Here is a 57,671-nt window from a genome sequence, read left to right as displayed (position 1 = left end):
TTGCGTAGCTTCAAACCAAACCGTGATCGATTATATGATAAATTATTCACGCCCCTTCATATATACTACTGCACCATCAGCTTTTGAGTTTTTATCAATACAAGAAGCTTTCCGATTCCTTGAAAGCAAACCGAGTTTAGCTATCGCACTAAAAGAAAACATTTCTCTGTTTAATCAATCCCTTAAGGTTCAGCGACCTTCCCGCTATTTATCTACAAGTGCAGTACAGGTAGTAATCACTTCTGGCAACCAAAAAGCTAAATCCACGTCAAATGAACTTCAGGAATCGGGGTTTGATGTTCGTCCAATACTTTCACCCACGGTGAAGGAAGGAGAAGAACGATTAAGAATCTGCATACATAGTTTCAACAGCAAAAATGAAGTAATGGGCTTGGCGCATGGACTGAATTCCTTACTTTGTTAACAGCGGAAGCTAGAGGAACAATTTTTATCATATCTTTGGGGTTTTGAAAAACTGAATGAAGCCAATCGGCAAAGACTACGTAAAGAAGAAGTACGACCAGGTGGTTCCGGGAGGAATTGACGAGTGGCCTGTCGTGAGCTTGAGTAATAACAGGGACGCTTTTATTAAAGAGGTGACCGCTGAAAGCATTAAGCGTATAAAAAAACTGACCCCAAAACGCTCCAGCCTAATTGAAGAAATAGAGACTACTCTTTTTCGGGAGAAGTTAAGAGTCAAAAGAAATCCATGGGCTGTTGACCCACCCGATGAAGCCGACTTTTTACAGTCGATTAAAGACAGACTCCTCGAAATCTCAAGTAATGACGACAAGGAGGATATTGATGGAACTTTAGAAGATATTCTATCCGAAATTATAGAGCGATACGCCAGTGAAATTGCGGGTAACTTCAAAAAATCTCGCTTTAGAATGGCCCGCTCCATAGTAACCTTTGGCTTTGCCAGATTATTGAATGCTTCCCGTGCACGAGGTTTTTGGTCTATTTTCAGTACCCGATATTCACTACAAGATAAGATTCACATTACAGGTGAAGTAGAAGAATTACGCACCTTGGCCAAAAAAGGGACAATCATAATGGTCCCTACCCACTTTAGCAATCTCGATTCTATTTTAATTGGGTGGGTAATCAACGCTTTAGGGTTGCCTGCTTTTATTTATGGTGCTGGTCTAAACCTCTTCAACATTAAAATATTTGCCTATTTCATGGAAAGCCTTGGGGCTTATAAAGTAGATAGAAGGAAAAAAAACCTGCTTTACTTAGAAACCCTGAAGAGCTACTCAAGCCTTGCGATTCAGAAGGGTTGTCATAGCCTTTTCTTCCCTGGTGGGACTCGTTCGCGTTCAGGCCAAATAGAAAAAAGGTTGAAGCTTGGTCTTTTGAGTACTGCCATCGAGGCTCAACGTGTCAATTATCAGAAAGGAAAAAGGGATGGACTTCACAAAATTTTTATTGTCCCAGTTACTTTAAACTACAATTTTGTACTTGAGGCACCCTCGCTTATTCGTGAATATTTGAGACTGAAAGGTCAAGAACGTTACTATGTCGAAAATGATGAATACTCGACTTCTTATAAAATCTCAGCTTTCTTACTCAAATTCTTCACCAAAGGATCCGACATATCTGTATCCATTGGCCGAGGCTTAGATGTTTTGGGCAATTACGTTGATACAGACGGCAATAGTTACGACAAAAGTGGTCGCCAAATAGATACACAAGAGTATTTCACCAAAGATGGAAAAATCATTTCGCATGATCAGCAACGCGAGGATGAATACACACGAATGTTAAGTGATAGAATTGTTGAAGAGTTCCACCGAATTAACAAGGTTTTTGCTAGTCATTTGGTAGCTTTTGTAGCTTTTGAAATGCTTCAGAAGAAATTCAACAAACTTGATTTATACAATCTACTGAGAATTCCAGAGGAAGATCAAATCATCCCTTATGAGGAATTCAAAACTGTTTTCCAGACGGTATTAAGAAGGGTTCACGAAATGTACAACAAAGGTGAAATTAGTGTTTCTCCTTACCTTACTGGGGATCCTGATAAAATCATAGCGCATGGCTTGGCCAATATGGGTATGTACCATGCTAAGCGTCCGTTGATCAAGAATAAAAAAGGTGACATTAGCACCCAAGATTTAAATTTGCTGTTTTACTATCACAACCGTTTAGTGGGTTATAACCTGGAGAAATATGTCTAAGGAATGCGTTGGAGTCATTGGTTCAGGCAGTTTCGGGACAGCCGTAGCAAACATTCTTTCAAAGAATTCGAATGTATTGTTATACGCTCGAAACCCCGAAACGGTAGAGAAGATCAGCGCTTCTCGAATTTCAAATGGTCAACAACTTAGTGAAAACATCACTATTACCAATAGCTTAGAAGAGGTTGCTAAAAGTTGCAATGTTATTTTCCCAGTAGTCCCATCTTCAAATTTCAGGGAAATGATGCGCCAATTCGCACCATTCCTCCACCCTTATCATGTTTTAATTCACGGCACTAAAGGCTTGGATTTGATCCTACCAGACGAAATCCCTTCAGATTTCAAAATGGATCGTTCATGTATCAGAACCATGAGTGAAGTAATCAGGGAAGAAAGTGTAGTTGTCCGTGTGGGTTGTATGGCAGGCCCAAATTTGGCAAAAGAATTAGCTTTAGGACACCCTGCAGCCACTGTGATTGCTTCGCCTTTTAACGAAGTGATCAATGAAGGCAAAAGGTTATTGAGGTCGGACAAATTTCAAGTTTATGGCAATCAAGACCTCAAAGGCGTTGAGCTTTGCGGTGTTCTTAAAAACATTATCGCTATAGCCTCCGGAATCATCTCTGGCTTGGGCTTTGGCGATAACGCTAAAGGATTATTAATCAGTAGAGGTCTAGTAGAGATGATCTACCTAGGCAAGGCCCTAGGGGGCGAAATATCATCTTTCATAGGTTTAGCAGGGATTGGCGACTTGGTGGCAACTGCTTCCAGTCAAACTAGTCGTAACTACACCATTGGCTTTAAATTAGCCCAAGGCAAAACTATGAATGAGGCGATTGCCGAAATGGAAGAAACCGCTGAAGGAGTTAATACCATTAGAATTATTAAGCAATTAGCGGATGCCCAAGGAATAAAGCCATTGATTACTGATATGCTTTATAAAATTCTTTATGAAGACATGAAACCCCTAGAAGGCCTAAGCTACCTTATGAAATACCCTGGCAATATCGACATTGACTTTCTTTAGTAGTCTAAAGAAAAACATCTCCTTCCCATTCAATCAGATTCCCTTTTTTTCAATTATATTAAGAAAGGCGCTCTAATCCCTAAGGCAATCAAACTCACAAGGCACCATATCATCATTCTTTGTTTGACTTTATGGTCTTCACTTTCGCTCTGTGCTCAGAAAAAAAGAGTGAAATATGACACATTACAACTATCGAAAAACACCACTATCATTTTAAAAGATGCCAGACTTACCTTTGACAAAGACACTACACTCATTTTACCCGATACAGTTTTCTATAAAGTAAATGGTAATTTTTATCAACGCTTGCATGGGAAATGGTCACAGCGAAAATTAACCAAAGAGCTGTTCAATCTGTTGTTTTCATTACCCTCAGATGACTTTAAAATCGACTCCACTCAGTTGGTAAAGAGTGAAAATCCTTTTAAAGACTATAACGGAAAAATCATAGGTGAGATTAAACTGATCAAGCTTAAGGCACTCGGTACACGAATGGATAAGCCTGAAGAAAGACCAAAGTCATTTGTTCAAAAAACAGGCAACACAATTAACTTCAATACTAGGGAACGGGTAATTCTCAACAACTTACTCTTCAGCAGTGGAGACATAGTTGACCCGCTGGTGATATCAGATAATGAAAGGATCCTTCGTGAACTGCCCTATATAAAAGATGCCAGAATTTACTTAAGCCCCCGAGCAGATAACCCGAATATTGTTGACGTAGAAATTATCACTAAAGACGTTTTAGCCCTTTCATTCGACATTGAGGCACGAGATTTTGATTCAGGTATCTTAAGGGTCAACCACAAAAATATTTTTGGGTCTGGTCATGAAATAGACAATCGATTCGCTGTTGACAATAGTTCAGATCAGAAATTTAGTTATCAAGCACGATATAAAGTACCCAATATTAAGCGCTCATTTATTTCCTTCGAGGCCAATTATGCAAATACCGTTAACAAAGATTTCAGTAATATAAAGTTGAGTAGAGAGTTCATTTCTCCTAAAATTAAGTTTGCAGGTGGTATTGAAATCACCAACCAGAGGCTTCGTTTCAGAGAATTATCAAATATCATTTCTGATGATGAGTATGACATTCAAACCATCAATGAACGTTATGACTATCAGGATTTTTGGCTGGCTAGGGCCTTCCCACTTAACTTAAAAGATCCCATTCTGAATGATCGAACACGACTTATTCTTTCAGGAAGGGTCTCAAACATTAAGTTTTCACTCAGACCAGAAGTCGATATTGACCTAAATCAACAATTTCACAACCGCACCTTGTCCATTACATCAATAGGAATTTCACAGAGAAGATATTTCAAAGATCAGTTGATTTTTGGCTATGGCAGAACGGAAGACATTCCTTACGGTTATCAGATTGAATTACTCGGAGGCTATGAATGGGCTGAATTTGGCAACCGTTATTTCCTTGGAGGAAAAGCAGGCCGCGGTGGGTACATTGGGAATTTGGGCTACCTATTGGGTGGGTTTTCGCTGGAAAGTTTTCTGAAAAATAAAATTTTCGAACAAGGCGTATTTAAAGTGGACTTCAGGTTTTTTAGCTCATTAATTGATTTGAACCAATGGAAATTCAGACAATTTATCAATTTCAACTATACATTTGGTATAGATCGTTTTCCTAATGAGTACATCGATATAAGGGACAAAAATGGCATAAGAGGCTTAGGAAGCAATACATTGAGAGGAACCCAGCGTTTTTTACTCAATATTGAAACCGTGAGCTTCACCCCATTTGAAGCCGCAGATTTCAAACTAGCAATTTTTGGTTTTTACGATTTAGGGATGGTCAACGATGGCAAACGCCATATTTTCAGAGAAAAAGCTCAATCTGGGATTGGGGTTGGCTTTAGAATCAGAAATGACAACCTCACTTTTAAAGCAATAGAAATCCGATTGGCCTATTATCCCGATGCCCCAATTGGTATTCCTATGACAGACTTAGATTTATCAGGAAACAGCGGTTTTAATTTCTCTGACTTCCTAATCACGCGTCCATCTCCAAGTATTTTCAGATAAGGACTATTCTCATTTTTTGAACCTATTCATATGCTCAAGCCGCTGAAGCAGGGTAGGGTGTGAGTAATTCACAAAAACATAAGCAGGATGCGGTGTGAGGTTGCTGAGGCTATCTACCGACAACTTCTTCAGTGCCGACTGTAAAGGAACAGGGTCATAGGTCGTGGAAGCATAAGCATCTGCTTCATACTCATGTCTCCTACTTATCATGTTCATTAAAACACCCGTGAGTTTTGAAATCGGAGTGTATAATAATGCAAAAGCAACAAGGTTTAAATGAACAGACATGCCCTCAGCTCCTAAAGCCATTGAAAGATTTTCATTAAAAATAAGAAGCGACAAAACATATAGAGTGATCGCCATCTGCACTATTGAAATAGCCATACTGACAATGACATGTTTCTTCTTAAAATGACCTACCTCATGGGCTAAAACAGCCACTAGCTCTTCTTGAGACTGTTTCTCGATGAGAGTATCATAAAGCACAATTTTCTTTTTCTTTCCCATTCCAGAAAAAAATGCATTGGCCTTGCTCGACCTTTTAGAGCCATCTATTACAAAAATATTGTCCAAAGGAAATTTAACGCGATCTGTATACGCGTTGATTTTATCTTTCAATTCTCCATCTGCCAAAGGTGTAAGCTTATTGAATAAGGGCAATATGAGCGAAGTATAAAATACACTCATCAGCAATGAGACCACCGTAATGACAATGAGCGCATAAATCCAGAACTGCTCTTGCCATTCAAAAATCAGCCATAGTAAGACACACCCTAAGCCCCCACCTAAAACGATGACCAATAAATAGCCCTTTAGCTTATCAGCAAGAAATATTTTTAAAGAAGTTCTATTGAAGCCGAATTTCTCCTCAATTACAAAAGTGGAGTACAGTTCAAATGGAATATTAATGATGTCGGAAACAAAAAATAAAACACCAAAAAAGACCAATGAATGCACGATAGGGTTTTGAAAATGATCAGAAAGCCAAATGTGTAAATCTCCAAAAAGCCCTAATACAAGAATAAGTATAGTAAGTGAAGTGCTAATAGCAGTGGTAAGAAATGAAAATTTGGACCTGGCTTTTAAGTATCGCTGAGACTTGGCGTATTCCTCAGGAGGGTAAATACCTTCTAACGCCATCGGTAGTTTGCTTTTGGCCGATTTCATATTAAAGAAATCGAGCAGCTGATCAAAAAAATAATCAACCAAAACAATTCCAATAATGAGCCCCAACAGTTGAAAGGAAGACATTCTCTCTTAGTTTTTCGGACAAGGGATGCTCCATTGATTGCGTGGCAACCTCGAAGGTTTTCCCCATTGAAAGAGGTAAGAAATAGAGATTTCATGCGCTCCTCCACTTGCATTGCTCAATTCCGAAAGGGTGTAATCGTAGCTATAACCAAAATTAAAGTCGTCAGTAGTTACCCCAAAAGAGAAAATGAGTGCCTCATTATTAGGAAAGTTCTCGAAGGTTTTAATTGGCAAGCCTCTGTATTGTAAACCCAAATTAATCGGCTCTAAATGCAAAAAGAACCCTGCATCCAACTGACTAAATTCGCCTTGGGTTTTATACTGAAAAATTGGTGTAATGCTTCTTTCCTTTCTGGTATAAGTAAGATCTCTTCTTAGCGCTCCTTCCTTTAACATTATTCTGTACCCCCCATGAATACTAACACGCTTACTAAGTGGGCTATCACCATCCAATAATGACTGATTCGGCTCAGTTAAATGCTGAACTGAAGCACCCAAAAACAAATTTCTCGAGTATATAATTCCTCCAACACCAAGATCTAAGTAATTTACATTAAGGTTATTACCTTCTATATTTTCACCAGGTAAGTTAGGGTCAAAGCCATTAACAGGGTCAATCTGACTGGCAAAAACAAGGTTAGAAAAATTTGCATTCCGCATAAAGTAGCTAGCCTGAATACCTGGACGAAAAACAATATTTTCTGAAATTTTAAGCTGATATGCGTAAGTCAAACCCACATTAGTGCTCTGCAAGCCAGCTACTCCTTCACGATCTGTGGTTACAATAAAACCTACTCCGCTATTATATTTTTCCAAATAATGGTCGGCATAAAACGAAAATGTAACGAAAGAAGCATCGAGAGACGGCCATTGATTTCGATAGTTAACCCCTAAGCGAGTAAAACCAGATGCTCCCGTAAAAGCAGGGTTAATATACAATGGAGCCGCATAGAATTGAGAGAACTGTGGATCTTGGGCTTTAGCCTGTCCCAACCCTACTCCCAACGTGACAATCAGCAAAAATAAAGTTTTGCGCATTTAAACTTTTAACCTTTAACGTTTGAGTACCCTCAAACTATTGTGAAAACGTAAAGTTATTTTTTTTCCTCGAAACCCAACGCTTAAAGCCTAGCATACAATAAGAATCTCCTATCTTAGGCCTGACTTTAAGGAGCGATGAATATAATAAAAACTCCGTTAACCACGTAATAGGGTTGTATTTTAGCTTCGGTGTTTTATAATTATATGAAATTTAGCGTGGTAAGAAAAACTCGCATTTTATTCTTTTTATTAGGGATCACTTTCTCGGTGCTGACATATGCTCAGAACTTTACGCGTCATAATTGGTATTTCTCCAACAATGACCAAGCACTTGTTTTTGGAAAAGCCCGGCCTGCAAAACCCTTTTTAGAAGACGGGAAATCATCGCAAACCAATATCGGTGAAAAGCTAACTGCCACCGACCCCACTACTGGCGACCTACTTTTTTACTCTGACGGAATTAATATTTATGATGCCACCCATTCCATTATGCAAAATGGAAATGGTCTAACTACCGACCCTAATGGCATTCAACCTCTTGCTTTGAGCCCTGTCCCTGGGGTTGGGAATGAGTCTCGCTATTATATTTTCCACCGTAATGCGGCTGGTGAAATACTTTACACTTTAATAGATATGAGTTCACAGGGAAACAGGGCAAATGGCCCTCCCGCTGGAGCAGTTGTAATTGGAAGCAAAAACCAAGTAACAGGAATTATAAATCGAGGCGATGGCATGCTTACAGTAGCTTCTGATGATATGACCCAATTTTGGTTGGTAAGCCAAAATAGTACGAATGGGAATTTCGAAATTCATGAGTTACCAGTGGCAGGTCAGCCATTCGACCCACAAGGCGCTCCAACTGTTTTAACATCCAATGTTCAAGCAGCGCATTTGTCATTAAACCCCATGGGCACCCAAATTGCAGTACGACCAAAAAATAATGTCAACATTCAAATATTAAATTTTAACAGAAACACTCCTGAGTTAATGTTCAACCGTTCAGTGGCCAATTCATTTGTGCCAAATCAAACCTTATCAGGCTCTGTTGGCTGGTCAAATAATGGAACGAAACTTTATTTTAGTAGAAACTTAGCTAATTCAACTTTTGGCAACCTTTTCAGAATAGACTTGACTGACCCAATGGCTTCTGTAGAGCCTGTCTTCAGTAATCCGGTTGGCGCTAGCCAAAGTGTAATGCTTGGACCAGACAGTGCACTTTACCACATTTATAGAGAAACTGCATCGGGACCTAGATTATTGGCTCGGATCAATCAACCTGACAGTGCACTTACCGCCTTAGCTTATGAAGCTTCGCTTTTTGAAGGAGTTGACCCCTCATCTGATTATTTTCAGCAGTTTATGCCTCCAGCAGCCATAGGGCCAACAGTTACCATTTCAGAAGACGGAGACTATTGTATGAACACTCCCGTTCAGTTTTATGCGAGTATTGACCCTTCAACAGCGATTCCAACTTCTTATTCTTGGGATATTCAGCCATTCGGAATTAACTCAAACGCAATTGCCCCTATTTTCACTTTTGATGAGGCGGGAATGTACATGGCCACACTTACGGTAGAATTTGATGGAATAGGGACGGTAATGTCCAATACCCTCATGGGTGAAATCATGGAAAACGATATTCAGGTTGACCTTCAAGACACCACTATTTGTGAAGGAGAAACACTGACTTTGGATGCCGAACCTGAGAGTGGTGGACAAGGACAACAAGGAGGAGCAACTGGTGGCCCATTTGAATACCGTTGGAATACAGGAGAAACCACATCTTCAATTGATGTAACAGACGCAGGTAACTATTGGGTAGTAATTACACCAACTACTGGTTGCCCAATTTATGAGACAGTAGAAGTAAAAGTATATGGTGATGAAAACCCAACTGCCAACATTTGGTATTTTGGAAATGGGGCAGGAATGGACTTTAATGAGGTGGACGGGCTCCCTGCGCCCCCAAGGAGTATTACCAGTCCACACGCGATGGATGCACCGGAGGGAACCTCTACAATATCTGATGCCAATGGGCAAGTGCTATTCTACACCAATGGAACAACAGTCTGGAATGCTGACAACGGTGTAATGCCAAATGGAACAGGTATTGGAGGAGACTCCACCTCAACACAATCCGTGGTCATTATTCCATTCGAAGATGACGAAACCCTATTCTATGTTTTCACTACGGAAGAGGTATATGGCGACAATACCTTCATGCTAAAATATTCTGTTGTCGACCTTAAAGAAGATAATGGATTGGGAGCTGTAATATCAAAAGATAATATACTCTTTACCAAGAGTACAGAAAAACTAATTGCCTTAGAAGGCGGTGGTGGTTACTGGCTAATGGCCCACGAATACGGTACGAATACTTTTAGAGCATACCCCATTACTAACCAAGGAATTGGACAGCCTGTATTGTCTTCCGTGGGTTCAATCCATAGCCTCAACGATGCTTCAAGTGGCCAAGCAGGAATGAAATTCTCAGGTGATGGCTCTCGCATAGCGGTAGCCCTAATTGAAGGTTCCGAAGACTACGTTGAGCTATTTAGTTTCGATGGGGGCACGGGAGAGGTGACCGATTTATTATACCAAATTGATATTAGTGAAGGTGGGCCAAACTTGAACGATCAACTTTATGATGTTCATTTTTCTCCAGGTGGTTTAAAGCTTTTTGCTACTATGAACAACCGAAACGGTGGAGCCCCAGGAGGTCGGATTTTGGAATACAGAATTGATACCGCCTCTACAGAAGCCACTCGACTAGCATCTAAAACCAACATTGCCAGCAGCGCCACGATTACCGTAAACTACGGTGCTATACAAACTGGCCCAGATGGGCAATTATATGTAGCCATGGAAATCTCTGGCAACCCCGCAGGAACAGCATTTATTGGTTCAATTAATGCAAATGAGGATACCGCTTCGTTTTCTTCTTTCAATCAAATGCAGGTGCCCTTAACCACAGGCAATTCGCGTTTAGGGCTCCCTAATTTTGTTCAAAACAATGTAAATCCTCCAATGGAGCCTTCAATGTCGGCCCCAGACAGTACCTGTGTAGAAGAAAGAATCGAGTTATCTGGAGTAGGAACCTCTGATATTGACGAATTCCTTTGGACCATTATTGACGAAGCAAACTTAACCGTATTCAGTGCTTCAGGCCAAGATACTGCTTATGTTTTCCCTCAAGGCCAAGCAGGTAGGTTTGATATTTCGTTGAACATTTCTAACCGCTGTGGTTTCGATACTACATTCGTTCAAACCATTCAGGTATTCGATATTCCGCCAAGGCCGGCAGTGCCAACTGCCGTGGTGCTTTGCGAGGGGGCTAGCTATGATTTAGATGCTTTAGGTGGTGACCCAGACGATCCAGCCTTGAGTTTTGAATGGACCAACAGCCAAGGTGCTGTAGTAAGTAATACACGATATTATACAGTTACTGAAGAAGAGATTTATACCATCACTATCACGAGTATTGGAGGGGGAGGCTGTGTTTCTAGTGCTGAAATCTTTGCCGCGCCTCCTTTTGAGATTGAGTTACCAGAAACCGCTACTATATGCCAAGGAGAACCGCTAACCTTAGATCCAAACGTAAATGCCAACAACTATATATGGACTAGAATTAACCCCGATAATTCCACAACCACACTTCCAAACCAAAGAACAGCTGTTGTTGACAGTAGTGTTCCGGGTATATTCACTTATGTAGTTTCCATTGAAGACCCTGTTGAACCAGGTTGTTTTGCCAATGACTCAACAGTAGTCACCATCAACGGCTCCCCAAATTTATCATTGGTCAGTACTCAAGATGCCACTTGCCCACAAGTAGGTCCTGCACCAGATGGCGGATTTGTATTCAATATTGGAGGAACTGGTAATTATAGCTACACTGTAAGTAATGCTATTGGCACTACCGTGGCTCAAAACAGCTCGACTGATGGCCCCAATGATGTGACCGTTACTGGTTTAAATGGCGGCATATATTCTGTCAGCGTAGTTGATAATAGTACGAACTGCACGGATGAACTTACAGGCATTCAAATTCAGAATAATAATTTCAATATCGTTGTACCTGTTGTTACAGCCAATGCTACATGCGATACAGCGGATGGAAGTATTACCATTACTTTAGATGATGCCACAGTTTTTCCTGTGACCTATGTGCTCAACAGAAATGAAACGGGCTTCACTCCATTATCTGGAAATGCTACAACCAATGGCTTTATGATTACTGGCCTCGAAGGTGGCACTTACAATATTGAGGTAACTTCTACGGCTTTAGGCTGTACCGCAACCGCAGCGGATATAGTGGTAAACCAACCTACTGATGTTCAGAATCTACAAATCTCTGGAACTACAGAGGTCTGCGATGCAAACCCAAGCACAACATTAACGGCAAGCTCTTCTACCAATGGAACAATCTATACTTGGATTGGCCCTAGTGGACCCGCAGGAAACACAGCCAGTATTACCGCAACAGAATCTGGCACTTACACCGTTACAGCCGATGCTCCTGGTGTGGCTTGCCCTACTTCTGAATCGGTGATTGTTACCCTCACCGTTCAGCCAGATGTCACCATTATTCGTGAAGGAGATATTTGTGATGGCACTTTGGTTTTGGAAGCTCAAATCAACAATGAGAAGCCAAACACTGCCTACAACTATTCTTGGTCTACAGGCCAAAACACAAAGTGGATTACCGTTACAGCAGATGGAACTTATGATGTTACAGTAAGGGAAGCAGGGGATTTAACTTGTACTGGAACAGACACGGAAACCATTGATTTCCCTGAAGAATTAGAAGCTACCTTAAGTTCAAGCCCTGCTTGTGATGACGGACAACCGATAACACTTACTGTAGATGTTTTGTCTGGTAATGCCAGCAGTTTCACTTGGACCCGCGATAACCAAACTGTAGGAACTGGCAATCCAATGGTAGTGAGTGATGAAGGACCTTATACAGTGACCATCAGCGACAACAACGGCTGTTCTATTGAAAGAAGTATTTTGATTCGCAGAACTGGGATTCCGGAAGGGCTTTTACCTGATATCGAATATTATTGCCCAACTTCTTCTACTGCGTTAACCTTAACTGCAGGTATTGGTTTTGAAACCTATGAATGGACTCTGAACGGCCAGCCTTTTCCAAATGCAGACCAAGAGCTGATAGTTCCTTCAGCTGGTATTTATGAGGTAACCATGACTACAGCCACAGGCTGTGTGAGAATAGATCAAATTCAAATTATAGAAAGTTGTGAGCCTGTCATCATTGCTCCTAACGTAATAGTGCCAGAAGGTAATCCGCCAAATAATGTGTTCTCGGTCATTCCAAATGACTTTGTATCCGACTTCCAGATTTTCATTTATAGCCGCTGGGGGGAATTGATTTTCCAAAGCAATACAGTAGAATTTCAATGGAACGGCACATTCAATGGCAGGCTGGTACCAATAAGCACCTATCCTTATGTAATGAAATTCAGAAGTAGGCTCCAACCAGAAAGAGGCGAATTCGAGCAACGAGGAGCGATTACAGTAGTTCGTTAGTCCGTAAATAATTGCTATTTTCGGGAATGAAACGCTACATTTTTGCTCTATCATGCCTATTCCTTTTTACAAGTGCTCAAGCCCAAGAAAAAAAGCGCGCTCGGGACTATGGTATTGAAATAGGCGTAATGGCCACTGGAAACCTCAACGCCATAACAGATGTTCCGGGTGTAAAAGTTGGTCATCAGACCCTCATTAAAGGAGATAATATTCGAACTGGAGTAACTGCCATTCTACCCCATTCTGGAAATGTTTTTCAAGACAAAGTTCCTGCAGCCATATACATTGGAAATGGCTTTGGCAAACTGGCTGGTATCAGCCCAGTGCAGGAATTAGGAAACCTAGAAACCCCAATTATTCTTACAAATACATTGAGTATCCCAATGGGCATTCAGGCCACAGTAAAATACACACTCGCTTTAGAAGGAAATGAAAACGTTCAGTCGGTCAATGCAGTAGTAGGCGAAACCAACGATGGTTATTTGAATGACATTCGAGGAATGCATGTTTCTGAAGCTGACGTTATTACCGCCATTCAAAATGCACAATCAGATATTGTTCCCGAAGGAAATGTTGGTGCTGGAACGGGTACAGTAGCCTTTGGTTTTAAAGGGGGGATTGGCACTTCATCAAGAAAATTACCAGAATCTTTAGGGGGCTATACCATAGGCGTTTTGGTACAAACCAATTTTGGAGGTGTACTCACCATTAATGGCGTACCCGTTGGGAAAGAACTAGAGCAATATCCATTCTCTAGTGCCATCAAAAAAAGTGACGGGTCATGCATGATCGTAGTATTAACCGATGCACCATTAGATGCCCGTCAGTTGGAACGTGTGGCTAAAAGGGCCATGATGGGCTTGGCCAAAACTGGTGGAATAGCCTCAAATGGTAGTGGCGATTACGTTATAGCAGCCTCCACGGCAGAATCCATGCGAATTCCTTATCAAACTAGAGAGAAGTTTGACACAGGTGATGTACTAAGAAATGACCACATGAGCTCTATTTTCATGGCAACAATTGAGGCGACAGAAGAGTCCATTATCAATTCTCTATTCATGGCTGAAACCGCTAAAGGAAGAGAGGACCATGTCATACAAAAACTACCTATGGAAAGAGTAACCGCAATACTTAAAAAGCATGGAGTGATTAAATAGGGACAGAAATTAAACTTCTTTTCTGTCATTTGTATTTCAATAGAAGATGCTCCAAAGTAACAAAGCATCATAATTCTAGTTAATTGTGGCCTACACTACTTTTACCACGATCTAATTGCCCATTATTCTTGAGCATTTTTCAACCACATAATATTGTTTTGAGATGACAGTGGTTTCCATATCTTTAGCATATCAATCGGATCCTACTAGTGCTATTGTTGAGAAAAACATATCTATTATTTTTTCTGCTCCTTTTAGGTCATTCCTCCTTTGGGCAGAATGACAGTTGGGGAAGAGAGTTCTATGTGAGTCTATTTCCGCATGATAAACCTCAACAAGAGATGTATTTTCATTTTAGAGCAGAAGAGCCAAGTACTGTAAATGTCAATTTTGCCAATAAACAAAATGTAACCTATGACCTACCAGTTGGTCAATCGAGCTTTAAGATCACTTCAGAACAAACCAACCTCATAACTGCTTCTGTTTTAAATGGAGATAATGTCAATACCTCCGCCCAAATCATCTCGGATAATAAAATAATTTTTGCCTTTAGTAACTCAAGTACATATAGTGTTGATGCCACCATCGCCATGCCGATGATTTCCGCAGGTCATCACTATATAGTGTCCGATGATTGGGAAGGCGGCCTTAATCCACCCTACCCTAGCCAGGTAAATATCATTGCCACTGGTGGCAAAACCGTGCTGAAGATAATTCACCCTAACGGCACGGAAGAGGCCGTGTTTATAGATGCTATGTCTACCTATACCATAGAGTCAACTAGTAATCTCTCGGGCTTGGAAATCATTGTTTCTAAAGACCCTACACTTGTACCCAGCAATGGGCCTCCACCCCCCCCAGGTGGTGTCGGGCTACCTGCTCTAAATTGTAATCCTGTGATTGTTTACACTGGCAGTCAAGAACGATCATTTGGCCACTGCCCATTCCCCGTTGCTTCTAGTCATATAGTGGAAGCTCTTTCTCCCTTGTCTACCTTAGGTACAGAATACGTTTTAACCCCACTTTTAGGCAGGGAAGAAAAAAAATTCTCATACGGCTATACGGCTACTGAAAACAACACAACCATAAAAACCACCAATTTCCATAATACCACAACAATGGTTCTCAATAAGGGTGAAGTATTTGCCCTTTCTAAGGGAGATGCCATATACGTCAAAGCAGACAAGCCCATTCTAGTCACACAGCAAGCGTCAGCGCAAGACGGTTGTGATCCATTCTCACCTCCCCCCTTGGGTAAAACCATGGGCTCTCCATTTTCAATTACGCTCTCTCCTTTCGAGCAAGGCATTGAAGAAACGGTGATCGAAATTGCTGAAACCAAAAACATTCTTAATCATTTTTTGAACATTGGAATTGCTACAGCCGATGCCCCCAACTTTAGTATTTCGCCAAGTCCTGGCGCTATAAACTTTACAGATATTGGGAACAGTGGCTTCTCCTATGCCTCCGTAGCGGTAGATCCCACTGTTACATATCGACTCAAGGCAGGAACTGGGAAGTTTACTGTAACCGAATATGGATTCGGACTTAGTACAAGTTATGGCCAAAATCCTTTTCAAAACCTGAACAACCTTAATTTTGAAGTGGCTATCAACGATCAGCAATTAGGCACAGTTAAAGAAGATGCCTGTATTAACACTGAGCTACAAATCGACCTTAATTACCTTAAGCCAGGACTTGAAGGCTCCTACAATCATATTGAATGGGATTTTGGTGATGGCACTACTGCAGAAGGCAGAAGTGTAAGTAAAACTTATGATGAAGCCGGATTATACAGAATTTCTGCCAAGATTTTTACCGATGAAGACATCTGTCTAACTACCCACACTTTGATTCGAGAAGTGGAAGTTCACGAAATAATAGCCGAACGAATAGAAGGCCCCACTTCACTTTGCCCATTTTCTCAGAACATGGTATATACCCTGATAAAAGAGGGGGATTACTTCTACAATTGGGAAGTAATTGGAGGTACTATTGTTGGCGCAGACAATCAGGAAACAGTAACCATTGACTGGGGGCCACCAAATCTACAGGCAATGGTAAGGGTATATGTCTCTGATGAATTCAGTTGTGCCATTCCTGCCATAGGACTAGCTGTAGTTTTAGAAGCCAAAGACGAACTAAACCCAGACCTACCTTTTGGAAGTACAGAGGTGTGTTTTCAAGAAAGAAGCAGTCAAGTATATTATACTCCATCAATTACAGGCGCATCTTTCGAATGGCATGTAGAAGGAGGAACGATTACTTCTGGTCAGACCACCAATCAAATCAATGTAAACTGGACTCAGCCCAATGGAAAAGTGTCTTACACCTTATTTCAGAGCTCATGTTTCGGTACCTCAGAAGAACTCAATGTCCTTGTCTACGAAGACCTTACCTTTGATATTCAAACCATCGACCTTTCTTGCCTCGATGCGGACGATGGTAAAGCAAGTGTTTCTATTCAAGGTGGAAAAGCACCTTACACAATTAGCTGGAGTAATGGTAAGGAATTAGCCCCAAGCGTGGGTGCCTTAGCAGTTGGCCAATATGAAGTAACTGTAACAGATGAAATTGGCTGTAGTCTAACAAAATCTTTTGAAATCACCACCCCTGAGCTATTAGAGGCTAGTGTAGAAATATTTAAGTTTTGTAATGGAGAAGCAGACGGTAGCGTGAGCATCCTACCCAAAGGAGGTACCGCTCCCTACACCTATCATCTTTATGCAAGCACTGGAGCAAGTAACTACGATGTCACCAATACCGATCCTTTATTTAACAGTTTGGTAGCAGGCGTCTATACATTAGTTGTGACAGACAAAAATGGCTGTACTTACAATCATTATGTTGAAATAATTGACCCTGACCCTCTAGAATTAACCGTTACCGACAATGTTGAAATATGTCCACAAACACAAGACGGAACAATATCGATATCAGTAACTGGAGGGACACTTCCCTATACTTATCAGTGGTCGTCTCACCCAAATGTTAACGCTCCCACCATTTATGATGTAGGCAAAGGAACTTATCAAGTCATTGTAACCGATGCCAATGGATGTACTATTACTAAAGAAATTAAAAAAGAAGAGACCTTCCCTAGGCTCTTTGTGCCCAACATTTTCACCCCAGATGGAGACGGAATTAACGACACTTTCAAACCAATATCTCCATGTATTATCAGTTATAAAATTACTATTTTCAACCGATGGGGCCACCCAATTTTCATCTCTGAAACAGGTGGTGAATGGGACGGTACGCAAGACGGAAAAGAGCTTCCTGCTGGTGCCTATATCTATAGAATTGATTATTCTGATCCCATCAACCCCGAACTAGCCGCACAAACCAAAGGCAGGGTGGTGATGTATAAGTAAGTGGGACTATTTCTTCGAGTTAAAAACATCAAATACTAACAGATCCTCATCAGGCTGATAATCAATTTGGCGTGAAAGGTGCAAACCCTCTTTACTTACAAAAGCTGTTTCGTATTCATACATTCCTTCAGCCAAATCCAGCTCATCCATCTTCTCAAAATTTGAATTGGTCACGGTTATGGATAGCTTAAAACTCCTTCTCCCTTTCTCATACTGTTCAACCGTTCTTTCATGGAGAGCAACCCGATAATAAACATCCTTATAAGGGTCATAAATGAAGTTCATATAAAAACCTTGCATATTGGTAAGGTCGGAAAGTTCATTAAAACTATAGCCATACAAAGTAGGCGTGTCTCTGCGCTTAGGGAGCGGCTTCATCTCTCTCATGTATTCAGATTTTACCGACTTACTTTCTTGAATGCTATCCAAATCGATGACCGAGACAATGTCTATTTCTGGATTTTTAGTATAACTCAAACTCAATTGTTGAGTATTTGGGTTAAATGCCAAAGAAGAGGCAAAAGGAGTATAAACTCCCCAGAAATTATTCAACATTAAAGGTTGCGGAAGCGAATGGTACTCTCGTTCTCCTGTCCTCAAATTCAACTCAATCATATAGATCAGTCGCTGATCATCAAAAGGATTTGCTCCTGCATTCTGGACAGAAATAAAAAGTCGATCACCATTTTTGAAAGCTTGAGAAAGGGGTGACACCATCATGTGAAACCCTTGTTTTGACTGTTCTTCACTATCTTCCCCTATTCCAACATCATAGGAGCGTAATTTCTCACCTTTAGCATTCATCAAGTGTACTCTACTTTGCCAATGATTAAAAAAGAAAATGGAATCTGAGTTTTGAATGAAGTGCCCCATATTCGTAATTGTTCCAATTCCTTCTGGGCCATCTTTCAAAAAGCCTATCTGCTTTTCTATTTTACCTGACGAGTAATCAAAAACGTTTACACTGACATTAAAGTGATTAAAGATTGACAGTTTGGTAACTCCATCCTGTTCAAAAGTTAAGATGGACTGGTTAAAAGGAGCCAGTGTACTGTCAAGATAAAAGGCCTTCTCCCCTATTTTCTCAAGTTCAAATTTGCCAAAGGCATCATCATTTACATTGTCCTTCTGTGTTGAACAACCCCAGAAGATTAGCAAAAACAGGATTAAAAAATACTTCTTATCTGAATCCATGATTTGAAAAGACATTCGACTAATATTTAGGAGTGGTAATTCTGTTTTAGCGCTTAAACTTAAATGACATGATCATAGGGTTCTCAGAGGCCAAGGCTTTCTCAATGGATTGACTCCCTTTTATGGCCTTCTCAAATTGAGGGTTTATGGATAGAATATACCTGAGATGATCAGCATCAATAGCCACATAAACGCGTTCGTTCTCAACCAAAATTGGAAGAATAGAGTCTCGTAAACCTTCACCTACTTGAAGGCCCAAATACTCCGCTCTCCCCGAGTTTTTATCTATCACCACTCCCACTGTTCGATATGTAGGCATCAATGTCATCTTACCAAAAATCCAATTATCAGATTCTATATTCGTAAAATATATCAATGCCTCGGCCTTCCCTTTCAGGTTGTCTATAAATTCAAAAAACTCATGATCGGTTTGTAGCTCATTTGCGAAATGCCAATACTTGCCAAATTCAAATCGATAAGCAGGACTAACTTTATGCTCGGGTGTGATGCTATATACGGTATCACTAAAGCCAGGCCTATAATGTATGTCTCGGCCGACTTTACTAAAAACAACCCTATTCCCCAGTAGCAAAGATTTTGGTTTTTTAAATGGAACTAAGGCTGCCTCTAACTCAAGATTTGCGTTGGCTGTAATCACATTTGCATGAACAGTGTCGGCCACTAAGCTGTAATTGGCATTGAACAAATACCCCTCTCCTTGTGAAGTAAAATGAGCTGCTGCAAAGCCCAATCGCATTGCTGAGTCATAGGCCCAGTCTTTCGTCCACTTAGTAATTCGTTGACGCTTGCCATCAAGCAACAAGACTTGATCATCCATAACCATTAAATCAGTAATGGATGAATATTCCCTCGGTCCCATTCCTCGCTCCGATAAGTGAGAAATATACTTTCCATCTTGATCAAAGCGTATGGCTTTTCCATGACCACCCGTCACAATGATCAATTCATCCCCATCAAGAATTATTTTATCCACATACCCAAACATCGAATTTTCGCTTTCTTCCAAAACCGTAATTTCAATATCTGTTAGAATATCAGAAAAGGGAACTAACTCAGCATCTAGGTCTACTTCATAGACTTTTAGATCAATGGTTACCTCGTCTTTTTGTATAGCGCAAGAGGAGATTATAATTAAAAACATAGGCAAAAGTGTTTGAAGTGCATAGGAATAGATGTTTTTACCTAAAAATTTAGGCAAAAACACCATAATCGAAAAACTTTTACCGATAAGTAATCAAGCGTAAAAGCGGCTGGCAATAAAAGACAAACTAGAATTGCTATTCTGAGTATTGATCCAGATACCGTGACAACAAAAGTAATCATCATTTAATTAAGAGTACTTTTGCTACAATTCAAGATATAGCATAAATATTACAATCTATTGAAAAAACATCCAATAAGGTATGGATCCAATGACTTGGCTATTTTTCCTTACCCATCAAAAACACCGTAATGACTAAGGGTATTGTAATTATAGCATTAAAAATCAAGTGTTTTGTGAGACTCAAATCAATTACAGAACCACAACTACACCAACCACTGACTGCATAATATTTAAACACTGCCAAGTAGATTGAGTAAAGAATCATCAGAGATATTAATGCGTACAAGGCACCAATCCTCATTTTTTTAAACAAAAGAACCACTCCTAGAATAATCTCAAATAAAGGAATAAAATAGGATAGAAAAAAAACCGTATTACCATCAAACAAATTAGAGTTTGTCATGCCAAATGCAAAGTCCAATAAATTCATAAACTTTGAAACACCAGAATACAACATAAAGCCCGAATAAATCAAAATAACAAATTCGATTATACGCTTAATATTCAGTCTTGAGGTGTATTTCGAAAACAGCAACGCTATAGTTTTCATATAAAACAAAAAATAAATTATTGTCTAAAACTGCAATTTCAATGGGTAATTCCTCTCCAAGGTTTGGCACTGCAAAGCTTGTGAAGTAACCTCCATTATGTACCTCATAAGTATCAACTGTCATAAAATCATCATTTCTGCCAAGCTTAAATTTAGACAAAATGTATATGAGTCGATCATCAGCTGAGGCAGAATAATTCACATAGAAATCAGGTTCTCTAACAAACATTTGTGCTGTAAAGCCTTTCAATATTTGTTTAGTAAATACCTTTGGAGCTTGAGTTTTATCAATTGTTTTAGCTATATAATTCAAACTACCGTCCTCACTAAATGTAGCGAAAGCCCCTATTCTTCCAGGTACATAAAAGGTTTGTTTCTGGTTATATGTAAATACTCCCTCAGCTACAATCTCAGGAAAATCAGTTGACTCTAACTCAAATAAATCCATTAATTCCTTACTCCAAATTGGAACTGCATCAGAAACACTTATTAGTTGCAAAGAAGACTGAGGGCCTTCATCGGTTATTGTCAAATAACGATCATCTTTTACTGGTACACCATTATAGATAGGTGTTAACAGTTTTCTAAAATCAACTATACTATCCAACCCAATCTGAGAACGTATTGTGTTTTTTTCAATATCTACCATATGCAGGTTTCCATTGAAATTTCTTACCGATGATAATTGAGAGTTTTCAAAAGGAGCACCACCAGATTTCACTAAACCAAGATTAACCTTGTTCCCATAGTTTTCTATTAGAATTACCTCTTGATTATTATCTATGCCCCACACATTCGCCCCATCTGAAAAAATCCTAAAAACCGACTTCCCGTCTGGAAAATTAAACGGTTTTAACAAAACCAATTCCATTTTAAAAGTACGGATACCAGTTTCATCAATTACAGGCTTAATCAATTCAGATGAAGAATTATTAGAATCATAATCAATAACAAAATAAAGAGATACAAATAATAATATTATTACTATTAGGCCAATCCGCTTCATAAGCTCATTCTTGTTTATCTATAAACTCGATCATCGGCTTGTCTTTCCCTTTTAAGTAAACAGGAACTGTAACTGCCCCAAGCCAAGTTTGCTTCGTGATTGAAATACATTTGTATCCCCAGCCAGGGCACAGCACATATTCTGTGCTGTCATCTTGTTCTTGTGCAACTAATTCAGAAATAGCAAAAAAAGAAATGAACAAGAAAAGCACTAATATTATCTTACGCCTGCCTTTTGTTAAAATCGTTTCCATAGAGTTTAATTTTTATTGATACTTTTGATGAATTTTATAATACCTGCTAGTTCAGCAGCACTGAGTTCCATACATTTAAAACCAGAACCATTGCATAGACCACCATTCTCAAATACTTCATTATCTTTCCCCTTATAAATTAAAATTTCATCTTCATTAGTTTTAGCATATAAATCAGGGATAAGCAATAGCACCATTAGTGCTATTGCAGGAAAAATTCTTTTCATTATTCTTGTTTTAGTGCTTTAATTATTTCAGTCATTTGTGATGTAGTTAGCTCAGCACATTTGAAACCAGTTCCCTTGCAAAAATTGAGGTTTTCATCAATCATTGGAGCATCTTTTCCTTTGTAAGCAGTGATTTTGTCATCTGAAGACTCTTGCCTCCACCCAAAGGCTGTAAATGATATAAAAAAGCATACCATTACTAATAAACTTGATACTATTTTTCTGTTCATAATCATATTTTTTTCATAAAAACTCATTTCACAGAAGATACTACAGCATCTCCCATTGTCAATCAAAAGCGGTAAAACAGGTTGCATGCCACCATATTTTATCATTAATTTAGCCTACTATAAAACAAATTTTTAAGCAGTCTTCATTTAATTAACATGATAATGTTATGTATAATAATCCATAATAACAATAGCGTGAATAAATTCACTATTGTGATTTATCAAGCTAAACCTTAAAAATATCACTATATGCAGCCGTATAGCACATTTTAGCATCAAAAATATTTTTCACTTTTTTTTAATTACTAATCATTGACAAATCATATTAATATATTTACTAAACATATTATTCATTTATAAGCAAATAGTTTCTTGGTTTTGCTACTTATTTGGGCTTGGCGGTAATTATTTAGTTAAGCAGCAAGTCATTTCTGCCACCCTGTCACCCATTTTCGCTTGGTATGGCCTTTGTCTTAATGGACTTGGATTAAAAAAACTGACAATAAGCCATGCAAGAAAAAGGTACAATCTCGATTCACACCGAGAATATTTTCCCAATCATCAAGAAGTTTCTCTATTCAGATCACGAGATCTTTTTAAGAGAATTGGTATCGAACGCAGTTGATGCCAGTCAGAAAATGAAACGCCTTGCTGTACTCGGAGAGTACAAAGGTGACCTCGGAGAGGTAAGGGTAGAAGTAAGCGTAAACAAAAAGAAAAAGACGATTACCATCAGTGACCGAGGAATCGGAATGACGGCTGAGGAGATCAAAAAATACATCAACCAAATCGCCTTCTCTGGCGCCACTGAGTTTGTAGAGAAGTTTAAAGATGCGGGCGATGCCAAAGAAATCATCGGTAAATTCGGCTTAGGTTTCTACTCTGCCTTTATGGTAGCCGATAACGTAGAAATTGACACCCTTTCTTATCAGGAAGGCGCAGAACCTGCCAGATGGATTTGTGACGGTTCTACAGAATTCGAAATTACTGAAGGAACAAGAAAAGAAAGAGGTACAACCATCACGCTTCACGTGAACAAAGATTCTGTTGAGTTTTTGGAAGAATCTCGTATTCAGAATGTGCTTACCAAGTATGCCAAATTCCTTCCTATCGAAGTGAAATTTGGAGAGAAAGACAAGCAAGTTGAAGACGGTGAAGACAAAGAGGGCAAGAAGAAATATAAGACTGTTAAGGAAGACAATATCATTAACAACACTACGCCACTTTGGACAAAATCACCAAATGATTTAACAGATGAGGATTACCTAAACTTCTACAAAGAGCTTTATCCGTTCTCTGAAGAACCATTGTTCTGGATTCACTTGAATGTGGATTATCCGTTCGAGCTTACAGGTATTCTTTACTTCCCTAAATTGAAGAAAGACTTCGAAGTACAGAAAAACAAAATCCAGCTTTACTCTCGTCAAGTATTTATTACTGACGAAACCAAGGATGTCGTTCCTGAATTCTTGATGTTACTTCACGGTGTAATTGACTCACCAGACATTCCATTGAACGTTTCGCGTAGCTACTTACAGTCGGATGGAAATGTGAAGAAAATCAATACTTACATTTCTAAGAAAGTAGCCGACAAACTGAGTGAGCTTTTCAAAAAAGAACGTGAGTCTTACGAAAGCAAATGGGAAGACATCGGTCTTTTTGTGAAGTACGGAATGATCTCTGACGAGAAATTCTATGACAAAGCAAAAGACTTTGTGTTGGTGAAAAACACAGCGGGCAAGTACTTTACAATGAAAGAGTACGAAGCGCATATTGAAGCCAACCAAGTAGACAAAGACAACAACAAAGTTTGGCTTTACGCTACGAACGTTGCAAAGCAAGATTCATTCATTAGCGATGCCGTTGACAAGGGCTATGATGTGATTGTATTGGATACGCCAATCGACAGCCACTTCATTAACCACATGGAGACTAAGATGGAAAACACACAAATCAAACGTGTGGATGCCGACAACATCGACAAGCTGGTAGACAAAGATGAAAAGCGCGAGTTGGTCATTAATGACGAGCAGAAAGAAGCGGTGAAAGGCGTTTTCGACAAAGCGATCAATAACAAAACTTATACAGTAGCGATTGAGCCTTTAGCACCATCAGATGCTCCTGTTTCTGTAACCATGCCTGAGTTTATGCGAAGAATGAAAGACATGCAAGCAACTGGCGGTGGCGGTTTCAACATGTTCGGTTCAATGCCAGACAACTATAATGTAACCGTAAACGGAAACCATAAATTGGTGGACAAAATCATCAAGGCTACAGAAGAAGGCGACAAAGAAGGTTTGGCAAAACAAGCATTTGATTTGGCCCTACTTTCTCAAGGTTTGTTGGAAGGCAAAGCCCTTACCGATTTCATCAAAAGAAGTACTGCCATTTTAGGCGAGTAATTCTCTACAACTTATATAAACAGAAGCCTCAATTCAGCAATGGATTGGGGCTTTTTTTGTGGCTATAGATATGAATACTGAGACAAGCTCAGCATGACTGAAGCATTCAACATCAACATTTTAATGAACCTCGAATATACCCCGCTGGCGGGGAAGGGGTGGGTTTGCAGCAGCTCAATTTCTTTGGCGTCCGTCTTTGTGGGTGTTGTCACCCACAAACTGCAGTAGGCATTAATCAATTATTTTCTCTCCTGCGCTTGAGATACCATACCTCATCTAAGGTTGAAATTATAGATACTTCATCAACTTGTTGGAGAAAACTCCAACAAGGGCGGAGAAATAAAGCACTTTGGCAATAGACGGACAGAGTCCTAAAACCCATAATGAGTCACAGGTTTGGAAAACCTGCGACAGTTGCGGAGTCAGCTAATTGATGTCAGCTCCTTTCTTCAACACCCAAACACATTAACACTTCAACACACTACCACCGTCCGCCACCGCACACTACTGTTCTCTACGGCACAAAATGAAAGGTGGCAAGCTTCAAAAGGACTCATTCCAGCCAAAAAACACTTGTTATCTTTTGGCATTCGTTTTGGAAACAAACCAGCAGAAATACCTAAATTCATTCCCATGCTGAAGAACATGTTCAAGGTTGCTTGGCGCAACGCAATCGCAAACAAACAATTCACCATTCTCAATATTCTTGGGCTCTCTATTGGCATTACCGCCTGTCTGCTGATTACCCTCTATGTTCAAGAAGAGTTGTCTTATGACAACTTCCACAAAGATGCCGACCAAGTATACCGTATTAACCAGCCAATGATTTGGGGCGACTGGGATGCGGGATTTGCCTCCACAGCCCCTGGAGTAGCAGTGGCACTCCGCGAAGATATTCCTGAGTTTACTGAAGTTTTGCGAATTCACGATTCTGGTGAAAACTTGGTTACTTATCAGCCTAAAAATGATGCCCCTGTTTCATTTAAAGAAGCAAGAGTATATACAGCCGAAGCCAATTTCTTCAACCTTTTCTCTTTTCCTGTTTTAGAAGGAAACCCTGAAACAGCTTTAGTAGAACCTTTAAGCATTATCATTACCAAAAGCATGGCCACCAAGTATTTCGGGGAAGAAGAGGCCGTGGGCAAAATATTAGAAGTAAGACAAGGCGAAGACGCTGGTCCGTTTAAAGTAACAGCGGTGTTAGAAGACATCCCGTCTAACTCTCATGTCCAATTCGATATGATGACTTCCATGAGTACCTACCGTCATATTGAAGCACGCCAATGGACATGGGTTTGGACTACTTTTGTCACCTATGTGAAAGTTGCTCCCGGTGCCGATCTCACAAAAATAAATGCAAAACTGCAAGCCATTCCTCCAAAGTGGGCAGCTCCAGCAGTAGAGCGTGCCTTTGGTGAATCTTATGATGAATTTGTACCTGATGGTAAAAAATGGACGCTCACCATGCAGCCCATTCGCGAAGCCTATTTACATTCTCCTATTACCGGCAACCGAATCGGTCCATCTGGAAATATCGCTTACGTTAAAATATTTGGCGCTGTAGGAATCTTAGTGCTTATGCTTTCCTGTATCAACTTCATGAACCTTTCTACCGCTCGTTCGGCAGGAAGGGCAAAAGAAGTTGGGGTAAGAAAAGTGTTGGGTTCAGGTAGAAAATCAATAGCCAATCAATTCATTTTCGAATCTGTAATTTTCGTTTTAGTAGGCACCACGATTGCACTGATTCTGTGCGAACTTTTCATAAACGCATTCAATGCGGTTGCCAACAAAACGCTTTCCCTGCAAACAGAGATATCCAATCCATTATTTTTAGGAGGAATTCTAATATTCATTTTAGGCCTGGGTCTTGTAGCAGGTAGCTACCCAGCCTTTTACCTTTCTTCTTTCAAGCCTATACAGGCATTAAAAGGTAAAGTAAGCAATGGTTTTAGGGGGAAAGGCATAAGAAATACCCTAGTCGTTTTTCAGTTCACCATTTCAGTGGCGCTTATTATCACCACATTCTTCGTTCAGAAACAACTGACTTACACCGCCAATTACAATGTTGGTTTCGAAAAAGAGAATATTCTTCAGGTGCATAACCTGGAGCTACTGGATCCTTCGAGCATTGTGACTTTGCAAAACAGATTGAAGCAAAACCCCGCATTTACTCAAGTAGGTTACTCAGACCTAGTCGCTCCAAATATTTATAATGAGGATAAATACAAAGCTGAAGGCCCTGAAAACGATATCACCACACTAAACCGAGTGATGGTAGACGAAGATTATATTGATTTACTAAGCCCCCAATTTATTGTAGGTCGCAATTTTGACGATACCAGAACCAGTGATAAACAGGCCGTTATTCTGAATGTTTCTGGTGCAAAAACCTTAGGCTTTGGTGGTCCAGAAACCTATGACACCGATAGCCCACTGGGTAAACACATTACCTTTCCTGGTTCTGAAATTATAAAATTTGAAGTGATAGGCGTGGTAGAAGATTTCAATTACAACAGCCTAAGAATGACCATCGCTCCCTTAATGATTGCGCACAAAGGAAATGAAGACCTCTTTGATATTGGCACCTCTTTTCTTTCAGCCAGGGTTGACCCGACTCAAATTAATTCTGGAGAGAAGATGTCCAAGCTATTGGATGAAGTGAAAACGGAACTAGCCGCCATAAAACCTGGGCTTCCTTTTGAATACAGTTTTATGGACAAGGATTTTGAAAGCAGTTTTCGTACAGAGCAACGCATGACTTCAGTGCTCAATATCTTTACAGTAATGGCCTTATCAATTGCCTGTATTGGCTTATTCGGACTGGCAGCCTTTACATCAGAACAGCGTACCAAGGAATTGGGTGTAAGAAAAGTATTGGGCGCCAGCGTAAAAGACATTGTGCTTCTGTTCAGTACTGAATTCACACGACTGGTAATTATTGCGATTCTGATAGCAATTCCGCTGGCCTATTATGCTGTAAAAACTTGGCTTGCAGATTTTGCTTATCAAACCCCAATAACGGCTACGGTATTTATTATTGCTGGTGGTTCCGCACTACTTATTGCTTGGGGCACCATTAGTTTCCAGTCTTTAAAATCGGCTTATAGAAATCCGGTTGAGGCGCTGAGAGATGAGTAATGAAATGTTTATTTGTTCGCCTGAAGCACCTCTTGTTCTTTCTTTTGATCATACTTCCAGCGTTTGTGTGACCATAAATAATCGGAAGGGTGCTCACGAATAGTTTGCTCTAACAATACTGCAAACCTTTGCACTATATCATGACCATCCTTTTGGTAAGGAGGAAACTTAACGGGCTTGAACTCTACTCGATAATGGCCTTCCAAGGTACGTTCAGTATGTGAGTAGAAGACTGGATAGTTCACTATCTGAGCAATCTTTTGAGGACCAGTATAAAAGGCGGTTGATTGATTTAAAAAATCAATCCAGTATTTGTCTGCACCAATGGAAGGCAACTGATCCGCTAAAATGCCAACGATTCTCGGTTCATTCTTGCGTTTTATAATTTGCCTTAAGGCAGAGTCTTTCGGAAGTGCACGCCCACCATGCCTGGTTCTTAAGTTGATCATTAACTGATCAAACCTGGGGTTTTTCACGGGCTTATAGAGAAACTCCATTGGATAGCCAATTTGCTGACCTATTGAAAAAGCTGGCCACTCCCAATTGGCCGTATGGCCTGAAAGTAAAATAACTGGTTGGCCTTGATCTAAATACTCAAGCATTGCCTGAGCATTCACTAGCGGCACACGCTTTTCCCAATCCTTCTTTTTAAAACGATACCCCTTAATCGACTCAATAAAAACCTGAGTGAATTGAATATAAAATGCCTTTTCAACTTTGAATCGTTCCCTATCCGATAAGTCTGGGAACGTTTTGCTTAAATTTTCACGAATTACAGACCTGCGGTAGCCCACAGTATAGTAGAGTAAAAAAGAAATCACCTTCCCGAGTGCGTACAGAAACCAAAACGGAAGTAATGATATAAGCCTGATCAAAAACATCGCGTAAAGATAAAGAAATGAAAAGTTGAAGGCTTATAAAAAGCACACAAAAGCAGTTTAGGTGACCCTTCACCTCTAGATTATAAAAATCTTACTATTATTTTCATTAGGAGAGATCCACTCTTAGCCGTCACTCCATAAGTTAAAGTAGTATATAACAGAGTGTTTTTTTAGTTGAAAACCAAGCCATCAGAAGGATAGCTCGGTTTTCTTTTTGTCCTTCACAGAAAGAAGTCCTACCTTCAATTTAAGGACAAAAACAATGAAAAAAGATCAAATCAAAGAGGCACTTACTTCTTCCTATTTAAACTTTGTAAACAGCTGCGACTCACTCACCAAAGATGAATTTGAGTATGCACCAGAAGGGAAATGGTCGGCTGGACAGCAAATGGAGCACCTGATTAAAAGTACTTCTCCATTACATAAAGGAATGGGCTTACCTAAATTTTTGATCAAGTTCAGATTCGGCAAAGCCAATCGCCCTTCAAAAACCTTTGACCAACTGGTGGGACGCTATAAAGAAAAACTTGGTTTGGGTGGAGTAGCCAGTGCAGCTTTTACTCCTCAAAAAATTGATTTTAACCAGAAGAAAAAACTCATTAACCAGCTTCAAAACAACATCGAATCCATAAATCAAAAACTCGATAAATGGACCGAAGCACAGCTGGATGAGTTCATTTTTCCTCATCCACTACTGGGTAAAATTACCATCCGAGAAATGATGTACTTCACCATTCACCATGCGGATCACCACCGTAACCTAATCAAAATCTACTTAAAGGGAGTTTAAGGATTGTGTACCCATTTCAACATCAAGCTTTAAAGCTTTTTCAGTATTTGTAGAAGATCCGTCAAATGATCTTGAGTGAAATCATAATGCGTTACAAAACGGATCAGCTGAGGGCCAAAGCCAAAAGCCAAAACACCATGCTCCTTAAGTTTGGCTAAAAAGGATTCGTTGGTATATCGGTCGCTTATTCTAAAAATCAGAATGTTCGTTTCACAAGGATAAATCTCTTCTACATAATCTAAGCTTTGCAAAGTATCGGCTATGATTTGGGCATTTTTATGGTCTTCCGCCAAGCGCTCAATATGATTTTCTAAAGCATACAAACCAGCAGCAGCAATGTATCCCGCCTGTCTCCAGGCACCACCCATTACTTTACGAACGCGCTTTGCACGCCTAATTTTATCAGCGGATCCTAATAACAAAGAACCTACCGGAGCGCCTAAACCTTTAGAAAGACAAATAGAAATGGTATCGAAAGCTTTACCGTAATCTTCTGCTTTCTGGTTCTTAGCTACCAAGGCATTGAACAGTCTGGCGCCATCCAAATGAAAAGCCAGTCCGTTATCAGTACAGACTTTTTTAATGGCCAAAATTTCATCAAAGTCATAACAACTGCCCCCGCCCTTATTCATGGTGTTCTCAAGTGAAACCATTCTTGAAACTGGTGAATGAATATCGTCTGGCTGAATTGCAGCTATTACATCTTTCGCTGTAATTCTACCTTGGTCGCCTTCAAGTAAGCGAACAGAAACCCCCGAATTTGACATAATCCCACCACTTTCATAAAGGTAGATATGCGAATATTTATGGCAGATCACCTCGTCCTGCAAAGTGGTATGTAAACGAATTCCAATTTGATTGGTCATGGTGCCAGAAGCACAATAGAGTGCCGCTTCCATCCCAAACATATCAGCTGCCTTTTTCTCGAGCGCAGCTACTGTCGGGTCTTCACCAAACATATCATCGCCTACTTCGGCTGCCATCATGGCCGCATGCATTTCAGGAGTAGGCTTGGTTAGGGTATCACTTCGTAAATCTATCAAGGGAGTATTTTTTAGAATCGGAATCTAGGGGGAAAAGGGAGGAAGTGCAAATAATTTTATTTGAGTCATCTCCCGGTTAGGAACCTAAGGTTCCTAACCGGTTTCTCCGTTAAACTAAACATTAGAGATTTGAAGCTAAACCAGCTTCAAAATGACCTGACCGTCTGCCATTATTTGGGTGTGTAATCTCCTAGCATTGTGCGCAGCTTTACAAGCTCCTGTTTTATGCTGTAATTCGTTTGTGCGGGGACACTCTTTAGAAATTTGGCAAAGTGTACCTCCATTGACATCATCATCTCGGACTTACTCTCCACACCACGTTGCGTAAGTTTTACCCGAAAAGACCTTCCGTCTGCTTCATTGCCTTCCTTTTCAACCCAGCCATTACGCTCCATACGCACAAGCATGCGAGAAATTGAAGGCAAATCCTGAAGTGTAACCCTACTGATTTCAGTTGGAGTTACGCTTCCGTGATTCCAAAGCATAATCAATACCTGCCATTGCTCTGGGGTAACTGAATACCCCTTTAGCGCCCTAATTAACTCTCTATGAAAGAGCAGGTAGGTGCGGTAAAGATTATAGCCAAGATTGCTATTTAAGTGAAAGAGAGTCTTACCGAAATCCATAAGTAGATGGTAAATCTAGTTGAATTTAATCAAAATACTTGTCTAGACAAGTATTTTGATTAAAAAAAAAATTGACTCCAGAGGGAATAGCTGAAAATTTTAATCAAAAAGTAAATAGAAATCACATCTGCCATGAAAAGACAGCAGTCATATTATCAAGCGATTAAACGAAGAATAACCAATGAATGAAAAAATCGTCAAAAGAGGCTATTTCAGATCTTTCTGCTAGATTTTCGCTCTAAATCGCTCAGTTCGAGGTTGAGCGCCTTGGTGGATATTTGGGTTTCGATAAAGGAAAGTATGAGTGAAGCAAGTAGAAGAAAAAGGCTCGCTCCAAAAATGAGATCGGCAGTTTGTTGCTCGCGCAAGTACATAAGCACCATACTCAAAACACAACAGAAGAAGCTTGCAATTCCCAGCGCCTGCATGTTCCGAATTAACAAAAGGCGCACTTTCAAATTTTTGATTTGACCAAGTATTGTAGCGGGCGGATCGTTATGATCTAAATACCGTTGCCTTAAACCACGTGCAAGGGTAGCCAAAGCCACAAAGCGATTAGTAAAAGCCAACAGCAAGAGCGTAATGGCTGGAAAAAGTAATGCAGGAGTTGAGATATCAATGTTCAATTGTCGCGCTTTAAGTTTTTGAAATTTTCTTCACGCTGGTCTTTCCCTTCGATCTTCTTATCTAAGGTGAGCCGCCAAATAAGGATTAACACAGCCAAACAAGACGGATACAGAACAAACTCTAACCAATATTTTGCCATTACTGGATCGGAGAAGTTATCAACCCCCACCACATACAGTAGCAGTAAACAAATACTGATGATGATTACTAGAACTACCAGTATTCGCTTTTCTACCTTAGCCTTCATGTTACAAAGCTAATGAAGAATTTTAGTGTAAGCACAAAAAAAGGAGTCTCAATGAGACTCCTTTAAGTTTTATGATTTAAACCAATCCTTTCTATTGATTGGCAGTAGCTGCCGCTTTAGCGCTTAGCTTAGCTCTAGCAGATTCCTGCTCCTTATCTGCTGCTTTCCCTAATGTTTTCTTAGACAAATCAACCACAATTGGTGATGCGATAAAGATTGAAGAATAAGTACCTACAATAATACCTACCATGAAAGCGAAAGAGAAGCCTCTTAGTACCTCTCCACCAAAGATGAATAGGACAACAACTACAATCAAAGTAGTCATTGAAGTAATCAAAGTACGGCTAATGGTGCTATTAATTGACTCATTGAATGTACCCACTAAGTCTTTCGATCCTTTAAGCTGCAAGTTCTCACGAATCCTATCAAACACTACCACGGTATCGTTTATAGAATAACCCATGATTGTAAGCAAGGCTCCAATAAATACCTGATCTACCTCGAAGTTAATTCCAAACAAGCCAGCGATAGCAAATGCAGACAATACAATTAATGAATCATGCACCAAGGCGATAATTGCACCCAGTGAGAATTGCCATCTTCGGAACCTAATAAGGATATAGAAGAAGATGGCTAGAATAGCCAAACCAAACGATTCAAGTGATGAGTTTTTAATATCATCAGCTATAGTTGGAGATACTTTAGATGACCCGCCAATTATAAATTGACCAGCCTCTACATTATCAACAGTTCCATCTACAAATGTCTTATTAGTAATCTGACTCAATGCATCAGTCAACGCGCCTTTAACAGCAGCATCTGCTTCTACCGATTCATCCTCGATCAAATAAGACGTGGTAATCTTAAGCATATTCGCAGTATTGTAAGTTTTCACTTCGATACCTGAATTAGCGAAGGTCTCCATTCCAGAAAGTGACGTTTTGATATCAGAAGCGGTCATCGCTTCATCAAAATTCACTACATAAGAACGACCACCTTTAAAGTCTACACCTAGTCTCAATCCGTTGGTTGCCATCAATATGATACCAATTGAAATCACAATCGTTGACATAAGGTAAGCCAATCTCCTTTTACCTAAGAAGTCAAAATGAACATTGTTCAACCAGCCTTTTGACAAAGGAGTATCGAACGTTAGTTTACTATCATTTCCTTTCTTAGTCATGTAGGTAATAATTACCCTAGTAATGAATACCGCTGAAAAGAATGAGCATATAATACCAATCATTAAGGTTACTGCAAATCCTTTTAATGGACCTTGACCCAAAACGTAAAGGATAACACCTGTAAGGAAAGTGGTTACGTTCGCATCAATAATAGAACTGTAAGCTTTTTGATAACCCGAGGCTATCGATTGCAAAAGCGGGATACCGTTTCGCATTTCCTCCCTGATTCTTTCGAAAATAAGTACGTTGGCATCAATGGACATACCAATGGTTAACACGATACCTGCAATACCAGGCAAGGTCAGCGCGGCACCTAAATTGGCCAAGATCCCAAGAATAAAGAAGATGTTGAAAAGCAAAGCTACGTTCGCTACAATTCCTCCTTTAGCATAATAGAAAATCATGAAAATAACCACAATGGCCAAACCGGCCAAAATTGAAGTCACCCCTTGTCTTTGTGCTTCTTTACCCAAAGTTGGGCCAATCACAGCTTCTTCTACAATTTTTGTTGGTGCCGGAAGTGAGCCGGCTTTTAGAATGTTTGCAAGATCTTCTGCTTCCTCTATTGTAAAGTTTCCACTGATTGATGAGCTACCTGCTCCAATCTCCTGAATAACATTTGGAGCAGTATAAACATAGTTATCAAGGGCAATTGCAATTCTTCTTTGAATGTTCGCCCCAGTAATGTTTCTCCATTTTTTTGCTCCCAACGCGTTCATTTGCATACTTACAGCTGGTCTCATCATTTCATCCAAAGATTGACGAGCATCTATGATTACCTCACCCGTTAAAGGAGATTCTCCACCTCTACCCATTTTAATGGCGTAAAGCTCTAGCAATTCAGTTCCCTCAGCAGGCTTTACACCCCATAAGAATTTTAAAGTACTTGGGAAGAGTTTTGTAATACTTGGATTCTTAAGCACCTTGTTAATCTTCGCAGTATCTTCTAGAGCGTAGAAAAAGCCCTCTGAAGTACCTTGTTTCATTAAGGCGAAGAACTTTGATTGACCTGGAGTAGCCAAATCTTCTTCAACAGTGTTTGTAGTATCACCAGACAATTCATCTTCAAGAGAATTTTCTTGTCCATCAGCACTTTCAGCTTTCAATTCAGAAGCCAAGTCGGTTGTAGGCTTTACTGTTTTGTCTGCTGCTTCAATTTTCAACAGTGCATCATTAATAGCAGAAAGCGTAGGAGAAACTTCACTTATTCCATAAACCTCCCAGAACTCTAACTTGGCTACACCTTGTAATAGTTTTCTTACCCTCTGTGGGTTATCTACCCCTGGTAATTCAATTTGGATTCTACCTGTTCCTTGAAGTCTCTGAATGTTTGGCTGTGATGTACCAAACCTATCAATCCTAGTTCTAAGAATTTGGAAGGCACGATCAATAGCGTTATCGATCTCCTCGTTAACCACCTTCATTACATCAGCATTGGTTGAGCCAAACTCAATTCTGCCTTTGTTGGCTGCATTTGCAAACACTTTGCTCAACTGCCCACCAGAGGTGACGTCAGCATAAGCTGTTTCAAATAAGCTCGAGTATGGCGCTTGGGTGTTCGTTTTGTGCGCTTCATCTGCCTGTGCTAATGCTGCTCTAAACTGTGGGTCTTTGCTATTTCCAGCAAGCCCCTCTATAATAGCTATAGGGGAAACTTCCAAGGTAACATGCATTCCACCTTGTAAATCGAGACCAAGGTTCAATTCATATTCTTTGATTTCTTGGTAAGTAAACTCAGCACCTAAAATATTGAGTACAGGCTCTCTCCAAATTGAGTCTAGGTACGATTGTTTCTTTTGCTGGTCTATTACACCAGCTTCATTTTTAGCATAATCAACTGCGTCTTGCTGAATTCCTCTTGAGAAAAAGGTAATCCCAAGGTAATAAAGACACAGAGCCGTAATGATCACTGTCAGAAGGACTATGGTATTCTTATTTTTCATTTTGGTTTATGGTTAGTTAATCATTTGGAGGTTTTCCGAGGTTCGTTATCTAAATGAATGACAACTAGCTTCATATACTCCTGATATAATAAAGTTTGTTTTGTGCGTGCGTGTTTATAGCAGAAGACTCATGCTATAAGAAAGAAAGCCTATGGGGCGTTCGGGGATATTTTCTTTCGGAAAAGATTCTTGTAATGAGGCGAATCGGATAGCGAAACGCTAGGGTATTGAATCTGTTTTTCTTCAGACTCTCTGATGACTGTTCCTATAAAAACAGGAATAAAGGCTTGCAACTGAACCACTGTAGATGGCAAAGCCAATTCACAAGTGTAGTCATATACAATCTCCTTTTCATCTCCTTGATCATCGGTTTGTTGCTGATCAGTTGATTCTGAAGCTAAATCAATCCTTAAACTCTGGTAGTCTATAAGTTCTTGCGCCACTACAAATACAGCCACCATCACCCCTAATACATAGAAGAGGGTCCTTTTGATGCCTGATATTTTTGGTGACATTTTCATTTAGCGTGTCAAATTTATAGAATAGACTTTACAATCATACGGTATGCTCATTTATTTTCGACTGAATGAATGCCTTTAATACATCTAAGGCTACTCCAAAATCAGTATTATTGGGCACTACAATGTCTGCGTGTTCTTTATGCGGCTCTATATATTTCTGATACGATGGCATAATATGGTTCTCATATTTATAAAGCACATCATCCGCATCATAACCTCTTTCAACTCTGTCGCGGGTTAATCTTCTCTGCAGCTTAATGTAATCCTTTGCATCCACAAAGACCTTTAGGTCGATTAATTCAGATATTTTTTGGTAATGAAAGATGAAAATCCCCTCCACCAAAATTACTGGTGCGGCTTTTATTACTATATTTTTGGGTTGAACATTAGGGTTATTGAAGGTATACTCCTGTTTTTCTACGTCCTTTCCATTGCTCAAAGCCAAAAGGTCGCTAGCGAAATGCTCATAATCAATAGACTCTGGTCGGTCAAAATTGAACTCACCATTTTTATCCACCAATTGATGTTCTCGAGGCCTATAATAGTCATCTTGGGAAATACTGGCTACTCCTGAATCAAAGCTTTCGATTAGCGAACGAAGAAAACGTGTTTTCCCCGATCCACTCCCTCCTGTGATTCCAATGATATACGGCTTATGCTCAGACATTTTGCAAAAGTAGTAACCTAAACTGATTTACCTTCTTTGCCTTTCAAAAAATTGATAAGTTTATCGAAGGCTCTTTTTCTATGGCTAATCGTATTCTTTATTTCTGATGGTAATTCTCCAAAGGTTTTATCATAGCCTTTTGGTCGAAAAATAGGGTCGTAACCAAAACCACCTTTTCCGCTAACTTCCATAGTAATTACTCCCTCCGCTATTCCTTCAAACTGGATTGGCTCACCGTTTTCGATATAAGTGATTACCGTTCTGAATTTTGCCGAGCGATCGTCAGTCACTTTAAGCCCCTCCAACACTTTTGCCATATTCATACTGGAATCCCTTTCTGGCCCAGCATACATAGCGGAGTAAACTCCCGGCTCTCCGTTCAAGCCATTCACTTCTAGCCCAGTGTCATCTGCAAAAACAGGAATACCATAATGTTCGAAAACATAGGCGGCCTTTTGTAAGGAATTCCCTTCAAGCGTATCCTGCGTTTCTGCCAGTTCTTCCGTACAACCAATTTGCTCTAAAGAGACTAGTTCAAACTGATCTCCTAAAATCTGAGAGATTTCGTTAAGCTTGTTTTTATTGTTGGTAGCGAAGCAAATTTTCATGACGCAATTTAATGGAATGAAAACAAAAGAGCCATCTCAAACTGAATTAAGACGGCTCCATTTATTCTTTAAACTGAATTATTATTCAGGCGTTTTCTCGTCTGGGAATTCTTCTTTCATTCCTTTCCAGTAATCCGCAATAGTGCTCTTCATGTCCTTTCTCAGTAAGAAAATACCCAACAAGTTAGGCAAGGTCATCACAGCAATGGCTATGGCAGCTACTGTCCATATAATAGTCGTATCTGCAATGGCAGCAATAAAGAAACCAGCCACATATACAATTCTATAATACTTCACTGAACCAGAACCCCATAAGAATGTCATCGCTCTATCTCCATAGTAAGACCATGAAATGGCAGTACTAAAGGCGAACAACAGAATACCAATGGATACAATGTATTGCCCGTAGTCACCAAACCAACCTTTGGTAAAGGCAATGGCCGTAAGCGGAACACTATGAATTAACGATTTACCATAAAATGAAATACTTCCATCCACCGGTTTACCATTAGAGATTTCAACCTCACCTGTAAGCGGTGAGCCTCCAAAAGATTCGTTTACTGTAATGTCTTCAGCCAAAGACCGGGCATGAATTACGGTTACAACACTCGTAATCTTTCCGTTCTCTACTTGAAGCATTCCGTCAAATACTGGCAATGGATTTTCTCCTGACAAGTGCTCTTTTAAAGCGACTCTACCTGGTTTATTATCATCAGTATAATCATGACCAGCAAGAATCGACATGTCAGTTACTGCAAAATCATTCAAATGTTTTTCTTGCCATACACCGGAAGAAAGAAGTGTAAGACCTGTGATCGAACAAATGATAATAGTATCAATGAATGGCTCTAAAATCGCAACCATTCCTTCAGATACTGGCTCGTGTCCTTTGGCTGATGCGTGCGCAATGGGTGCAGAACCTTGACCTGCTTCGTTAGAGAAAAGACCTCTACCTACCCCAACATTAAAGGCATACATTATTGTTGCTCCTAAAAAGCCACCAGTAGCTGCCGTGGTCGTGAATAAGCTCGAAAAGATCGAAGTGATTGATGGAATCAAGTTTTCTAGGTTGGCAAAAATCACAGAGAAACAACCTATGAAATAAACAATGGCCATGGCTGGCACTAACTTCTCCGTCACCGAAGCAATTCTTTTAATCCCGCCAATAATAACAAATGCTAAAATAACAGATAAAACCGCTCCTGTCATCCAAGGCTCAATGGCGAAAGTTGATTTCAATGCCGAAGAAATACTATTGATCTGCGGCATGTTACCCGTACCAAAAGAAGAAAGCACTGTAGCTACAGCAAAAACTACCGCTAGCCACTTCATATTCAACTTATTCTTCATGTAGTACATAGGCCCTCCAGCCATTGTACCATCTTGTGCTACTTCACGATATTTATGAGAAAGCGTAACTTCTACAAACTTGGTACACATACCAATGGCAGCAGTAACTACCATCCAGAACAAAGCAGCGGGGCCACCTAGGTGAACAGCAAGTGCAACACCAGCAATGTTTCCGGTACCCACAGTTCCAGAAAGCGCTGTGGTTAAGGCCTGGAAATGAGAAGTATCTCCCTGATCACCAGCCTTATCAAACTTTCCTCTTAGAATTTTAAAGGCAAAGCCAAAGTATCTTATTTGAGGAAATTTAAGGTAAATAGTAAAAAATAGACCTACTCCCAAAAGAGCGAATGGAAACCATCCTGCGCTACCTATGTAACTATCTATGACGGAAAGAAAATCGTTGAGCTGCTGCATAATTCGGTTTTATGGTTTTTAAGGAAGTCACAAAAATAGGGATTAATGCTTCCCAACAAAGCCCGTAATTATATTAGTGACAATCCATGGTTTTAATGGGGAAGGTATTCTCTATTGCTTTAAGGTCGGCACCAAAGGTCAGACCGGAGGATATGGAGCTTAAAGCCTCAAATACTTTTGAAAAATATTCGTAGTTCCCTGCCTAGTATCAAGTCTGACGGAACGTCCGACTCTGATCTGAATCTTCTATTACTCTTTAACTTGGGGGTTATTTTTTACTCGGAAATTTCATTCGGTAATCTGTTTTTACCGAGCCTTTGGAAATATTAAGGAGTTTAGCCCTGAGCATCTGCTTTTTTAATCCTTTGATATAGTCAGTAAAAAGAACACCATTGAGGTGATCGTATTCGTGCTGAATTACTCGAGCCGTCATGGAATCAAACTCTTCTTCGTGTTCGTTCCAAAGTTCATCGAAATAGCGAATGGTTAGTTTTTCAGGACGAAGGATATCGCCATGTACATCGGGTATACTTAAACAGCCTTCTTCAAAGCTCCATTCTTCATCGTATTCGTCTAGAATTTCGGGATTAATAAAAACACGCTTAACGCCTTTTCCTTCCTCCTCTTCCATTTTAGTAGAATCGATTATAAAAAGTCTTTTGGACAATCCTATTTGCGGAGCCGCCAAACCAACACCATTGGCGTTATTCATAGTGTCATACATCGCTTCAACCAGCTTGGTAAGGTCTTCAGAATCCCGATGAAATTCTTTGGCTTCTTTTCTTAAAATATTGTCTCCGTAAGCTACTATTGGGTAAATCATGCTATCTGCTTTCCAAAAAGGACTGTAAAATAATGGTTGCGCTTATTTTATCGATATTCCCTTTTTCTCTTCTATCCTTTTTTTTCATCCCTCCGGCTATCATCGCGTCCATGGCCATTTTGGAGGTAAACCTTTCGTCCTGCAAATAAACGTCTTTTTCTGGAAATTGCTTTTTAAGTAGGTTCTCAAATTGTTGAGCCCCCAAAGTAGCATCCGTAGGTTGGTTGTTTAAATTCATTGGCATTCCTAATACAAAGGACTCAATGTTTTCAGCCTTGTCGTAATCCTTCAAGTACTGGATTACATCCTTGCTGTGAACTGTATCTAAAGGAGATGCTATAATTTGAAGTGGATCGGTGACAGCCATGCCAACACGCTTACTGCCATAATCTATGGCGAGGATTCTGCCCATTAATTCTGTTTGATAATATCGTAAAAACGAAGTTTGACCAGTTTTTCTAATTGAAGTGCCTTTGGTAATAAAATATCATCTTCAATTTTAGCATGGATGAGTAAGTCTTCTTCAAAGGCTTTCAGTTCTTCATAAAGCACTTTGATATGTAAGTCTGCCTCTTCGCAATAGGTGTAATTATTGGTGATTTTCCGAAGACCATCCATTTCATGCTCATGCTCTTCGTGATCTACAGCAAATTCATGAATGGATATCTTTTCCATGGTATAGAAAAGTTTGGTGCCGTGATTTTCTCCTGAAAGGAAATCTCTCAGCTGCTGAATATAGACGAAAAGAGAATCTTCTTCCTCGTGAATATGATGGATAAAATCTTCAACAAATAAGGGAAACACAGTCTTTAAATCGTGCGCCAAGCTTTGGTAACGATAGTTCACCACGCCCAAACTGTCAATCAATTGAGCTATATAAGCCAAACGCTTTTTCACGAACACTGAATGCGCGTGCTTCAAATATTCCACCACAAGGTCGATTGGGTAGGCCATCAGCCTTAGCTCGCTTACCTCTGACTTCTTTGGCTCAGACTCCAAACTTTTTATGACAGTCTTGATATTCAAACCACAAGAGGTGCAAACTTCTTTCAAAGTTCTTTCCTGATTATCGTAAAAATTAACCCCAAAATAATAAAGCACCGAAGCCCTAACATGGTTCTCAGCTACTAAATCATTGATCGTACGTTCTTGTATACCTTGCATTTGACTTTGACTATTCAGCTAAAATAATAAATCTTGAGCGATCTATGCCTCGATGAACACAGTTAAATTTTAATTTAAACACAAACCAACGCATTTCGTTTCTATCATACTATGCTCAAACAGAATATTTTGTTTGAACGAAATAGTTAATTTTACCGAATTCAAAATTTTGCAACACCGTGAGTGATACCCATAATTCCAAAAATCAAATACGTTTACCCCTTTTACTTGCTGCCGCTGTGGTTATCGGCATCTGGATTGGTTCAAGCTTTTTTTCAACACCAGGAGGAAACAGCAAGTACAATGCTTCGATTCAAAAATTCACCCAGCTCATGGACTACATTGAGCACGACTATGTAGATTCAGTAGATACAGAAGAATTACTGGAAGAATCCATCAGCCAAATGCTGGACAAACTAGATCCACACACGGTATATATTCCCCCACAAGACAGAGCACTTGCCGAAAGTCAATTACGTGCAAGCTTTGATGGAATAGGCGTTGAATTTAATTTGCTCAGAGACACCTTATACGTGGTGACTCCATTGGCAGGAGGCCCTTCAGAAAAAGCAGGGATTATCGCTGGAGACAAAATTGTGAAGGTGGATGGTGAAAACATTGCCGGTATCGGGATGGATAACAACCAAGTTTTCAACCTACTCAGAGGACCCAGAGGTACCGAGGTTGCCATTACCGTTTTAAGAAAAGGGAAAGACGATTTGATTGACTTTAGCCTGATCCGCAATGCCATTCCGCAGTATTCAGTAGATGCTGGTTATATGGTAGACGATGAAGTGGGCTATATCAAGGTGAACAAGTTTGCCGAAAACACTTATGCTGAATTCAAATCGGCTTTAGAAAAACTGAAAGAGCAGGGCATGACAAAGCTGATCCTCGACCTGCAAAATAACGGAGGTGGTTACATGAGTGCTGCCATTGGTATTTCTGACGAACTACTCTCAGACGGAATGTTAATTGTTAGTCAAAAAGGCCAAGGAACCAAATATGATTCTGAAGCCAGGGCTACCAAGCGTGGTATTTTTGAAGAAGGAGCTGTTACCGTATTAATGAACGAAGGAAGCGCCTCTGCTTCGGAAATTGTAGCGGGTGCTTTACAAGACAACGACAGAGCTTTGATTATCGGCAGAAGGTCATTCGGTAAGGGTTTGGTACAATTGCCTTTCGACCTAAAAGATGGTTCAGAGTTACGAATGACCATTGCCCGATATTATACGCCAAGCGGACGTTCAATCCAAAAACCTTATAGTGAAGGAGAAGAGGCTTATGCTTCAGACTATTATCAACGCTTTATCTCTGGTGAGCTTTTCAGTCAGGACAGTGTGCATTTCAACAAAGACTTAGAATATGAAACCACCTCTGGAAGAACCGTTTACGGTGGTGGTGGCATTATGCCAGACTACTTTGTGCCGCTAGACACTACTTATGCTACGGCCTATGTGAACCGCTTATTTGCGAGCAATGCGGTTAAAGAGTTTACGCTAGACTATAGGGACAACAATAAATATTTGGACGAATGGGACTTTGAAAAATTCAATAAAGAATTTGAAGTAACCGAAGCCATGCTCAACCAAGTCATTGAAATTGGAAAAAACAATGGAGTAAAATTCAGAGAAAGGGAATACCTTAAGTCAAAGCATTTTTTAGTGCACCTGATTAAAGCCCAATTGGCAAGAGATACGTATGACGACAATGCTTTCTATAAGATTTACAATCAGACCAATGAGATCTACGTTCAGGCCTTAGCTCTTTTTAACAACCCCGATTTACTTCAAGACAAATCGAATAGTTTGCTACTTCAAAAGCGCTAGGAAACGAACAACTCATACTTTAAAAGCCAGAGTCACTTCAATGATTCTGGCTTTTAAATTTCGAAAAATCCGTCCCGTTAGACACGATTCCTACTTCCTCTCCGTTGCATCTGTAAGGTCATTAAACTATGAAGAAGATATTACTCGGAGCCATGTTTGTCATGTGCTACTCCAATACATTTGCGCAGTCGGAACAGGTCAAAATCAACAAAGACGTTTGGTACAACTTTATGCAGGCTTATCAGGATTTGAACGCCAGCCTTTTCAATCATATCCATACAGATGATGTACTTCGAATACCGATTGATCAAAATCAAATATTGGTAGGCAGAGAGTACAAAGATTCTAACCTCAACATGTTCAATCTTTGGAACGAACATAGAATTAAACAGCGTATTCAGTTCAGTTTTACCAACCGAATACAAAAAGGAGATTGGGCTTATGAAACAGGCGTCTATAGGCTTACGCGTTACAATGGCTTCAACCCTGAACACCTCTACGGTAAATTCAACGTCACCTTAAAACGCGTGAATGGCACCTGGAAAATCTACATGGATGCCGATACCAGCGAAGCCGCTACGGTTAATGAAAGTGATTTTCTTAAAGCGAAAGTACTCCAATAACTAAAAACACAGGTTTTAGCTAAAGACAAGTATAATTCATTAATACATCTAATTTTCCTTCATCTAATTGTTAATAGACAATTACTTCCGTTAAAAGAATTATTTTCCCAACAGTACTAAATGGGAGATTTTCACATCCTCTTTTCCGTCTAAAGGTTAAATCATTTTTAAAACTCAAAAATAACATCATGAAAAAGTTAATTTTTACAATGGCGATTCTTCTGGTCAGTACCATGGGTTTTGCCCAGATCCAAAAGGGAGATGTTCAGATTAATGGAAATGTCTCATTTCAAAAAGTCAATAACGCTGGTACTGAAATATCAAGCTTTTCACTTTTACCCAAAGCGGGTGTTTTCGTCTCAGAAACAACAAGTTTAGGGGGTATTATTGGCTATACCAGTCGTGATTTTAACGGGGAGAACTCCAATGAATTCAATATTGGGGCTTACGCACGTTTTCATAAACCAATGGTCGAAAATTTTTATTTGTATTTAGAGCCATCTCTGACCTTTGGTTTTGGAAGTAGAGAAGTTGGTGGAGCAGATGCTGATTTAAACTCATTCGATATAAGACTTGCTCCAGGAATGACTTACTTCCTCTCTCCAAAGTTTGCTTTAGATATGAATTGGGGAATGCTAAACTATTCTAAAGAAACCACAAAATTAGGTAATGCTGAAACCGAAAATGAAAACTACGGCTTGAACTTAAATATGACCAATGTGAGCATGGGAGTTAGCTTCTACATTCGTTAAACTCAAGAATTAACAAAGTCAAAAAGGCCAGACTCTCAAGAAAGTCTGGCCTTTTTTTGTGTCTTCTGTACTCTTAAAACTACTTATCTGAAATCAGTTTTAAACCCAAACCATTAACATAGTTTTTGTATGCCGCAAAATCATTGCCTAAAAGCGCTTTTACCTTGGCTTCCATTGGAGGAATAGCAGCTTCTATAAGCTTCATTGCAGTTTCATCGTTTTTAGTGATTGGCAATTGTACCGATTGCATGGCTCCTCTTACCAAGCTCAATTTAGCGGACAATACTGTTCTGTCACTATAACTTCCTTGAGGTGCAGGTTTACTCGAAATCTGATAATACAATTCATCAATTGCCTTAATCATTTCTTGTCCACGCTTCACCACTGGGTCTGCCACAGTTTTTTGTTCCTCTCTCACTCTAGCATTCACCTTTTCAACGGCAGCTTTTGCATTTCTCAAATCGGTAGTCATGGAGGATACCTTACTCTGCAACTCATTGTATTTTTCCATAAATACCCTTTTGGCAATCATATCTTGCGTATTCACTTCTATTCGTGGATCTGGAAAAACATTTACCTTAGCCTCGCTTTTTTCGTTTTTATAGCTCACGCGAATGGTGTACTTACCTGGAAAAACATCTGGCCCACGTGAAAAACGGCCTGCCGATGGATTTGCACCATCAGAATCTAGCCTCCACTCAAAACGGTTCAAACCATTTTTTGCATTTTGATTTATGGTTTTTATAACCACTCCTTTGTCATCAAGAATTTCAACCTTAACACGTTCCGTTTTATCATCCTTCCCTTTAAAGTAGAAAGAGATCATAGCGTTAGGAGAGCGATTGTCGCCTTCAAAAATGGCATCACCTACCAGATTGGCACGGTAGCCAAAAGATTCACCGATAAAGGCTTTGTATGCATCTGGCGCATCGAATGCCTGTACCTGCTTATCCATCAAATTCTTCATTCCCATGGTAGCCATTGCCCGTAGTGGTCGAATATCATCTAACACCCAAAAAGACCTACCAAAAGTAGCAATCACCAAATCGTGTTCTCTTGGGTGAATCACCATGTCTTGCGTAGGAATTGACCCATATCCGTTGGTCCATTGCGACCAAGTGGTGCCTGCATCAACACTTACCCAAAGACCAAACTCAGTGCCTGTAAACATCAACTTTGGTTCAATTGGATCTTGCACAAAGCTCAAGGTTGCACCTCTCATATCTGTGTCATCAACTAACCTCGTCCAGGTACGACCAAAGTTCTTGGTGTGATAAACATAAGGCGTCCAATCATGCATTCTATGGTTGTCAATGACCACGAAAGCCTCAGCCGCATCGTATTCAGAAGGTTGAACTTGAGTAATCCAAGCGTTGGCAGGAAGTCCTTTCATGTTGCTAACAACATTGTTCCAGGTTTTACCCCCATCTTGGGTCACTTGAACATTACCATCATCTGTACCTACCCAAATCACACCTGCTTGCTTCGGGCTTGGCCCTATCGCAGAAATCGTAGTGTGATTTTCAGCAGCGGTATTGTCATAAGTAAGCCCACCCGATTTGTAATCTTGTTTGGCAGGATCGTTAGTAGTTAAATCCGGTGAAATTATTTCCCATGATGCTCCACGATCGTTGGTTTTATGTAAAAATTGACTCCCGTAATAAGCGACAGATTTATCAATCTTATCTACCTCTAAAGCCGCATTCCAGTTAAATCGTAAAGCAACTCCTTCTGGGTGAACTGGGCGCACTTTGTTCATTAAGCCCGTTACTCGATCATAATAATTTAAGTTTCCTCCTTGCCCCATAGACCAACCATAGCGGTTATCTCTTGGGTCGGGTGCCATATCAAAACCATCACCAGTACTCAGTCGTTGCCAGTAAAAATTACGTATTCCGCCCCTGAACCATGACTGACTTGGGCCTCTCCAAGAGCCATTGTCTTGCGCACCCCCATAAATATTATAAGGAATATCATTGTCTACTCTTACATGGTAAAATTGTGTTAGCGGAAGGCTTGTTACAAAATGCCAGTTCTTACCACGATCTCTAGTATAAGTAAGTCCGCCATCATGGCCATCTAAAATGAAAGAAGGGTCTTCTGGGTGAATCCACCAGGCATGGTGATCGGTATGTACTTTTCCTCCAGACACAAAACTTCCCCAAGTTTTCCCTCCGTCTTCCGAAACGGTAACGGTGGAATGGATACTGTAAATTCTATTTTCATTGATTGGGTCAACATAGATGTCAGCATAGTAAAAAGGTCTACCGCCTATATTTCTATCTCCATCTTTTGAAACCTGCTGCCAATTAAAACCGCCATCATCTGAGCGGAAAATGGCATTCGATTTTGATTCTACATACGCGTAAACCCTGTTAGGGTCAGAAGGAGCAAAAGCCAAACCTATACGGCCTAAATCACCTTTTGGCAAACCGTCTTCTGCTGTTCTTCTATTCCAAGTGTCTCCGCCATCTAAGCTCACAAATATGCCAGAGCCTGCTCCGCCTGAATTAAAAAACCATGGCCATCTTCTGTGTTCCCACATGGCCGCAATGAGTTTGTTTGGATTTGAAGGGTCAACTACCAAGTCGGCAGCTCCAGTTTTTACATCTATGTATAAAGTCTTTGTCCAAGTTTTACCTCCATCAGTGGTTTTATAAATGCCTCGTTCTGGATTTTCTCCCCAAGGAGTTCCTGTAGCTGCAACTACTGCTATTTTTGGATCATTTGGGTTGAGAATAATACGGTGAATACCGTTCGTTCTTTCTAATCCTAAAAACTCCCAAGTTCTTCCTTTATCAATGGTCTTATAAATACCCGCACCATTGTTCATACTATTTCGTGGGTTTCCTTCGCCAGTTCCTACCCAAATTTCATTCGGATTATTTTGATTAATGGCAATAGAACCTATTGAAGCAGACTTACCATCATCAAACAAAACATCCCAAGTAGATCCGCCATTTTCGGATAACCATAACCCACCTGCAGCAGTGCCAGCGTAAATTATATCGGGATTATTAAGCTCTACATCAAAGGCAGTTATCCTACCACTTGCTCCTGCGGGGCCAATGCTTCTTGGCTTCATGTCTTCTAGAAGTGATATGTCGATTTTTTGGGCAGAAACAGAGCCTAAAAGACCTATAAAGACAATTAGTGTAAATAAAATTTTCTTGTTCATGATTTACTATAATGGTTGATCAATGGAAAAATAATAAGCCCAACAATAGAATAGAAATGGTATCGGATAGAAGGGGATTAGCCATTCTTTAAACCATATTCTAAAACTTCCGTATATTTGGCCAGCTTGAAAAAATCAGTAACCATATTATTCACTACCCTCTACTTACTTGCCAGCACTGGAATACTGGTTGGGCAGCATGTTTGTATGGGCAGAGTAAAGGAAGCTGCGCTATTCAAACAACAGGAGAAAAAGTGCAAAATGTCTGCCGAAATGCACAAAAGCATGAAAGACTGCTGTGAGGATGAGTGGTCTTTAACAAAAATCGAAGACAATCAGCAAGCTTCTGTTCATAACGAAATTCCAAACACCAATTATACTCTTCTTTATGAAGTTCCATATAGCGCATTCCTTGTGGTTATGGACGAACAAGAAGAAAAAGTAGAAGTCAAAAACACTGGACCACCAGATATCCCCAAACTTGGCCTCTACATCACCTACCATTCCCTCAAAATTCCTGCTGCATTACAATCCTAATCGGCCTTATCATAGGTTAGATTTAACTGTGCTTTTTTAAAGTGGCAGACTATATCTTTTTCCAAATCTAACCCTAAGATTTGTGCTCAGACGCTCAATCCATTGAGCCAAACCGTTATTTTCGGATTGTAAAACAAGCATTAATGATCAATAGACTTATTAAATTTTTCCTAGAGAACAGGCTAGTTACTTTTCTGTTCATGGTAACTTTTGTTGCCTGGGGTATAGTTACAGCTCCTTTTGACTGGGATATCAACCTGCCAAAGGACCCAGTACCTGTAGATGCCATTCCAGACATTGGAGAAAACCAACAAATCGTTTTTACCGAATGGGCGGGCAGGTCTCCACAAGATATTGACGATCAAATCACCTATCCGTTAACCTCTTCCCTATTAGGTATTCCGGGGGTGAAAACGATTCGAAGCTCTTCCATTTTCGGAGTTTCATCCATCTACATCATTTTTAATGAGGACATAGAGTTCTACTGGAGCAGAAGTAGAATTATAGAAAAACTCAACTCATTGCCCAAAGGGCTTTTACCAGAAGGAACGCAGCCCGCTTTAGGACCTGACGCTACTGGATTGGGTCAAATATTCTGGTATACAATTGAAGGAAGAGATCCCAACGGAGACCCTTCTGGCGGTTGGGACCCACAAGAAATTAGAACCGTTCAGGACTACACTGTCAGGTATGCACTTGCCTCAGCTGAGGGCGTTTCGGAAGTTGCTTCTGTAGGTGGTTTTGTCAAGGAATATCAAGTAGACATTGATCCGAATGCCATGGAAGGTTATGGAGTGTCATTAGATCAAGTGGTCAAAGCTGTCAAGGAATCGAACCAAGATATTGGGGCTAAAACACTTGAAATTAACCGAGTTGAGTACTTGGTCAGAGGGCTAGGTTACATCAAAAGCTTGGCCGACCTAGAAAAAGCTGTTGTCAAGGCAAATGGAAATACGCCTATTTTAGTTAAAGATGTTGCTCATGTTTCTTTAGGGCCAATGGCCAGAAGAGGTGCTTTGGATAAATCGGGAGCAGAGGCCGTTGGTGGTGTGGTAGTGGCCCGCTATGGGGCAAACCCAATGGCCGTAATAGATAATGTGAAGCTCAAAATTGAAGAAATTAGTCAAGGCCTTCCTTCAAGAACATTGGCTGACGGCACAGTTTCCAAACTCACCATTGTTCCTTTTTACGACCGTACCAAGTTGATCAAGGAAACCATAGGCACTTTGGAAGAGGCACTAACGCTGGAAATTCTAATTACGGTTGTGGTAGTATTGGTAATGCTCTTTAACCTAAGGGCTTCTATTCTAATTTCCAGTTTGCTGCCGATTGCAGTACTTATGTGTTTTATTGCCATGCGCTATTTTGGTGTAGATGCCAATATTGTGGCGCTATCAGGAATTGCCATTGCCATTGGTACCATGGTAGATGTGGGGATTGTGCTGACCGAAAACATTACCCAACACTTGGACGAGAAGAAGGATCAGCCGCTTCTGAAAACAATCTTAGAAGCCAGTCAAGAAATTGCCTCGGCCATTATCACAGCTGTTCTAACTACAATTGTCAGTTTTATCCCTGTCTTCACTTTGCAGGCTGCTGAGGGTAAATTATTCTCTCCTTTGGCTTACACCAAGAGTTTCGCACTCATTGCAGCCATTATCGTTGCCTTGATAATTCTGCCAACAATGGCTTATTGGTGCTTTGGCTTCAAACCTAAAGGCAAAAACCTAAAGTTAGCGCTCAACATCGGACTTATAGTTTTTGGAATCTGGGCCTTAACCCTCTCTTATTCATTTGCGGGATGGGTATTGATTACCTTTGGCATTTTAAACCTCGTTCGTCACTACGTCCCTTCTCTCGGCTTCCTGAAATACGGTTCTATCGCCATTTCCTTATTGGCCATTACAATTTTATTAAGTCAAGAATGGATGCCATTGGGGGTTCAAGTAAGTGGCTTCGTCAACTTTATTTTCGTTGCGCTCATTATCGGAATCACTTTAGGTTTTTTCAATCTGTTTATCCATTTCTATCCAAGAATTCTCGATTGGTGTTTACAAAACCGATTGAAATTTCTTATCATCCCTACCTTCATCTTTTTATTAGGAATAACCATTTGGCAGGGCTTCGACAAGGTTTTTGGGTTTATTCCCGCCACTTTCGGTGACTCAGTTCGAACAAACAAAGTCTATTCAAATCTAAACCACAGATTCTCTGGTATTGGAAAAGAATTTATGCCTTCATTAGACGAGGGTTCGTTCCTATTGATGCCTACTTCCATGCCACATGCGGGAATGGCTCAAAATATAGAGGTGTTGAAAAACTTGGACATGGCTGTAACCGCTATTCCGGAAATTCAATCTGTCGTAGGGAAATTGGGGAGAACAGAAAGTGCTTTGGATCCTGCCCCCATCTCGATGTACGAAAACATAATCAACTACAAGAGTGAATACCTCACCGATGAAAACGGAAGAAGACTTCGCTTCAAAAAGGAAAATGGTGCATTTGTACGCGATGCAAAGGGCGAACTAGTTCGAGATGAAGACGGTTCCTACTTTCGTCAATGGCGAGACCATATTTCTTCACCAGATGATATTTGGAATGAAATTGTAGAGGCCACCAGCCTACCAGGCGTTACTTCCGCCCCAAAACTTCAGCCCATAGAAACTCGCTTGATAATGCTACAAACCGGCATGAGAGCACCCATGGGAATAAAAGTGAAAGGACCTGATTTAGCCACCATTGAGGCTTTTGGATTGCAACTTGAAGATATTCTGAAAGAAGTGCCTTCGGTAAAAGCCCAGTCGGTTTTTGCCGAACGCATAGTAGGGAAACCTTATTTGCTCATCAACTTAGATCGCCAAGCACTAGCGCTTTATGGCCTAAGCGTTGCACAAGTTCAACAGTATTTGCAAGTGGCGGTTGGGGGCATGGAACTCTCCAAAACCGTTGAAGGTAGAGAGAGATATCCAATTAGAGTTCGCTACCCTCGAGAATTGAGAGATGATCCAGAAGCACTTAAAGACATTCTGATTCCGACCCCGTCAAATGGGCAAATTCCTCTTGGGCAATTGGCCAGTATAGAATACACCCAGGGTGCACAAATGATTAAAAGTGAAGACACTTTCCTTGTTGGTTATGTGATCTTCGACAAAAAAACGGGGTATGCCGAAACTGATGTGGTGGAGCAATCTCAAAAATTAATCGACCAAAAAATTGCAGCGGGTGAGTTGAAAGTACCTGCCGGAGTTTCATTTAAGTTCGCAGGAAACTATCAGAATCAACAAAGAGCGGAGGCCCGACTCGCCATCGTTATTCCAATTGTGTTGGCCGTTATTTTCCTGATTCTCTACTTCCAATTCAAATCGGTACCAGTTACACTTATGGTGTTTTCTGGAATTGCAGTAGCCTTTGGCGGAGGCTTTATTATGTTAGGTCTCTATGGCTGGGATGGCTTTCTTGATTTTGGATTATTCGGCACCAATATGCGCGAGCTATTTCAAGTAAGTCCAATCAATTTAAGTGTAGCCGTTTGGGTAGGATTTATCGCCCTATTTGGTATTGCCACAGATGATGGTGTTTTAATTGCCACTTACCTGACCCAATCCTTTGAGGGAAAAGAAAACTTAAATAAGGAAGAAACCCGAGCCTTGGTTATAGAGGCTGGAAAAAGAAGAGTACGCCCCTGTTTAATGACAACAGCTACTACTTTGCTCGCACTATTACCTGTTTTAACTTCTTCTGGAAGAGGCGCTGATGTAATGATACCAATGGCAATTCCATCCTTCGGAGGGATGCTCATTGCCTTAATCACACTGTTTGTTGTCCCCGTGCTTTACTCTTATTACAAGGATGCACAGTTCCGTTCATTATTAAAAGCAAAACCACTATGAACCAGTCATCATCCAGTTTTATATATCATATAAACATATATACCGCTCTTATTATTAGCGCTATTGAGTCGAACATTCTTAATCTATATTTAGGAATCCAAATTGTTGGTGCTCAACTGAAAGAATCAATTAAGTGGCGACTTTGGAATAAGGTTTTTTATATCTGTGGTATATGGATAATGATGGGAATGGGCCTTAGGGCCCAGACCCCTCTTAATGAATACCTCAGGATTGCAGCCGAGCAAAACCCTTCTTTAAAAGCCAAGTATAATCAATACTTGGTTGCCTTAGAAAATGTTAATCAACAAGGTATTTTACCTGACCCGAATCTCAGCTTTGGCTATTTTATTTCTCCAGTAGAAACACGTGTTGGTGCGCAGCAGCTTAGGTTGTCCATTTCTCAAATGTTTCCATGGATGGGCACGCTCAAAACAAAAGAGCAGGCTGCCACTATGATTGCTAGAGCCCGGTTCGAAGAGTTTGAAGAAGCAAAAAACCTCCTTTTCCTAAATGTAAAAACCAAATGGCTTACGCTTTTAGAGATTCAGGAAGAAATAAGAATCACCAACCAAAACCTCAGCATCCTTCGTTCTTACGAACCCATAACGAAGACAAAGTATGAGGCCAGTTTAGTCTCTTTGGCAGATTTAGTTCGTGTACAAATTACCGTAGAGCAATCTGAAACCAAACTAGAGCTGCTTGAACTTAAAAAACTCAATCTTGTAGGCGATTTCAACACCTTACTTAATCGCGAACTAAATACGGAAGTGCCTATAAATGAGTCTGTGGAAATCAATCGGCAGCATATGGCCTCACTCGACTCTGTGCTCGTTAATCAGCCAGGGGTCAAGGCAATTCAAGCAAGTCTAGAAGCAGTAGACAATGAAGTGATTCTAGCTCAGCTTAAAAGAAAACCGAACATAGGTATAGGATTGGATTATGTTATGGTAAATAAGCGGAAGGACATGGTCATGGCTGATAATGGTAAGGATGTGTTGATGCCAATGGTCACCCTAAGCCTCCCCATTTTCGGAAAAAAGAACCAATCAGTTATCAAAGAAGCCGAGCTCAAAAAAGAAGTGATTACAGGACAGTACTATGGTTTGCAAAACCAGCTACGTAATATTTGGAATACCACTGAATTTGATATGCAATCCGCTCTTAAAGAGATTGAGCAGGTTGATAGTGAAATGAATAAAACACAGACGTTACTGAGTGTTCTGACAAGCGAATACACCAACGACAACCGCAACTTCGAAGACCTGTTGGCTACACAACAAAAACTTTTACAGTTGCAGCTGGCCAAAATCAAATCAAAAATCAAACACAGAGAGGCACTTTATAAGAGAGAGTACCTTACTGGTTCAACCTTAAACCAACTCAAATGAAATCGAAAACCTTAACCCTAATTTCTTGCATTGCGCTGAGCATTTTGCTCTATGCTTGCTCTGGAGAAAAGAAGAAAATCGAAGAGCAAAAGGAGTCATCTCCACTTGAGGAGGTGGCTAAACCTAAAAGCCCAGCAGCCTATGCCAAAAACACAATTGGAAATACCCTGGTGCAGATAGATTACTATTCACCTGGCGTAAGAGGACGAAACATCTATGGAGGCTTGGTGGCCTATGATGAATTGTGGGTCACTGGAGCACACAGTGCCACTTCGATTGAGTTTTCTAGCGATGTAGAACTCAACGGCAATAAAATAAGCAAAGGCAAATACGCCTTGTTTACCATACCCGGTAGAACTGAGTGGACGCTGATTATAAACACGGACTATGACCAGCATTTGGCTGATAATTACGATCAAAAGAAAGATGTTTTGAGGCTTCAATTGACACCTGAGATATTAGAGCCAATACAAGAGCACCTCCTTTACGAAGTGTCTTCTGCAGAAAACAATGAAGGAGAAATTTCAATCAGTTGGTCAGATATTAAAATATCATTTAGAATAGCCACCTTATGATTCACCTTCGTCACATAATTAGCATTGGACTTATTGGACTGCTTTTAGGCTGCAATAATACCAAAGAAGAAAAAGCATTTTTCGATAAGCTAGACCTAAAAACCATGGATGGTAAATCGCTTACTGTGAAAGATTTAGAAGGAAAAATGGCTTTTGTAAACGTTTGGGCTACTTGGTGTGGCCCATGCTTAAAAGAAATGCCTTCAATAGAAAGAGCTAAAGCCAAATTGGAAAATGAAGGCTATGTATTTATTGCTATTTCGAATGAAGAGCATGATAAGATTGAAAACTTCATTGCAAAAAATGACTATACGTTTGATTTTGCCAAATTAGGAATGGGGCTTGAGGCCCTTAATGTCTATTCTCTTCCAGCCTCATACATCATAGATGGAAAAGGCAATCTCGTTTATGAACACATGGGCGCCAAAGAATGGGACAGCCCCGAGAATATCTCCTTGTTCAAATCCCACCTTAAAAATTAAACCATGAAAAAGATTTATTCAGTTTTAATCATTGCAGTTATTGCGGCCACTTCATGCCAACCCGTAAAAGAAGTAGCGCCAACAATTACCAACATTGATAGCCCTGCCACAGAAGGTAGTCAGGAACCTAACCTCTTTACTGACAAAGCGGGAAACGTCTATTTATCGTGGATTGAGAAAAAAGAGAAAAAAGCGATTCTCTCGTTTTCTAAACTAGAAAATGGCCAATGGACTTCCCCTAAAAAAATAGCAGAAGGAGACAACTGGTTTTTGAACTGGGCTGATTTCCCGTCCATCGCTGTAAATGAAGATTGGATGGCTGCGCACTGGTTGCAAAAACGAACAGAAAGTACCTACGATTACGATGTGCAAATTTCCACGGCCAGCAACACAGGAGATAACTGGAGCGAATCATTTATTCCCCACAAAGACAACATAGCTGCAGAACATGGTTTTGTGAGCATGATGCCCGTTGATAAGGACAGAATGATTGCTACTTGGCTAGACGGAAGATATACCAAAGGCGAAGGACACGAAAGTCAAGATGGTCATTCTATGGGAGGCGGAGCAATGACATTAAGAGCGGCCATTTTTGATAAATCTGGTGAAATACTTGAAGAATGGGAATTAGACAACCGTGTTTGCGATTGTTGCCAAACCTCTGTAACCATGACCGACAACGGTCCAGTTGTGGTGTACCGTAACAGGTCTGAAGAAGAGATCAGAGATATGTCTATCGTCCGATATATAAATGGCGAATGGACAGCACCGCAAATCATTAATGCAGATGATTGGAAAATAGCTGGTTGCCCTGTAAATGGCCCATCTATTACTTCAAGTGGTCAAAATACTGCTGTAGCATGGTTTACCGCCAGCGGAGGTATTCCTACGGTTAAACTCGCCATCTCGAGCAATGCAGGTGCTACTTTCTCAGCTCCAATTGTAGTGAGTGAAAAAATAACAAGTGGAAGAGTAGGTGCTACGATGCTACCAGACCAAACAGTATTGGTAAGCTATATGGAAACAAAAAATGACGCAGCACAAATCATGTTAGCACAATACAATCAAAAAGGAGAGTTACTCCAAAAAATGGAAGTAGCCCAATCATCCTCTTCAAGAAGCAGTGGATTCCCTGTGCTCACCAGCAACAAGGGAGATGTTTATGTTTCATGGACAGAAATTGGTGAGACTTCAATGGTGAGAACAGCAAAAGTTAATTTATAAGCCGATGAAAATAAACAAATCTATAGTAATAACAGGCTTAGTAACCCTCGGTTTAGGGCTACTCATAGGGGCGCTGTTTTTAGGAGGAAGCCCTACCCCTACTGCCCAAATTGATGGGCATGAGGGCGAAGGTCATCAGTTGGAGCAAACTGCTTCTGGCCTGTGGACTTGCTCAATGCACCCACAAGTACGGCAGGCGAAACCAGGCTCTTGCCCTTTCTGTGGCATGGATTTGATTCCAGTGAAGGAAGAAAGCGGAAGTGATAACCCAAAAATGCTGAAGATGTCGTCTGCGGCAATTCAGTTGGCCAATATTCAAACTTCTATTATTGGAAGCAGGGATATAGATGCTAGATTAGTATTGAATGGGAAGGTGAAAGCTGATGCACGAAGGGTGAATGTGCAAACCACTCATTTTGCCGCCCGAATTGAAAAGTTGTACAAGAACTTTGAAGGCGAACGGGTACACAAAGGAGACAAAATTGCGGAGCTATATTCTCCTCAATTGGTCACGGCCCAAGAGGAGCTAATTGAAGCCAAAAAAGTAGAGGATTCAAATCCTATTTTGCTCGAAGCCGCACGCAAAAAACTTCACCATTGGAAACTGAGCATGGAGCAGATTGAAGAAATAGAAAGCTCAAGTAAGCCCATGCGTACTTTCGATCTGCTGGCAGATTATGATGGAGTCATCAGCAAGAAAATGGTGAATACTGGCGACCACCTTAAAGAAGGGGGTGTGCTCCTAGAAATCACAGACTTATCTCAAGTTTGGGCAGTGTTTGAAGTGTATGAAAGAGACTTAAAGAACTTAAGCCTTGGTCAGAAAATTGACTTCACTGCCAGGTCAGTTTCAAGTCAGCAGTTTTCTGGAAAAATAGCCTTTATCGAACCTGTTTTAAATGCAAAAAGCAGGGTTGTAGAGGTTCGTGTGGATGTTAATAATATCAATGGTGCATTAAAGCCAGATGTTTTCCTAAAAGGAAAAGTAGCCATGAATGCACAAAGCGATGGCATCATGGTGCCTAAGTCAGCTGTATTATGGACAGGCGAACGTTCGGTGGTTTACACCAAAGTGAATGAAAAAGGCAACGAATACTTTATGCTGAATGAAGTCACCTTGGGCGATGCCTCGGGCGACTACTATCAGGTAAAATCTGGCCTGTCTAGTGGTCACGAAGTAGTAACCAATGGTGCTTTTACTTTAGATTCTGAGTCGCAGCTTAAGGGAAAAATAAGCATGATGAGCCCGAACAAAAACACAAAGGGAACATCTAATTCTGGTTTCCCAGTGGTGACTTTACCAGAGTCAAAAGACTTCAAAAACCTTGTTGTTGCTCCTTTCCAAAAACAGCTTGGAGCCGTAGCCAATGCCTACATCAGTCTAAAGGATAAAATGGTAGGAGGTGAAGGAAATACCATTAAAAATGCCGCATCAAAAGTGAAGGAGCAATTGTCTAAAGTAGACATGAGCCTGACCAAAGGTGAGGCGCACATGCATTGGATGACCATGTTGAATCCTATGGACGAAAGCTTGAAGAAAATTGAACAAAGCGATAACAGAGACCAACAGCGATTGGAATTCATTAATCTTTCCAAGGCTTTAATCAATGCGGTACAATCGTTCGGTACTGATATTAATAATCCGCTCTACGTACAGTTCTGCCCTATGGCGAACGACAACCAAGGAGCGACTTGGATCAGTAAAGACGAGAATATTATCAACCCATATTTTGGAAATCAAATGCTGACCTGCGGAAGCGTGGAGTCGGTGATTAGTCAATAGTCAAAAACGAAAAAACAAACAGAAAACGATCATGAAAAGAGCAATTATATTAATCGTATTAGTAGCCACAGTGGTAGCCTGCGGAGGAAACAAAGAAGAAAAATCAACGGCAAAAGTAAACTTGGTAGAAAACTACTTGGCACTAAAAGATGCCCTAGTAGCCACTAATCCCGCACAAGCGCAATCAGCAGCCAAAGATTTTTTAGAAGTGAATAACAACGATGCCCTAACAGCAGACTTGAAAGCCATAGCCAGCAACACCGATGTAGCAACTCAACGTATCGCATTCGAAGGCCTATCTGCAAATATGTATTCTATTGTAAAAGCAGGTGGCTCTGAAACTGTGCTCTACAAGCAGTATTGCCCAATGGCTTTCGGCAATAAAGGAGCGTATTGGTTAGCGGCCGAAGAGGAAGTAAACAATCCATATTTCGGAGATCTAATGCTTCATTGTGGAAGCGTTCAAGAAACTATCAGTCAATAATATAATTGGGTGGTTACCGTACGAAGATTGATAACCACCCAATTAAAATTTCATATACTTATTTACC

Annotated in this window: 44 protein-coding genes (1 of these 44 running past the window's edge); 21 read left to right on the top strand and 23 right to left on the bottom strand. The window is 40.3% G+C overall.

Annotated features, from left to right (window positions below; translation table 11 throughout):
* From AWN68_RS18240 to AWN68_RS18225, 4 genes are all read left to right on the top strand, one after another.
* Nucleotides 1-424, top strand: the final stretch of a protein-coding gene (locus AWN68_RS18240) for an aminotransferase class I/II-fold pyridoxal phosphate-dependent enzyme (protein WP_068419096.1). Its footprint begins 707 nt before the window's first position; the window shows 424 of its 1,131 coding nt (coding positions 708-1,131); the start codon falls outside the window, past its left edge; it ends in the stop codon at nucleotides 422-424.
* Between the two features lie 55 nt (nucleotides 425-479).
* A complete protein-coding gene (locus AWN68_RS18235; protein ID WP_068419095.1) occupies nucleotides 480-2,183 on the top strand; it encodes a 1-acyl-sn-glycerol-3-phosphate acyltransferase in 1,704 nt (567 codons plus the stop codon).
* Nucleotides 2,176-3,210: an NAD(P)H-dependent glycerol-3-phosphate dehydrogenase gene (locus tag AWN68_RS18230; protein WP_068419094.1), complete on the top strand. Its 1,035-nt coding sequence runs from the start codon at nucleotides 2,176-2,178 to the stop codon at nucleotides 3,208-3,210. Before AWN68_RS18235 ends, AWN68_RS18230 begins: the two co-directional genes overlap by 8 nt.
* Before the next feature lie 168 nt (nucleotides 3,211-3,378).
* Nucleotides 3,379-5,253, top strand: a complete 1,875-nt coding sequence (locus AWN68_RS18225; RefSeq protein ID WP_068419093.1) for a BamA/TamA family outer membrane protein — start codon at nucleotides 3,379-3,381, stop codon at nucleotides 5,251-5,253.
* Between the two features lie 9 nt (nucleotides 5,254-5,262).
* Here the strand turns inward: AWN68_RS18225 and AWN68_RS18220 are convergent, their stop codons facing one another.
* Together AWN68_RS18220 and AWN68_RS18215 are read right to left on the bottom strand one after the other, a co-directional pair.
* Nucleotides 5,263-6,504, bottom strand: a complete 1,242-nt coding sequence (locus AWN68_RS18220; RefSeq protein ID WP_068419090.1) for a M48 family metallopeptidase — start codon at nucleotides 6,502-6,504, stop codon at nucleotides 5,263-5,265.
* 6 nt (nucleotides 6,505-6,510) lie between these two features.
* Nucleotides 6,511-7,542, bottom strand: a complete 1,032-nt coding sequence (locus AWN68_RS18215) for a PorP/SprF family type IX secretion system membrane protein (protein WP_068419088.1) — start codon at nucleotides 7,540-7,542, stop codon at nucleotides 6,511-6,513.
* 207 nt (nucleotides 7,543-7,749) lie between these two features.
* Here AWN68_RS18215 and AWN68_RS18210 point away from each other — a divergent pair, with 207 nt between their 5' ends.
* The 3 genes from AWN68_RS18210 to AWN68_RS18200 all read left to right on the top strand — a co-directional run bounded on the left by AWN68_RS18210 (nucleotide 7,750) and on the right by AWN68_RS18200 (nucleotide 17,626).
* Nucleotides 7,750-13,095: a T9SS type B sorting domain-containing protein gene (locus AWN68_RS18210; protein ID WP_068419085.1), complete on the top strand. Its 5,346-nt coding sequence runs from the start codon at nucleotides 7,750-7,752 to the stop codon at nucleotides 13,093-13,095.
* Nucleotides 13,096-13,121: 26 nt separating this feature from the next.
* Nucleotides 13,122-14,252 carry a DmpA family aminopeptidase gene (locus tag AWN68_RS18205; protein WP_068419084.1) on the top strand — a complete coding sequence of 377 codons (1,131 nt, stop codon included), beginning with the start codon at nucleotides 13,122-13,124 and terminating at the stop codon, nucleotides 14,250-14,252.
* Between the two features lie 218 nt (nucleotides 14,253-14,470).
* The gene (locus tag AWN68_RS18200; RefSeq protein WP_157716342.1) at nucleotides 14,471-17,626 is read left to right on the top strand and encodes a T9SS type B sorting domain-containing protein; all 3,156 of its coding nucleotides are present in this window, start codon (nucleotides 14,471-14,473) and stop codon (nucleotides 17,624-17,626) included.
* 6 nt (nucleotides 17,627-17,632) lie between these two features.
* On the opposite strand, the gene AWN68_RS18195 is transcribed toward AWN68_RS18200, so the two are convergent.
* The 7 genes from AWN68_RS18195 to AWN68_RS18165 form a co-directional block, all read right to left on the bottom strand.
* A complete protein-coding gene (locus AWN68_RS18195; RefSeq protein WP_084362933.1) occupies nucleotides 17,633-18,835 on the bottom strand; it encodes a DUF4221 family protein in 1,203 nt (400 codons plus the stop codon).
* 31 nt (nucleotides 18,836-18,866) lie between these two features.
* Complete coding sequence (locus AWN68_RS18190) at nucleotides 18,867-19,982, bottom strand: 6-bladed beta-propeller (protein ID WP_157716340.1); 1,116 nt, start codon at nucleotides 19,980-19,982, stop codon at nucleotides 18,867-18,869.
* A gap of 280 nt (nucleotides 19,983-20,262) precedes the next feature.
* Entirely contained in the window at nucleotides 20,263-20,715 is a 453-nt protein-coding gene (locus AWN68_RS19295; RefSeq protein WP_394330282.1) for a MauE/DoxX family redox-associated membrane protein, read from the bottom strand.
* Nucleotides 20,663-21,721 carry a hypothetical protein gene (locus tag AWN68_RS18180; RefSeq protein ID WP_068419067.1) on the bottom strand — a complete coding sequence of 353 codons (1,059 nt, stop codon included), beginning with the start codon at nucleotides 21,719-21,721 and terminating at the stop codon, nucleotides 20,663-20,665. The genes AWN68_RS19295 and AWN68_RS18180 overlap by 53 nt, the downstream gene beginning before the upstream one ends.
* A 4-nt stretch (nucleotides 21,722-21,725) precedes the next feature.
* The gene (locus tag AWN68_RS18175) at nucleotides 21,726-21,974 is read right to left on the bottom strand and encodes a hypothetical protein (protein ID WP_068419066.1); all 249 of its coding nucleotides are present in this window, start codon (nucleotides 21,972-21,974) and stop codon (nucleotides 21,726-21,728) included.
* 5 nt (nucleotides 21,975-21,979) lie between these two features.
* The gene (locus tag AWN68_RS18170) at nucleotides 21,980-22,201 is read right to left on the bottom strand and encodes a hypothetical protein (RefSeq protein ID WP_068419065.1); all 222 of its coding nucleotides are present in this window, start codon (nucleotides 22,199-22,201) and stop codon (nucleotides 21,980-21,982) included.
* Nucleotides 22,201-22,518 carry a hypothetical protein gene (locus tag AWN68_RS18165; protein WP_157716338.1) on the bottom strand — a complete coding sequence of 106 codons (318 nt, stop codon included), beginning with the start codon at nucleotides 22,516-22,518 and terminating at the stop codon, nucleotides 22,201-22,203. Before AWN68_RS18165 ends, AWN68_RS18170 begins: the two co-directional genes overlap by 1 nt.
* A gap of 422 nt (nucleotides 22,519-22,940) precedes the next feature.
* On the opposite strand from AWN68_RS18165, the gene htpG reads away from it, so the two are divergent.
* Together htpG and AWN68_RS18155 are read left to right on the top strand one after the other, a co-directional pair.
* Nucleotides 22,941-24,833, top strand: a complete 1,893-nt coding sequence (gene htpG / locus AWN68_RS18160) for a molecular chaperone HtpG (RefSeq protein WP_068419058.1) — start codon at nucleotides 22,941-22,943, stop codon at nucleotides 24,831-24,833.
* Nucleotides 24,834-25,229: 396 nt separating this feature from the next.
* Complete coding sequence (locus tag AWN68_RS18155; protein WP_157716336.1) at nucleotides 25,230-27,971, top strand: ABC transporter permease; 2,742 nt, start codon at nucleotides 25,230-25,232, stop codon at nucleotides 27,969-27,971.
* Nucleotides 27,972-27,979: 8 nt separating this feature from the next.
* Here the strand turns inward: AWN68_RS18155 and AWN68_RS18150 are convergent, their stop codons facing one another.
* On the bottom strand, nucleotides 27,980-28,852 hold the full coding sequence (locus AWN68_RS18150) for a lysophospholipid acyltransferase family protein (RefSeq protein WP_068419053.1): 873 nt from the start codon (nucleotides 28,850-28,852) through the stop codon (nucleotides 27,980-27,982).
* Between the two features lie 262 nt (nucleotides 28,853-29,114).
* Between AWN68_RS18150 and AWN68_RS18145 the strand changes: the two genes are divergently transcribed.
* Nucleotides 29,115-29,642: a DinB family protein gene (locus tag AWN68_RS18145; protein ID WP_068419051.1), complete on the top strand. Its 528-nt coding sequence runs from the start codon at nucleotides 29,115-29,117 to the stop codon at nucleotides 29,640-29,642.
* 29 nt (nucleotides 29,643-29,671) lie between these two features.
* Here the strand turns inward: AWN68_RS18145 and AWN68_RS18140 are convergent, their stop codons facing one another.
* The 12 genes from AWN68_RS18140 to AWN68_RS18085 form a co-directional block, all read right to left on the bottom strand.
* On the bottom strand, nucleotides 29,672-30,685 hold the full coding sequence (locus AWN68_RS18140) for a threonine aldolase family protein (protein ID WP_084362932.1): 1,014 nt from the start codon (nucleotides 30,683-30,685) through the stop codon (nucleotides 29,672-29,674).
* Between the two features lie 170 nt (nucleotides 30,686-30,855).
* A complete protein-coding gene (locus AWN68_RS18135) occupies nucleotides 30,856-31,311 on the bottom strand; it encodes a MarR family winged helix-turn-helix transcriptional regulator (RefSeq protein WP_068419049.1) in 456 nt (151 codons plus the stop codon).
* 212 nt (nucleotides 31,312-31,523) lie between these two features.
* The gene (locus AWN68_RS18130) at nucleotides 31,524-31,937 is read right to left on the bottom strand and encodes a DUF2721 domain-containing protein (RefSeq protein ID WP_068419047.1); all 414 of its coding nucleotides are present in this window, start codon (nucleotides 31,935-31,937) and stop codon (nucleotides 31,524-31,526) included.
* Entirely contained in the window at nucleotides 31,934-32,185 is a 252-nt protein-coding gene (locus AWN68_RS18125) for a hypothetical protein (protein ID WP_068419044.1), read from the bottom strand. The genes AWN68_RS18130 and AWN68_RS18125 overlap by 4 nt, the downstream gene beginning before the upstream one ends.
* Nucleotides 32,186-32,276: 91 nt before the next feature.
* Nucleotides 32,277-35,312 (bottom strand): protein translocase subunit SecDF, encoded by a 3,036-nt coding sequence (gene secDF, locus AWN68_RS18120; RefSeq protein ID WP_068419043.1) that lies wholly within the window; start codon nucleotides 35,310-35,312, stop codon nucleotides 32,277-32,279.
* 149 nt (nucleotides 35,313-35,461) lie between these two features.
* Nucleotides 35,462-35,833 (bottom strand): hypothetical protein, encoded by a 372-nt coding sequence (locus tag AWN68_RS18115; RefSeq protein ID WP_221405745.1) that lies wholly within the window; start codon nucleotides 35,831-35,833, stop codon nucleotides 35,462-35,464.
* Nucleotides 35,834-35,867: 34 nt separating this feature from the next.
* The gene (gene udk, locus AWN68_RS18110; protein ID WP_068419037.1) at nucleotides 35,868-36,500 is read right to left on the bottom strand and encodes a uridine kinase; all 633 of its coding nucleotides are present in this window, start codon (nucleotides 36,498-36,500) and stop codon (nucleotides 35,868-35,870) included.
* Between the two features lie 17 nt (nucleotides 36,501-36,517).
* Nucleotides 36,518-37,108, bottom strand: coding sequence for an RdgB/HAM1 family non-canonical purine NTP pyrophosphatase (gene rdgB / locus AWN68_RS18105; RefSeq protein WP_068419035.1), 591 nt, complete (start codon nucleotides 37,106-37,108; stop codon nucleotides 36,518-36,520).
* Nucleotides 37,109-37,189: 81 nt separating this feature from the next.
* A complete protein-coding gene (locus tag AWN68_RS18100) occupies nucleotides 37,190-38,872 on the bottom strand; it encodes an alanine/glycine:cation symporter family protein (protein ID WP_068419032.1) in 1,683 nt (560 codons plus the stop codon).
* Between the two features lie 268 nt (nucleotides 38,873-39,140).
* Nucleotides 39,141-39,695 (bottom strand): peptide deformylase, encoded by a 555-nt coding sequence (def, locus tag AWN68_RS18095; RefSeq protein ID WP_068419029.1) that lies wholly within the window; start codon nucleotides 39,693-39,695, stop codon nucleotides 39,141-39,143.
* Between the two features lies 1 nt (nucleotide 39,696).
* Complete coding sequence (gene ruvX, locus AWN68_RS18090; RefSeq protein ID WP_068419026.1) at nucleotides 39,697-40,107, bottom strand: Holliday junction resolvase RuvX; 411 nt, start codon at nucleotides 40,105-40,107, stop codon at nucleotides 39,697-39,699.
* Nucleotides 40,107-40,859: a hemerythrin domain-containing protein gene (locus AWN68_RS18085; protein ID WP_068419025.1), complete on the bottom strand. Its 753-nt coding sequence runs from the start codon at nucleotides 40,857-40,859 to the stop codon at nucleotides 40,107-40,109. Before AWN68_RS18085 ends, ruvX begins: the two co-directional genes overlap by 1 nt.
* 179 nt (nucleotides 40,860-41,038) lie before the next feature.
* Between AWN68_RS18085 and AWN68_RS18080 the strand changes: the two genes are divergently transcribed.
* From AWN68_RS18080 to AWN68_RS18070, 3 genes are all read left to right on the top strand, one after another.
* The gene (locus AWN68_RS18080; RefSeq protein ID WP_068419024.1) at nucleotides 41,039-42,688 is read left to right on the top strand and encodes a S41 family peptidase; all 1,650 of its coding nucleotides are present in this window, start codon (nucleotides 41,039-41,041) and stop codon (nucleotides 42,686-42,688) included.
* A gap of 128 nt (nucleotides 42,689-42,816) precedes the next feature.
* Nucleotides 42,817-43,311, top strand: coding sequence for a Cif family virulence factor (locus tag AWN68_RS18075; RefSeq protein WP_157716334.1), 495 nt, complete (start codon nucleotides 42,817-42,819; stop codon nucleotides 43,309-43,311).
* 188 nt (nucleotides 43,312-43,499) lie between these two features.
* The gene (locus AWN68_RS18070; RefSeq protein ID WP_068419017.1) at nucleotides 43,500-44,063 is read left to right on the top strand and encodes an outer membrane beta-barrel protein; all 564 of its coding nucleotides are present in this window, start codon (nucleotides 43,500-43,502) and stop codon (nucleotides 44,061-44,063) included.
* Nucleotides 44,064-44,142: 79 nt separating this feature from the next.
* Here the strand turns inward: AWN68_RS18070 and AWN68_RS18065 are convergent, their stop codons facing one another.
* Nucleotides 44,143-47,241 carry a VPS10 domain-containing protein gene (locus AWN68_RS18065; RefSeq protein ID WP_068419015.1) on the bottom strand — a complete coding sequence of 1,033 codons (3,099 nt, stop codon included), beginning with the start codon at nucleotides 47,239-47,241 and terminating at the stop codon, nucleotides 44,143-44,145.
* A 126-nt stretch (nucleotides 47,242-47,367) separates the two neighbouring features.
* On the opposite strand from AWN68_RS18065, the gene AWN68_RS18060 reads away from it, so the two are divergent.
* The 8 genes from AWN68_RS18060 to AWN68_RS18025 all read left to right on the top strand — a co-directional run bounded on the left by AWN68_RS18060 (nucleotide 47,368) and on the right by AWN68_RS18025 (nucleotide 57,604).
* A complete protein-coding gene (locus AWN68_RS18060) occupies nucleotides 47,368-47,778 on the top strand; it encodes an HYC_CC_PP family protein (RefSeq protein WP_157716333.1) in 411 nt (136 codons plus the stop codon).
* A 143-nt stretch (nucleotides 47,779-47,921) separates the two neighbouring features.
* Entirely contained in the window at nucleotides 47,922-51,668 is a 3,747-nt protein-coding gene (locus AWN68_RS18055; protein ID WP_068419010.1) for an efflux RND transporter permease subunit, read from the top strand.
* A complete protein-coding gene (locus AWN68_RS18050; RefSeq protein WP_084362931.1) occupies nucleotides 51,665-53,056 on the top strand; it encodes a TolC family protein in 1,392 nt (463 codons plus the stop codon). The genes AWN68_RS18055 and AWN68_RS18050 overlap by 4 nt, the downstream gene beginning before the upstream one ends.
* Nucleotides 53,053-53,631 carry a DUF2911 domain-containing protein gene (locus tag AWN68_RS18045; protein ID WP_068419007.1) on the top strand — a complete coding sequence of 193 codons (579 nt, stop codon included), beginning with the start codon at nucleotides 53,053-53,055 and terminating at the stop codon, nucleotides 53,629-53,631. Before AWN68_RS18050 ends, AWN68_RS18045 begins: the two co-directional genes overlap by 4 nt.
* On the top strand, nucleotides 53,628-54,113 hold the full coding sequence (locus tag AWN68_RS18040) for a TlpA disulfide reductase family protein (protein WP_068419004.1): 486 nt from the start codon (nucleotides 53,628-53,630) through the stop codon (nucleotides 54,111-54,113). Before AWN68_RS18045 ends, AWN68_RS18040 begins: the two co-directional genes overlap by 4 nt.
* Before the next feature lie 3 nt (nucleotides 54,114-54,116).
* On the top strand, nucleotides 54,117-55,337 hold the full coding sequence (locus tag AWN68_RS18035) for a hypothetical protein (RefSeq protein ID WP_068419002.1): 1,221 nt from the start codon (nucleotides 54,117-54,119) through the stop codon (nucleotides 55,335-55,337).
* A gap of 4 nt (nucleotides 55,338-55,341) precedes the next feature.
* Entirely contained in the window at nucleotides 55,342-57,120 is a 1,779-nt protein-coding gene (locus AWN68_RS18030; RefSeq protein ID WP_068418997.1) for an efflux RND transporter periplasmic adaptor subunit, read from the top strand.
* Nucleotides 57,121-57,151: 31 nt separating this feature from the next.
* The gene (locus tag AWN68_RS18025) at nucleotides 57,152-57,604 is read left to right on the top strand and encodes a DUF3347 domain-containing protein (protein ID WP_068418994.1); all 453 of its coding nucleotides are present in this window, start codon (nucleotides 57,152-57,154) and stop codon (nucleotides 57,602-57,604) included.
* Nucleotides 57,605-57,671 lie beyond the last annotated feature (67 nt).

Source organism: Roseivirga echinicomitans, from assembly GCF_001592935.1.
Lineage (GTDB): Bacteria > Bacteroidota > Bacteroidia > Cytophagales > Cyclobacteriaceae > Roseivirga > Roseivirga echinicomitans.
The sequence above is the reverse complement of the archived record's forward strand: the minus strand, read 5'-3'. Positions and strand labels throughout refer to the sequence as shown.

Coding starts and splice junctions, on each gene's coding strand:
- def (WP_068419029.1), bottom strand. CDS start 39,695: ATGATTTACCCAATAGTAGCTTACGGAGACAATATTTTAAGAAAAGAA.
- AWN68_RS18125 (WP_068419044.1), bottom strand. CDS start 32,185: ATGAAGGCTAAGGTAGAAAAGCGAATACTGGTAGTTCTAGTAATCATC.
- AWN68_RS18055 (WP_068419010.1), top strand. CDS start 47,922: ATGATCAATAGACTTATTAAATTTTTCCTAGAGAACAGGCTAGTTACT.
- AWN68_RS18025 (WP_068418994.1), top strand. CDS start 57,152: ATGAAAAGAGCAATTATATTAATCGTATTAGTAGCCACAGTGGTAGCC.
- AWN68_RS18205 (WP_068419084.1), top strand. CDS start 13,122: ATGAAACGCTACATTTTTGCTCTATCATGCCTATTCCTTTTTACAAGT.
- AWN68_RS18045 (WP_068419007.1), top strand. CDS start 53,053: ATGAAATCGAAAACCTTAACCCTAATTTCTTGCATTGCGCTGAGCATT.
- AWN68_RS18215 (WP_068419088.1), bottom strand. CDS start 7,542: ATGCGCAAAACTTTATTTTTGCTGATTGTCACGTTGGGAGTAGGGTTG.
- AWN68_RS18190 (WP_157716340.1), bottom strand. CDS start 19,982: ATGTTTTTAATTATAATCTCCTCTTGCGCTATACAAAAAGACGAGGTA.
- AWN68_RS18075 (WP_157716334.1), top strand. CDS start 42,817: ATGAAGAAGATATTACTCGGAGCCATGTTTGTCATGTGCTACTCCAAT.
- AWN68_RS18035 (WP_068419002.1), top strand. CDS start 54,117: ATGAAAAAGATTTATTCAGTTTTAATCATTGCAGTTATTGCGGCCACT.
- AWN68_RS18085 (WP_068419025.1), bottom strand. CDS start 40,859: ATGCAAGGTATACAAGAACGTACGATCAATGATTTAGTAGCTGAGAAC.
- AWN68_RS18220 (WP_068419090.1), bottom strand. CDS start 6,504: ATGTCTTCCTTTCAACTGTTGGGGCTCATTATTGGAATTGTTTTGGTT.
- AWN68_RS18210 (WP_068419085.1), top strand. CDS start 7,750: ATGAAATTTAGCGTGGTAAGAAAAACTCGCATTTTATTCTTTTTATTA.
- secDF (WP_068419043.1), bottom strand. CDS start 35,312: ATGAAAAATAAGAATACCATAGTCCTTCTGACAGTGATCATTACGGCT.
- AWN68_RS18175 (WP_068419066.1), bottom strand. CDS start 21,974: ATGGAAACGATTTTAACAAAAGGCAGGCGTAAGATAATATTAGTGCTT.
- AWN68_RS18180 (WP_068419067.1), bottom strand. CDS start 21,721: ATGAAGCGGATTGGCCTAATAGTAATAATATTATTATTTGTATCTCTT.
- AWN68_RS18165 (WP_157716338.1), bottom strand. CDS start 22,518: ATGCAACCTGTTTTACCGCTTTTGATTGACAATGGGAGATGCTGTAGT.
- AWN68_RS18235 (WP_068419095.1), top strand. CDS start 480: ATGAAGCCAATCGGCAAAGACTACGTAAAGAAGAAGTACGACCAGGTG.
- AWN68_RS18040 (WP_068419004.1), top strand. CDS start 53,628: ATGATTCACCTTCGTCACATAATTAGCATTGGACTTATTGGACTGCTT.
- AWN68_RS18195 (WP_084362933.1), bottom strand. CDS start 18,835: ATGTCTTTTCAAATCATGGATTCAGATAAGAAGTATTTTTTAATCCTG.
- htpG (WP_068419058.1), top strand. CDS start 22,941: ATGCAAGAAAAAGGTACAATCTCGATTCACACCGAGAATATTTTCCCA.
- udk (WP_068419037.1), bottom strand. CDS start 36,500: ATGTCTGAGCATAAGCCGTATATCATTGGAATCACAGGAGGGAGTGGA.
- AWN68_RS19295 (WP_394330282.1), bottom strand. CDS start 20,715: ATGAAAACTATAGCGTTGCTGTTTTCGAAATACACCTCAAGACTGAAT.
- AWN68_RS18050 (WP_084362931.1), top strand. CDS start 51,665: ATGAACCAGTCATCATCCAGTTTTATATATCATATAAACATATATACC.
- ruvX (WP_068419026.1), bottom strand. CDS start 40,107: ATGGGCAGAATCCTCGCCATAGATTATGGCAGTAAGCGTGTTGGCATG.
- AWN68_RS18100 (WP_068419032.1), bottom strand. CDS start 38,872: ATGCAGCAGCTCAACGATTTTCTTTCCGTCATAGATAGTTACATAGGT.
- AWN68_RS18030 (WP_068418997.1), top strand. CDS start 55,342: ATGAAAATAAACAAATCTATAGTAATAACAGGCTTAGTAACCCTCGGT.
- AWN68_RS18135 (WP_068419049.1), bottom strand. CDS start 31,311: ATGGATTTCGGTAAGACTCTCTTTCACTTAAATAGCAATCTTGGCTAT.
- AWN68_RS18170 (WP_068419065.1), bottom strand. CDS start 22,201: ATGAAAAGAATTTTTCCTGCAATAGCACTAATGGTGCTATTGCTTATC.
- AWN68_RS18230 (WP_068419094.1), top strand. CDS start 2,176: ATGTCTAAGGAATGCGTTGGAGTCATTGGTTCAGGCAGTTTCGGGACA.
- AWN68_RS18115 (WP_221405745.1), bottom strand. CDS start 35,833: ATGAAAATGTCACCAAAAATATCAGGCATCAAAAGGACCCTCTTCTAT.
- rdgB (WP_068419035.1), bottom strand. CDS start 37,108: ATGAAAATTTGCTTCGCTACCAACAATAAAAACAAGCTTAACGAAATC.
- AWN68_RS18065 (WP_068419015.1), bottom strand. CDS start 47,241: ATGAACAAGAAAATTTTATTTACACTAATTGTCTTTATAGGTCTTTTA.
- AWN68_RS18150 (WP_068419053.1), bottom strand. CDS start 28,852: ATGTTTTTGATCAGGCTTATATCATTACTTCCGTTTTGGTTTCTGTAC.
- AWN68_RS18070 (WP_068419017.1), top strand. CDS start 43,500: ATGAAAAAGTTAATTTTTACAATGGCGATTCTTCTGGTCAGTACCATG.
- AWN68_RS18145 (WP_068419051.1), top strand. CDS start 29,115: ATGAAAAAAGATCAAATCAAAGAGGCACTTACTTCTTCCTATTTAAAC.